This is a genomic window from Bacillus hominis, assembly GCF_030348325.1.
In the GTDB taxonomy this organism is placed as follows: domain Bacteria; phylum Bacillota; class Bacilli; order Bacillales; family Bacillaceae_G; genus Bacillus_A; species Bacillus_A hominis.
Map to the genome: position 1 here is coordinate 305,001 of NZ_JAUCFS010000005.1, position 57,671 is coordinate 362,671.

52 protein-coding genes, 2 rRNA genes, 1 pseudogene and 3 riboswitches (2 of these 58 cut by a window edge) are annotated in these 57,671 nt (G+C 37.2%); of the genes and pseudogenes, 40 read left to right on the plus strand and 15 right to left on the minus strand.

Going from position 1 to position 57,671, the window contains the following annotated elements; translation table 11 throughout:
• A 23S ribosomal RNA gene (locus QUF93_RS04065) occupies positions 1 to 1,629 on the plus strand; it begins 1,293 nt to the left of the window's first position.
• A gap of 49 nt (positions 1,630 to 1,678) precedes the next feature.
• Positions 1,679 to 1,794, plus strand: a 5S ribosomal RNA gene (gene rrf, locus QUF93_RS04070).
• A 43-nt stretch (positions 1,795 to 1,837) separates the two neighbouring features.
• Here the strand turns inward: rrf and QUF93_RS04075 are convergent.
• Positions 1,838 to 2,052 (minus strand): annotated as a pseudogene (locus QUF93_RS04075) (hypothetical protein).
• 282 nt (positions 2,053 to 2,334) lie between these two features.
• A riboswitch (purine riboswitch) is annotated at positions 2,335 to 2,436 on the plus strand.
• A gap of 110 nt (positions 2,437 to 2,546) precedes the next feature.
• On the opposite strand from QUF93_RS04075, the gene purE reads away from it, so the two are divergent.
• The 12 genes from purE (at position 2,547) to purD (ending at position 15,600) form a co-directional block, all read left to right on the plus strand.
• Positions 2,547 to 3,032, plus strand: a complete 486-nt coding sequence (gene purE, locus QUF93_RS04080) for a 5-(carboxyamino)imidazole ribonucleotide mutase (protein ID WP_002010008.1) — start codon at positions 2,547 to 2,549, stop codon at positions 3,030 to 3,032.
• Positions 3,029 to 4,180, plus strand: a complete 1,152-nt coding sequence (gene purK, locus QUF93_RS04085) for a 5-(carboxyamino)imidazole ribonucleotide synthase (RefSeq protein ID WP_289357933.1) — start codon at positions 3,029 to 3,031, stop codon at positions 4,178 to 4,180. Before purE ends, purK begins: the two co-directional genes overlap by 4 nt.
• Complete coding sequence (gene purB, locus QUF93_RS04090; RefSeq protein ID WP_002115582.1) at positions 4,177 to 5,484, plus strand: adenylosuccinate lyase; 1,308 nt, start codon at positions 4,177 to 4,179, stop codon at positions 5,482 to 5,484. The genes purK and purB overlap by 4 nt, the downstream gene beginning before the upstream one ends.
• A gap of 88 nt (positions 5,485 to 5,572) precedes the next feature.
• On the plus strand, positions 5,573 to 6,292 hold the full coding sequence (gene purC, locus QUF93_RS04095) for a phosphoribosylaminoimidazolesuccinocarboxamide synthase (protein WP_001170543.1): 720 nt from the start codon (positions 5,573 to 5,575) through the stop codon (positions 6,290 to 6,292).
• Positions 6,285 to 6,539: a phosphoribosylformylglycinamidine synthase subunit PurS gene (gene purS / locus QUF93_RS04100; RefSeq protein ID WP_000278823.1), complete on the plus strand. Its 255-nt coding sequence runs from the start codon at positions 6,285 to 6,287 to the stop codon at positions 6,537 to 6,539. The genes purC and purS overlap by 8 nt, the downstream gene beginning before the upstream one ends.
• Positions 6,536 to 7,219 (plus strand): phosphoribosylformylglycinamidine synthase subunit PurQ, encoded by a 684-nt coding sequence (purQ, locus tag QUF93_RS04105; protein ID WP_002159503.1) that lies wholly within the window; start codon positions 6,536 to 6,538, stop codon positions 7,217 to 7,219. The genes purS and purQ overlap by 4 nt, the downstream gene beginning before the upstream one ends.
• Positions 7,203 to 9,422: a phosphoribosylformylglycinamidine synthase II gene (gene purL, locus QUF93_RS04110; RefSeq protein WP_289357934.1), complete on the plus strand. Its 2,220-nt coding sequence runs from the start codon at positions 7,203 to 7,205 to the stop codon at positions 9,420 to 9,422. The genes purQ and purL overlap by 17 nt, the downstream gene beginning before the upstream one ends.
• Complete coding sequence (gene purF / locus QUF93_RS04115; protein ID WP_088057349.1) at positions 9,407 to 10,822, plus strand: amidophosphoribosyltransferase; 1,416 nt, start codon at positions 9,407 to 9,409, stop codon at positions 10,820 to 10,822. The genes purL and purF overlap by 16 nt, the downstream gene beginning before the upstream one ends.
• A 100-nt stretch (positions 10,823 to 10,922) precedes the next feature.
• Complete coding sequence (purM, locus tag QUF93_RS04120; RefSeq protein ID WP_289357935.1) at positions 10,923 to 11,963, plus strand: phosphoribosylformylglycinamidine cyclo-ligase; 1,041 nt, start codon at positions 10,923 to 10,925, stop codon at positions 11,961 to 11,963.
• The gene (purN, locus tag QUF93_RS04125) at positions 11,960 to 12,547 is read left to right on the plus strand and encodes a phosphoribosylglycinamide formyltransferase (protein ID WP_289357936.1); all 588 of its coding nucleotides are present in this window, start codon (positions 11,960 to 11,962) and stop codon (positions 12,545 to 12,547) included. Before purM ends, purN begins: the two co-directional genes overlap by 4 nt.
• A gap of 24 nt (positions 12,548 to 12,571) precedes the next feature.
• Positions 12,572 to 14,107 (plus strand): bifunctional phosphoribosylaminoimidazolecarboxamide formyltransferase/IMP cyclohydrolase, encoded by a 1,536-nt coding sequence (gene purH / locus QUF93_RS04130; RefSeq protein WP_289357937.1) that lies wholly within the window; start codon positions 12,572 to 12,574, stop codon positions 14,105 to 14,107.
• 221 nt (positions 14,108 to 14,328) lie between these two features.
• A complete protein-coding gene (purD, locus tag QUF93_RS04135) occupies positions 14,329 to 15,600 on the plus strand; it encodes a phosphoribosylamine--glycine ligase (protein ID WP_289357938.1) in 1,272 nt (423 codons plus the stop codon).
• 36 nt (positions 15,601 to 15,636) lie between these two features.
• On the opposite strand, the gene QUF93_RS04140 is transcribed toward purD, so the two are convergent.
• The 3 genes from QUF93_RS04140 to QUF93_RS04150 all read right to left on the minus strand — a co-directional run bounded on the left by QUF93_RS04140 (position 15,637) and on the right by QUF93_RS04150 (position 17,261).
• The gene (locus tag QUF93_RS04140; protein ID WP_001085171.1) at positions 15,637 to 15,801 is read right to left on the minus strand and encodes a type II toxin-antitoxin system antitoxin; all 165 of its coding nucleotides are present in this window, start codon (positions 15,799 to 15,801) and stop codon (positions 15,637 to 15,639) included.
• A gap of 16 nt (positions 15,802 to 15,817) precedes the next feature.
• Positions 15,818 to 16,663: an SPFH domain-containing protein gene (locus tag QUF93_RS04145; protein WP_289357939.1), complete on the minus strand. Its 846-nt coding sequence runs from the start codon at positions 16,661 to 16,663 to the stop codon at positions 15,818 to 15,820.
• 220 nt (positions 16,664 to 16,883) lie between these two features.
• Positions 16,884 to 17,261 carry a YgaP family membrane protein gene (locus tag QUF93_RS04150; RefSeq protein ID WP_289357940.1) on the minus strand — a complete coding sequence of 126 codons (378 nt, stop codon included), beginning with the start codon at positions 17,259 to 17,261 and terminating at the stop codon, positions 16,884 to 16,886.
• A gap of 338 nt (positions 17,262 to 17,599) precedes the next feature.
• Here QUF93_RS04150 and pcrB point away from each other — a divergent pair, with 338 nt between their 5' ends.
• From pcrB to pruA, 6 genes are all read left to right on the plus strand, one after another.
• Complete coding sequence (pcrB, locus tag QUF93_RS04155; protein ID WP_289357941.1) at positions 17,600 to 18,289, plus strand: heptaprenylglyceryl phosphate synthase; 690 nt, start codon at positions 17,600 to 17,602, stop codon at positions 18,287 to 18,289.
• A gap of 12 nt (positions 18,290 to 18,301) precedes the next feature.
• Positions 18,302 to 20,536 (plus strand): DNA helicase PcrA, encoded by a 2,235-nt coding sequence (pcrA, locus tag QUF93_RS04160; protein WP_289375206.1) that lies wholly within the window; start codon positions 18,302 to 18,304, stop codon positions 20,534 to 20,536.
• Positions 20,537 to 20,551: 15 nt separating this feature from the next.
• Positions 20,552 to 22,561, plus strand: a complete 2,010-nt coding sequence (ligA, locus tag QUF93_RS04165) for an NAD-dependent DNA ligase LigA (RefSeq protein WP_289357943.1) — start codon at positions 20,552 to 20,554, stop codon at positions 22,559 to 22,561.
• A 16-nt stretch (positions 22,562 to 22,577) separates the two neighbouring features.
• Positions 22,578 to 23,774 (plus strand): CamS family sex pheromone protein, encoded by a 1,197-nt coding sequence (locus QUF93_RS04170; RefSeq protein WP_289375207.1) that lies wholly within the window; start codon positions 22,578 to 22,580, stop codon positions 23,772 to 23,774.
• Between the two features lie 94 nt (positions 23,775 to 23,868).
• Complete coding sequence (locus QUF93_RS04175; protein WP_289357945.1) at positions 23,869 to 24,639, plus strand: TSUP family transporter; 771 nt, start codon at positions 23,869 to 23,871, stop codon at positions 24,637 to 24,639.
• A 153-nt stretch (positions 24,640 to 24,792) separates the two neighbouring features.
• On the plus strand, positions 24,793 to 26,340 hold the full coding sequence (gene pruA, locus QUF93_RS04180) for an L-glutamate gamma-semialdehyde dehydrogenase (protein ID WP_289357946.1): 1,548 nt from the start codon (positions 24,793 to 24,795) through the stop codon (positions 26,338 to 26,340).
• Positions 26,341 to 26,652: 312 nt separating this feature from the next.
• On the opposite strand, the gene QUF93_RS04185 is transcribed toward pruA, so the two are convergent.
• Positions 26,653 to 27,198, minus strand: coding sequence for a cysteine hydrolase family protein (locus tag QUF93_RS04185; protein ID WP_289357947.1), 546 nt, complete (start codon positions 27,196 to 27,198; stop codon positions 26,653 to 26,655).
• A 237-nt stretch (positions 27,199 to 27,435) separates the two neighbouring features.
• A riboswitch (SAM riboswitch) is annotated at positions 27,436 to 27,541 on the plus strand.
• A gap of 123 nt (positions 27,542 to 27,664) precedes the next feature.
• On the opposite strand from QUF93_RS04185, the gene QUF93_RS04190 reads away from it, so the two are divergent.
• From QUF93_RS04190 to QUF93_RS04200, 3 genes are read left to right on the plus strand one after another with little or no spacing between them, the layout of a single operon-like run.
• Positions 27,665 to 28,684 (plus strand): methionine ABC transporter ATP-binding protein, encoded by a 1,020-nt coding sequence (locus tag QUF93_RS04190; RefSeq protein WP_098766746.1) that lies wholly within the window; start codon positions 27,665 to 27,667, stop codon positions 28,682 to 28,684.
• A complete protein-coding gene (locus QUF93_RS04195; protein ID WP_289357948.1) occupies positions 28,674 to 29,339 on the plus strand; it encodes a methionine ABC transporter permease in 666 nt (221 codons plus the stop codon). The genes QUF93_RS04190 and QUF93_RS04195 overlap by 11 nt, the downstream gene beginning before the upstream one ends.
• 19 nt (positions 29,340 to 29,358) lie before the next feature.
• Positions 29,359 to 30,213: a MetQ/NlpA family ABC transporter substrate-binding protein gene (locus QUF93_RS04200; protein ID WP_289357949.1), complete on the plus strand. Its 855-nt coding sequence runs from the start codon at positions 29,359 to 29,361 to the stop codon at positions 30,211 to 30,213.
• A 171-nt stretch (positions 30,214 to 30,384) separates the two neighbouring features.
• Here the strand turns inward: QUF93_RS04200 and QUF93_RS04205 are convergent, their stop codons facing one another.
• From QUF93_RS04205 to QUF93_RS04220, 4 genes are all read right to left on the minus strand, one after another.
• Entirely contained in the window at positions 30,385 to 30,852 is a 468-nt protein-coding gene (locus QUF93_RS04205) for an HXXEE domain-containing protein (RefSeq protein ID WP_289357950.1), read from the minus strand.
• A 58-nt stretch (positions 30,853 to 30,910) separates the two neighbouring features.
• Positions 30,911 to 31,102 (minus strand): DUF3926 domain-containing protein, encoded by a 192-nt coding sequence (locus QUF93_RS04210; RefSeq protein WP_002115632.1) that lies wholly within the window; start codon positions 31,100 to 31,102, stop codon positions 30,911 to 30,913.
• Positions 31,095 to 32,276 carry an ArsA family ATPase gene (locus tag QUF93_RS04215; RefSeq protein ID WP_289357951.1) on the minus strand — a complete coding sequence of 394 codons (1,182 nt, stop codon included), beginning with the start codon at positions 32,274 to 32,276 and terminating at the stop codon, positions 31,095 to 31,097. The genes QUF93_RS04210 and QUF93_RS04215 overlap by 8 nt, the downstream gene beginning before the upstream one ends.
• Before the next feature lie 75 nt (positions 32,277 to 32,351).
• Positions 32,352 to 32,834, minus strand: a complete 483-nt coding sequence (locus tag QUF93_RS04220) for a MarR family winged helix-turn-helix transcriptional regulator (protein ID WP_002115637.1) — start codon at positions 32,832 to 32,834, stop codon at positions 32,352 to 32,354.
• Positions 32,835 to 33,065: 231 nt separating this feature from the next.
• Between QUF93_RS04220 and QUF93_RS04225 the strand changes: the two genes are divergently transcribed.
• The 10 genes from QUF93_RS04225 (at position 33,066) to QUF93_RS04270 (ending at position 43,813) form a co-directional block, all read left to right on the plus strand.
• A complete protein-coding gene (locus tag QUF93_RS04225) occupies positions 33,066 to 33,302 on the plus strand; it encodes a YiaA/YiaB family inner membrane protein (RefSeq protein ID WP_001254392.1) in 237 nt (78 codons plus the stop codon).
• A 141-nt stretch (positions 33,303 to 33,443) separates the two neighbouring features.
• On the plus strand, positions 33,444 to 33,734 hold the full coding sequence (gene gatC / locus QUF93_RS04230; protein ID WP_000086999.1) for an Asp-tRNA(Asn)/Glu-tRNA(Gln) amidotransferase subunit GatC: 291 nt from the start codon (positions 33,444 to 33,446) through the stop codon (positions 33,732 to 33,734).
• Positions 33,735 to 33,748: 14 nt separating this feature from the next.
• Positions 33,749 to 35,206: an Asp-tRNA(Asn)/Glu-tRNA(Gln) amidotransferase subunit GatA gene (gatA, locus tag QUF93_RS04235; RefSeq protein ID WP_002113505.1), complete on the plus strand. Its 1,458-nt coding sequence runs from the start codon at positions 33,749 to 33,751 to the stop codon at positions 35,204 to 35,206.
• Positions 35,207 to 35,220: 14 nt separating this feature from the next.
• Positions 35,221 to 36,648 (plus strand): Asp-tRNA(Asn)/Glu-tRNA(Gln) amidotransferase subunit GatB, encoded by a 1,428-nt coding sequence (gene gatB, locus QUF93_RS04240; protein WP_289357952.1) that lies wholly within the window; start codon positions 35,221 to 35,223, stop codon positions 36,646 to 36,648.
• A 475-nt stretch (positions 36,649 to 37,123) separates the two neighbouring features.
• On the plus strand, positions 37,124 to 38,029 hold the full coding sequence (locus QUF93_RS04245; protein WP_289357953.1) for a diacylglycerol kinase: 906 nt from the start codon (positions 37,124 to 37,126) through the stop codon (positions 38,027 to 38,029).
• 219 nt (positions 38,030 to 38,248) lie between these two features.
• Positions 38,249 to 38,995 carry an HAD family hydrolase gene (locus QUF93_RS04250; protein ID WP_289357954.1) on the plus strand — a complete coding sequence of 249 codons (747 nt, stop codon included), beginning with the start codon at positions 38,249 to 38,251 and terminating at the stop codon, positions 38,993 to 38,995.
• A 155-nt stretch (positions 38,996 to 39,150) separates the two neighbouring features.
• The gene (gabT, locus tag QUF93_RS04255) at positions 39,151 to 40,515 is read left to right on the plus strand and encodes a 4-aminobutyrate--2-oxoglutarate transaminase (protein WP_289357955.1); all 1,365 of its coding nucleotides are present in this window, start codon (positions 39,151 to 39,153) and stop codon (positions 40,513 to 40,515) included.
• A 115-nt stretch (positions 40,516 to 40,630) separates the two neighbouring features.
• The gene (locus QUF93_RS04260; RefSeq protein WP_289357956.1) at positions 40,631 to 41,998 is read left to right on the plus strand and encodes a sigma-54 interaction domain-containing protein; all 1,368 of its coding nucleotides are present in this window, start codon (positions 40,631 to 40,633) and stop codon (positions 41,996 to 41,998) included.
• On the plus strand, positions 41,991 to 43,442 hold the full coding sequence (gene gabD / locus QUF93_RS04265) for an NADP-dependent succinate-semialdehyde dehydrogenase (RefSeq protein ID WP_289357957.1): 1,452 nt from the start codon (positions 41,991 to 41,993) through the stop codon (positions 43,440 to 43,442). The genes QUF93_RS04260 and gabD overlap by 8 nt, the downstream gene beginning before the upstream one ends.
• A gap of 47 nt (positions 43,443 to 43,489) precedes the next feature.
• Positions 43,490 to 43,813, plus strand: a complete 324-nt coding sequence (locus tag QUF93_RS04270; RefSeq protein WP_002115657.1) for a DMT family transporter — start codon at positions 43,490 to 43,492, stop codon at positions 43,811 to 43,813.
• A gap of 131 nt (positions 43,814 to 43,944) precedes the next feature.
• Here QUF93_RS04270 and QUF93_RS04275 read toward each other — a convergent pair whose 3' ends face one another.
• From QUF93_RS04275 to QUF93_RS04285, 3 genes are all read right to left on the minus strand, one after another.
• Entirely contained in the window at positions 43,945 to 45,174 is a 1,230-nt protein-coding gene (locus tag QUF93_RS04275) for an aminopeptidase (protein ID WP_289357958.1), read from the minus strand.
• 270 nt (positions 45,175 to 45,444) lie between these two features.
• Positions 45,445 to 46,527 carry a polysaccharide deacetylase family protein gene (locus tag QUF93_RS04280; RefSeq protein WP_289357959.1) on the minus strand — a complete coding sequence of 361 codons (1,083 nt, stop codon included), beginning with the start codon at positions 46,525 to 46,527 and terminating at the stop codon, positions 45,445 to 45,447.
• Positions 46,528 to 46,641: 114 nt separating this feature from the next.
• Positions 46,642 to 46,815 carry a hypothetical protein gene (locus QUF93_RS04285; protein ID WP_002115663.1) on the minus strand — a complete coding sequence of 58 codons (174 nt, stop codon included), beginning with the start codon at positions 46,813 to 46,815 and terminating at the stop codon, positions 46,642 to 46,644.
• Positions 46,816 to 47,033: 218 nt separating this feature from the next.
• Between QUF93_RS04285 and QUF93_RS04290 the strand changes: the two genes are divergently transcribed.
• Positions 47,034 to 47,738, plus strand: a complete 705-nt coding sequence (locus QUF93_RS04290) for a hypothetical protein (protein WP_289357960.1) — start codon at positions 47,034 to 47,036, stop codon at positions 47,736 to 47,738.
• 48 nt (positions 47,739 to 47,786) lie between these two features.
• Here QUF93_RS04290 and QUF93_RS04295 read toward each other — a convergent pair whose 3' ends face one another.
• Complete coding sequence (locus tag QUF93_RS04295; RefSeq protein WP_289357961.1) at positions 47,787 to 48,983, minus strand: NupC/NupG family nucleoside CNT transporter; 1,197 nt, start codon at positions 48,981 to 48,983, stop codon at positions 47,787 to 47,789.
• Positions 48,984 to 49,184: 201 nt separating this feature from the next.
• Positions 49,185 to 49,286, minus strand: a riboswitch (purine riboswitch).
• A 121-nt stretch (positions 49,287 to 49,407) separates the two neighbouring features.
• Between QUF93_RS04295 and rlmD the strand changes: the two genes are divergently transcribed.
• The 6 genes from rlmD to QUF93_RS04325 all read left to right on the plus strand — a co-directional run bounded on the left by rlmD (position 49,408) and on the right by QUF93_RS04325 (position 56,365).
• A complete protein-coding gene (gene rlmD / locus QUF93_RS04300; protein WP_289357962.1) occupies positions 49,408 to 50,784 on the plus strand; it encodes a 23S rRNA (uracil(1939)-C(5))-methyltransferase RlmD in 1,377 nt (458 codons plus the stop codon).
• A 202-nt stretch (positions 50,785 to 50,986) separates the two neighbouring features.
• Positions 50,987 to 51,976, plus strand: a complete 990-nt coding sequence (locus QUF93_RS04305) for a tRNA dihydrouridine synthase (RefSeq protein ID WP_289357963.1) — start codon at positions 50,987 to 50,989, stop codon at positions 51,974 to 51,976.
• Between the two features lie 182 nt (positions 51,977 to 52,158).
• Complete coding sequence (locus QUF93_RS04310) at positions 52,159 to 54,177, plus strand: GAF domain-containing sensor histidine kinase (protein WP_289375208.1); 2,019 nt, start codon at positions 52,159 to 52,161, stop codon at positions 54,175 to 54,177.
• A gap of 411 nt (positions 54,178 to 54,588) precedes the next feature.
• Positions 54,589 to 55,107, plus strand: coding sequence for a YehS family protein (locus tag QUF93_RS04315; RefSeq protein WP_002115688.1), 519 nt, complete (start codon positions 54,589 to 54,591; stop codon positions 55,105 to 55,107).
• Between the two features lie 122 nt (positions 55,108 to 55,229).
• Positions 55,230 to 55,937 carry a M48 family metallopeptidase gene (locus tag QUF93_RS04320; RefSeq protein WP_289357965.1) on the plus strand — a complete coding sequence of 236 codons (708 nt, stop codon included), beginning with the start codon at positions 55,230 to 55,232 and terminating at the stop codon, positions 55,935 to 55,937.
• Between the two features lie 101 nt (positions 55,938 to 56,038).
• Positions 56,039 to 56,365: a hypothetical protein gene (locus QUF93_RS04325; protein ID WP_289357966.1), complete on the plus strand. Its 327-nt coding sequence runs from the start codon at positions 56,039 to 56,041 to the stop codon at positions 56,363 to 56,365.
• Positions 56,366 to 56,447: 82 nt separating this feature from the next.
• Here the strand turns inward: QUF93_RS04325 and QUF93_RS04330 are convergent, their stop codons facing one another.
• Together QUF93_RS04330 and QUF93_RS04335 are read right to left on the minus strand one after the other, a co-directional pair.
• Positions 56,448 to 57,143, minus strand: a complete 696-nt coding sequence (locus tag QUF93_RS04330) for a GNAT family N-acetyltransferase (RefSeq protein WP_289357967.1) — start codon at positions 57,141 to 57,143, stop codon at positions 56,448 to 56,450.
• A 14-nt stretch (positions 57,144 to 57,157) separates the two neighbouring features.
• Positions 57,158 to 57,671, minus strand: the end of a protein-coding gene (locus QUF93_RS04335) for a mandelate racemase/muconate lactonizing enzyme family protein (protein ID WP_088057362.1). 596 nt of this gene lie beyond the right edge of the window; only the last 514 of its 1,110 coding nucleotides appear in the window; the start codon falls outside the window, past its right edge — the gene reads right to left on this strand; it ends in the stop codon at positions 57,158 to 57,160.

Below are 57,671 nucleotides of genomic sequence, written 5' to 3' on the forward strand. Positions count from 1 at the left end.
GAGAATGCCGGTATGAGTAGCGAAAGACGGGTGAGAATCCCGTCCACCGAATGCCTAAGGTTTCCTGAGGAAGGCTCGTCCGCTCAGGGTTAGTCAGGACCTAAGCCGAGGCCGACAGGCGTAGGCGATGGACAACAGGTTGATATTCCTGTACCACCTCTTTATCGTTTGAGCAATGGAGGGACGCAGAAGGATAGAAGAAGCGTGCGATTGGTTGTGCACGTCCAAGCAGTTAGGCTGATAAGTAGGCAAATCCGCTTATCGTGAAGGCTGAGCTGTGATGGGGAAGCTCCTTATGGAGCGAAGTCTTTGATTCCCCGCTGCCAAGAAAAGCTTCTAGCGAGATAAAAGGTGCCTGTACCGCAAACCGACACAGGTAGGCGAGGAGAGAATCCTAAGGTGTGCGAGAGAACTCTGGTTAAGGAACTCGGCAAAATGACCCCGTAACTTCGGGAGAAGGGGTGCTTTCTTAACGGAAAGCCGCAGTGAATAGGCCCAAGCGACTGTTTAGCAAAAACACAGGTCTCTGCGAAGCCGTAAGGCGAAGTATAGGGGCTGACACCTGCCCGGTGCTGGAAGGTTAAGGAGAGGGGTTAGCGTAAGCGAAGCTCTGAACTGAAGCCCCAGTAAACGGCGGCCGTAACTATAACGGTCCTAAGGTAGCGAAATTCCTTGTCGGGTAAGTTCCGACCCGCACGAAAGGTGTAACGATTTGGGCACTGTCTCAACCAGAGACTCGGTGAAATTATAGTACCTGTGAAGATGCAGGTTACCCGCGACAGGACGGAAAGACCCCGTGGAGCTTTACTGTAGCCTGATATTGAATTTTGGTACAGTTTGTACAGGATAGGCGGGAGCCATTGAAACCGGAGCGCTAGCTTCGGTGGAGGCGCTGGTGGGATACCGCCCTGACTGTATTGAAATTCTAACCTACGGGTCTTATCGACCCGGGAGACAGTGTCAGGTGGGCAGTTTGACTGGGGCGGTCGCCTCCTAAAGTGTAACGGAGGCGCCCAAAGGTTCCCTCAGAATGGTTGGAAATCATTCGTAGAGTGCAAAGGCATAAGGGAGCTTGACTGCGAGACCTACAAGTCGAGCAGGGACGAAAGTCGGGCTTAGTGATCCGGTGGTTCCGCATGGAAGGGCCATCGCTCAACGGATAAAAGCTACCCCGGGGATAACAGGCTTATCTCCCCCAAGAGTCCACATCGACGGGGAGGTTTGGCACCTCGATGTCGGCTCATCGCATCCTGGGGCTGTAGTCGGTCCCAAGGGTTGGGCTGTTCGCCCATTAAAGCGGTACGCGAGCTGGGTTCAGAACGTCGTGAGACAGTTCGGTCCCTATCCGTCGTGGGCGTAGGAAATTTGAGAGGAGCTGTCCTTAGTACGAGAGGACCGGGATGGACGCACCGCTGGTGTACCAGTTGTTCTGCCAAGGGCATAGCTGGGTAGCTATGTGCGGAAGGGATAAGTGCTGAAAGCATCTAAGCATGAAGCCCCCCTCAAGATGAGATTTCCCATAGCGTAAGCTAGTAAGATCCCTGAAAGATGATCAGGTTGATAGGTTCGAGGTGGAAGCATGGTGACATGTGGAGCTGACGAATACTAATAGATCGAGGACTTAACCATATAATATGAAGCAAATGTTATCTAGTTTTGAAGGAATATGCCTTCATAGTTTGGTGATGATGGCAGAGAGGTCACACCCGTTCCCATACCGAACACGGAAGTTAAGCTCTCTAGCGCCGATGGTAGTTGGGACCTTGTCCCTGTGAGAGTAGGACGTCGCCAAGCAAAAACCTAAGTCGTTTCGACTTAGGTTTTTTTGTGTTTATTTTTATTTACTGAATGTTAAAATCCATACATTTAATAATCCTAAAGAAGAAAAAAGAATGAAATAGAGGCAGTTTAAAATAATGGCAATGATTTTTTGTGCTCCTGATTTTCCGAATGATCCTAAAAATGAGATGCTATAAATAAGTATTCAATAATTACAGCAATTACTGCGATAAAGAAAAGTAAATAGGATAATAGCACAGTTATTTTTTTCACGGTTATTCCTCTTTAGAAATTAAATCGTTATAATATAAGTGCTATTGATGTATAGAACACAAGAGTGTATATATTTTAATTAAAACATACTGAAGTACTATATAAACAGTTATACGTAAAATAGATCTCTAGAAATATATATTCTAATTCCCTTTCCTTCTTGTATATAGTTGCAATTCTTCTTTTGAATATAACTAAAACACGAACGTTATCGATGGCTAATAAAAAAACATTCGATTATTTATTGACATTGTTTATGGAATATTGTTAATATAGCCATAGAAACAATAATATATAAGACCTCATATAATCGCGGGGATATGGCCTGCAAGTCTCTACCTAACGACCGTTATTCGTTAGACTATGAGGGAAAGTCACTCGGTATTTTTCTATTCACAAGGGATATGTATGCCTGAGTAGAGCGCTTTCTCTCATAGTAAAAGAGAAACTGTTCTATTTCAGGCTTTTTTTATTTGAATCGGGGGGATTCTAATATGAAATCACTAGTTGGAGTCATAATGGGAAGCACGTCAGACTGGGAAACAATGAAATATGCTTGTGACATTTTAGATGAATTAAATATACCGTATGAGAAAAAAGTTGTATCCGCTCATCGGACTCCGGATTATATGTTTGAATATGCAGAAACAGCTCGTGAACGTGGATTAAAAGTTATTATTGCTGGAGCTGGTGGAGCAGCACATTTACCAGGAATGGTTGCAGCGAAGACAAATCTTCCTGTAATCGGTGTCCCAGTTCAATCAAAAGCGTTAAACGGCTTAGATTCGTTATTATCCATTGTCCAAATGCCAGGAGGGGTTCCAGTTGCAACTGTTGCAATTGGTAAGGCTGGTTCAACAAATGCGGGACTACTGGCTGCACAAATACTTGGATCATTTCATGATGACATACATGATGCATTAGAGTTGAGACGAGAGGCTATTGAGAAAACTGTGCGTGAAGGTAGTGAGCTAGTATGACGAGAATCATCTTACCTGGAAAAACAATCGGCATTATTGGAGGCGGCCAGCTTGGAAGAATGATGGCGCTGGCAGCTAAGGAGATGGGTTATAAAATTGCTGTTTTAGATCCTACAAAGCATTCACCATGTGCACAAGTTGCTGATATTGAGATTGTTGCATCTTATGATGATCTAAAAGCAATTCAGCATTTAGCAGAGATAAGCGACGTTGTCACATATGAATTTGAGAATATTGATTATAGATGTTTACAATGGCTTGAGAAACATGCGTATTTACCACAAGGTAGTCAGTTATTAAATAAAACGCAAAATCGTTTTACTGAAAAGAATGCAATTGAAAAAGCTGGGTTACCGGTAGCATCGTATAGATTGGTTCAAAATCAAGATCAACTTACAGAATCAATTAAAGAGTTAACTTTCCCTTCTGTCTTAAAAACAACGACAGGTGGATACGATGGTAAAGGGCAAGTTGTTTTAAAGAGTGAAGCTGATGTTGTGAGAGCAAAAGAGCTTACTAATAAAGCAGAGTGCATTCTAGAAAAATGGGTACCTTTTGAAAAAGAAATATCAGTTATTGTAACTCGTAGTGTAAGTGGTGAAACGAAAGTATTTCCCGTAGCAGAAAATATTCATGTAAATAATATTTTGCATGAATCAATTGTGCCAGCTCGCATTACAGAAGATCTTTCTCAAAAAGCAATTGCTTACGCAAAGGTACTTGCGGATGAATTGAAACTTGTGGGAACACTAGCGGTAGAGATGTTTGCTACAGCTGACGGTGAGATTTACATTAATGAATTAGCACCAAGACCTCACAATTCAGGGCACTATACACAGGATGCATGTGAAACGAGTCAATTTGGTCAACATATTCGAGCAATCTGTAATTTACCTCTTGGAGAAACAAATTTGTTAAAACCAGTTGTCATGGTTAACATTTTAGGCGAACATATAGAAGGGGTCCTAGGACAAGTGAATAGATTAACCGGGTGCTATTTACACTTGTATGGAAAAGAAGAAGCAAAAGCGCAGCGAAAAATGGGGCATGTTAATATTTTAAATGATAATATTGAAGTCGCTCTAGAAAAAGCGAAGAGTTTGCATATTTGGGACCATCAAGAACAACTGTTGGAGGGAAAAAGATGATTAGTCGTTATACACGCCCTGAAATGGGTGCGATTTGGACGGAAGAGAACAAATTTAAAGCGTGGTTAGAAGTTGAGATTTTAGCTTGTGAAGCATGGGCTGAGCTTGGCGATATTCCAAAAGAAGATGTTAAAAAAATTCGTGAACATGCATCATTCGATATTGAGCGCATTTATGAGATCGAAAAAGAAACACGTCATGATGTAGTAGCATTCACTCGTGCTGTATCAGAAACACCAGCATTAGGTGAGGAACGTAAATGGGTTCATTACGGTTTAACATCTACAGACGTAGTAGATACAGCGTTATCTTACATCTTAAAACAAGCAAATGAAATCTTATTAAAAGACTTAGAAAACTTTGTTAGCATTTTAGCTAATAAAGCGAAAGAGCATAAATACACGATTATGATGGGAAGAACACACGGTGTACATGCAGAACCAACAACATTTGGTTTAAAACTTGGTCTTTGGTATGAAGAAATGAAACGTAACGTAGAGCGTTTCAAACAAGCTGCTGATACAGTTCGCGTTGGTAAACTATCTGGTGCGGTTGGTACATATGCAAATATTGATCCATTCGTAGAAAAATTTGTTTGTGAAAACTTAGGATTAGAAGCAGCACCAATTTCAACACAAACATTACAACGTGATCGCCATGCACATTACATGTCAACACTTGCACTAATCGCAACATCTGTTGAAAAGATGGCAGTTGAGATTCGTGGTTTACAAAAGAGTGAAACACGTGAAGTTGAAGAGGCTTTCGCAAAAGGACAAAAAGGTTCTTCTGCAATGCCGCATAAACGTAATCCAATTGGATCTGAAAATATGACTGGTTTAGCTCGTGTTATCCGCGGTTATATGATGACAGCTTACGAGAATGTTCCGTTATGGCATGAGCGTGATATCTCTCACTCTTCTGCAGAACGCGTAATTTTACCAGATGCTACAATCGCGTTAAATTACATGTTAAATCGTTTTGGTAATATCGTTAAAAACTTAACTGTATTCCCAGAGAATATGAAACGCAATATGACAAGAACATACGGCTTAATTTACTCTCAGCGTGTAATGCTTACACTAATTGACAAAGGTCTGGTGCGTGAAGAAGCTTATGATATCGTACAGCCTAAAGCAATGGAAGCTTGGGAAACACAAGTACAATTTAAAGAGCTTGTAGAAGCTGATGAGCGTATTACAAGTAAGTTAACGCAAGAAGAAATTAACGAATGCTTTAATTATGAACATCATATGCAACACGTTGATACAATCTTTGAACGCCTTGGATTAAACGAAGCGTAAAATTTCATATGGCACAGAATAGAGTCATTCTGTGCCATTCTTTATAAAAATATTATTCACATTTTTCAAACTACAGGGGGCTTGCGAAATGCAAAAGCTAGAATTGCTGTATGAAGGTAAGGCAAAAAGAATTTATCGTACAGAATCAGCAGATATGGTTTGGGTAGAGTACAAAGATAGTGCGACTGCTTTCAATGGGGAGAAAAAAGAGACGATTACAGGAAAAGGTCGTTTGAACAATGAGATTACAACTTTATTGTTCAGAAAGTTACAAGAAGTAGGAATTAAAACACATTTTGTTGAGAAGTTATCTGAAACAGAGCAACTTGTTAAAAAAGTGAGTATTATTCCTCTAGAAGTTGTCACAAGAAATGTAATTGCAGGAAGCCTTTCAAAACGTTTAGGAATGGAAGAGGGAACTGTACTTGCAGAACCAATCGTAGAATTTTACTTCAAAGATGATGATTTAGGAGATCCGCTTGTAACGGAAGATCATATTCGTGTATTAAACGTTGCATCACCAGAGCAAGTAAGCGTATTACGAGATATGGCTCTACAAATCAATCAAGTGTTGATTGATCATTTCGCAAGCTGTCGTGTAAGATTAGTAGATTTTAAATTAGAGTTTGGTGTAACAGATGAAGGAGAAATCATTTTAGCGGATGAAATTTCACCGGATACTTGCCGTTTATGGGATGAAACGAGCAATGAAAAGTTTGATAAAGACGTATTCCGTCGTGATCTTGGAAATTTAACAGAAGCATATGAAGAGATTTTAAAACGTTTAGGGGGAATTTCACATGTATAAAGTTAAGGTATATGTAACGTTAAGAGAAAGCGTATTAGATCCACAAGGAACAGCAGTGAAAGGTGCGCTTCATAGTCTTTCGTTCACAGAAGTACAAGATGTTCGAATCGGAAAGTATATGGAATTAACAATTGATAAATCAGTATCTGATCTAGATAGCAAGGTAAAAGAAATGTGTGAAAAGTTACTAGCGAACGTTGTAATGGAAGACTTCCGTTATGAGGTTGAGGAGGTTGTCGCACAGTGAAATTTGCAGTAATAGTATTTCCAGGTTCGAACTGTGATGTTGATATGTTCCATGCAATTAAAGATGAGCTTGGCGAAGAAGTAGATTACGTTTGGCACGATACAGAGAATTTAGATGAATATGATGCAATTCTATTACCAGGTGGATTCTCTTACGGTGACTACTTACGCTGCGGTGCTATTTCTCGCTTTGCTAATGCAATGAAAGCAGTGCAAAAAGCTGCTGAGCAAGGAAAGCCGATTTTAGGTGTGTGTAATGGATTCCAGATTCTTGTTGAATCAGGATTACTACCAGGAGCGTTAATGAGAAACGAAAACTTAAAATTTATGTGCCGCACTGTTCAGTTACGTGTTGAAAATAATGAAACGATGTTTACATCACAATATGAAAAAGATGAAGTGATTAATATTCCAATTGCACATGGTGAAGGGAATTACTATTGTGATGAAGCGACTCTTAAACAATTAGAAGAGAATAATCAAATCGCATTCCGTTACGTAGAAAATCCGAATGGAAGCGTTTCAGATATTGCAGGTATTGTAAATGAAAAAGGGAATGTCCTTGGCATGATGCCACATCCAGAGCGTGCTGTAGATGAATTACTTGGCGGTGCTGAAGGGTTAAAAGTCTTTCAATCTATCTTAAAACAGTGGAGGGAAACATATGTCGTTAATGCTTGAGCCAAATCCAACACAAATTAAAGAAGAGCGTATATATGCGGAAATGGGGCTAACAGACGAAGAGTTTGCCATGGTTGAAAAGATTCTAGGACGTCTGCCAAATTATACAGAAACAGGATTATTCTCTGTAATGTGGTCTGAACATTGTAGTTATAAAAATTCAAAACCAGTTCTTCGCAAGTTCCCAACGACAGGTGAGCGCGTTCTGCAAGGACCTGGGGAAGGCGCTGGAATTGTAGATATCGGTGATAATCAAGCGGTTGTATTTAAAATGGAAAGCCATAATCACCCTTCAGCTATTGAACCATATCAAGGCGCAGCAACAGGCGTTGGTGGTATTATTCGTGACGTATTCTCTATGGGAGCACGTCCAGTAGCTCTATTAAACTCACTTCGTTTCGGTGAATTACAATCACCACGTGTGAAATATTTATTCGAAGAAGTAGTAGCAGGAATCGCAGGATACGGTAACTGCATCGGTATTCCTACCGTTGGCGGAGAAGTACAATTTGATCCATGTTACGAAGGAAATCCACTTGTAAATGCAATGTGCGTAGGTTTAATTAACCACGAAGATATTAAAAAAGGTCAAGCGCACGGTGCTGGCAATACAGTAATGTACGTAGGAGCATCAACTGGTCGTGATGGTATTCACGGTGCAACATTCGCATCTGAAGAGCTATCTGAAAGTTCAGAAGCGAAGCGTCCAGCAGTTCAAGTAGGAGATCCATTTATGGAGAAGCTTCTTATCGAAGCATGTTTAGAATTGATTCAATCTGATGCACTTGTTGGAATTCAAGATATGGGTGCAGCTGGTTTAACATCATCTTCTGCAGAAATGGCAAGTAAAGCAGGAATGGGTATTGAAATGTACTTAGATGATGTGCCACAGCGTGAAACAGGAATGACACCATATGAAATGATGCTATCTGAATCACAAGAGCGTATGTTAATTGTTGTGAAAAAAGGTAGAGAGCAAGAAATAGTAGATTTATTTGAGAAGTATGGTCTTGCAGCGGTTACGATGGGGAAAGTAACAGAAGACAAAATGCTTCGTTTATTCCATAAAGGTGTGAAGGTAGCTGAAGTTCCAGCAGATGCTCTTGCAGAAGAAGCGCCAATTTATTACAAACCATCAAAAGAAGCAGCATACTTTGCTGAATTCCAGCAGATGAAAATGGAAACACCAAAAGTAGAAGATTATAAAGAAACGTTATTCGCTTTACTACAACAACCGACGATTGCAAGTAAAGAGTGGGTATATGATCAATATGATTATCAAGTACGCACAAGCACAGTTGTTACACCAGGTTCAGATGCAGCGGTTGTACGTGTACGCGGTACAGAAAAAGGATTAGCAATGACGACGGATTGTAATTCTCGTTACATTTATCTAGATCCAGAAATGGGCGGTAAAATTGCAGTAGCAGAGGCAGCACGTAATATCGTATGTTCTGGCGGGGAGCCACTTGCAATTACAGATTGCTTAAACTTTGGTAATCCAGAAAAACCAGAGATCTTCTGGCAAATTGAAAAATCAGTAGACGGTATGAGTGAAGCTTGTCGCACATTACAAACGCCAGTTATTGGCGGAAATGTATCAATGTATAACGAACGTAGTGGCGAAGCTGTATATCCAACACCAACTGTTGGGATGGTCGGCCTTGTACATGATTTAAAACACGTAACAACACAAGAATTTAAACAAGCTGGCGATTTAGTTTATGTAATCGGAGAGACGAAAGCTGAGTTTGGTGGAAGTGAATTACAGAAAATGATTCACGGTAAAATTTTCGGTCAATCACCAAGTATCGATCTAGATGTAGAATTAAAACGCCAAAAACAAGTACTAGAAGCAATCCAAGCTGGCCTTATTCAATCTGCACATGATGTTGCTGAAGGTGGTTTAGCAGTTGCAATTTCAGAAAGTGCAATTGGTGCTAACGGTTTAGGTGCTACTGTGAAATTAGACGGAGAAGCAACAGCAGTATTATTTGCGGAATCACAATCTCGCTTCGTTATAACTGTAAAACGTGAAAATAAAGAAGCGTTTGAGAAAGTGGTAGAAGCAATTCAAGTTGGAGAAGTGACAAATACAAATGAAGTAACAATTCATAATGAAGAAAATGAAGTATTACTTACAGCAAATGTAGATGAGATGAGAAAGGCTTGGAAAGGGGCAATCCCATGCTTGCTGAAATAAAGGGGTTAAATGAAGAATGTGGCGTTTTTGGAATTTGGGGGCATGAAAATGCAGCACAAGTTTCGTACTACGGATTGCACAGTTTACAGCACCGTGGGCAAGAGGGCGCAGGCATTGTTGTAAATAATGGGGAAAAGATCGTCGGTCACAAGGGGTTAGGTTTAATATCAGAAGTGTTTTCAAGAGGTGAGCTAGAGGGATTAAACGGAAAATCAGCAATTGGACACGTACGATATGCAACAGCTGGTGGAAGTGAAGTTGCTAACGTTCAACCATTATTATTCCGTTTTTCCGATCATAGCATGGCGTTAGCTCATAACGGAAATTTAATTAACGCAAAAATGCTTCGTCGTGAATTAGAGGCAGAGGGAAGTATTTTTCAAACAAGTTCAGATACAGAAGTACTTTTACACCTCATTAAACGTAGTACAAAAGATTCTTTAATTGATAGTGTAAAAGAGGCTCTAAATAAAGTGAAAGGTGCGTTTGCATATCTTTTACTAACTGGAAATGAAATGATCGTTGCGCTAGATCCAAATGGATTCCGTCCTCTTTCAATTGGAAAGATGGGGGATGCTTACGTTGTAGCATCGGAAACATGTGCTTTCGATGTAGTTGGTGCAACATACATTCGTGATGTAGAACCTGGTGAATTGCTTATTATCAATGATGAGGGAATTCACGTAGATCGTTTTACAAATGAAGTAGACCATGCGATTTGCAGTATGGAATACATTTACTTTGCACGTCCAGATTCTAATATCGCTGGTATTAATGTTCATGCAGCACGTAAAAACATGGGGAAACGTTTAGCGGCGGAAGCTCCTATTGAAGCTGATGTTGTTACTGGTGTACCAGACTCTAGTATTTCAGCAGCAATTGGTTATGCGGAGGCGACAGGAATTCCGTATGAGTTAGGATTAATTAAAAATCGTTACGTTGGACGTACATTTATTCAACCTTCTCAAGAACTGCGTGAGCAAGGGGTTAAGATGAAGCTTTCAGCAGTAAGAGGCGTAGTTGAAGGAAAACGAGTTGTTATGATTGACGATTCTATCGTAAGAGGTACGACAAGTAAACGAATTGTTCGTATGCTTCGCGAGGCTGGAGCGACAGAAGTCCATGTAAGAATTGCTTCACCACCTCTTAAGTATCCATGCTTCTATGGCATTGATATTCAAACGAGAAAAGAATTAATCGCGGCAAATAATTCAATAGAAGAAATCCGTCAAATCATCGGAGCAGATTCTTTAACATTTTTAAGTGAAGATGGATTAGTAGATGCAATTGGACGTCCATATGAAGGGAAATATGGTGGTCTATGTATGGCTTACTTCAATGGAGATTATCCAACAGCTCTTTATGATTATGAGCAAGAGCTTTTAGAAAGTATGAAATAAGAAGAAAAAAGCTTCTACTTCTTTTGATGTAGAAGCTAGCTTCTTTCTTAAAACGGCCGCCCTGGATGGGGAGAAATTAAAAGACGAGGTGTAAAAAACGATGGCGAATGCATATAAGCAAGCAGGAGTAGATATTGAAGCTGGATATGAAGCGGTATCTCGCATGAAAAAACACGTACAAACAACAATGAGAAAAGAAGTACTAGGCGGTTTAGGCGGTTTTGGAGGTATGTTTGATCTATCAAAATTTGCATTAGAAGAACCTGTATTAGTATCTGGAACAGATGGCGTGGGAACGAAATTGATGCTCGCTTTTATGGCAGATAAACATGACACAATTGGTATTGATGCAGTAGCAATGTGCGTAAATGATATTGTTGTCCAAGGAGCAGAGCCGCTTTTCTTCCTTGATTATATTGCTTGTGGTAAAGCTGAACCTAGTAAAATTGAAAACATCGTCAAAGGTATATCAGAGGGCTGTCGCCAAGCTGGTTGTGCATTAATTGGTGGAGAAACAGCTGAAATGCCAGGAATGTATTCTACGGAAGAATACGATTTAGCTGGTTTTACAGTTGGAATTGTTGATAAAAAGAAAATTGTAACAGGTGAAAAAATTGAAGCTGGTCACGTATTAATTGGCTTAGCATCTAGCGGTATTCATAGTAACGGTTATTCTTTAGTACGAAAAGTATTACTAGAAGATGGAGAACTATCTTTAGATCGTATTTACGGACGCTTAGAACTACCTCTTGGTGAAGAATTATTAAAACCAACGAAAATTTATGTCAAACCTATTTTAGAACTATTGAAGAAACATGAAGTATACGGTATGGCACATATTACAGGCGGTGGATTTATTGAAAATATCCCACGTATGTTGCCAGAAGGAATCGGTGCTGAGATTGAACTAGGAGCTTGGGAAATTCAGCCGATCTTCAATTTACTTCAAGAAGTTGGGAAACTAGAAGAGAAAGAAATGTTCAATATTTTTAACATGGGTATTGGTATGGTAGTAGCGGTGAAGGAAGAAGATGCAAAAGATGTTGTTCTTCTTCTTGAAGAGCAAGGAGAAACAGCTCGTATTATTGGACGTACTGTACAAGGTACTGGTGTTACCTTTAACGGGGGCACAGAACTATGAGTAGATTAGCAGTTTTTGCTTCTGGAAGCGGATCTAACTTTCAATCTCTCATTAATGCAGTAGAAGAAAAAAGATTGGATGCAGATATTAGTCTATTAGTATGTGATAAACCAGAGGCGCGCGTTATTGGACGGGCACATTATCATCATATTCCGTGTTTCGCCTTTTCAGCAAAAGCATATGAATCAAAAGAAGCATTTGAAAAAGAGATATTAAAAAGGCTAGAAGAGTATGAAATTGATTATGTTATTTTAGCTGGATATATGCGTTTAATTGGGCCGACTTTACTAGAAGCATACGGCGGGAAGATTATTAATATTCACCCATCACTGCTACCGAGTTTTCCAGGTAAAGATGCTGTCGGTCAAGCGTTAGAAGCAGGTGTGAAAGTAACTGGAGTAACAATTCATTATGTAGATGCAGGTATGGATACAGGTCCAATTATTGCACAAGAAGCAGTAGTTGTTTCTGAAGGGGATACGAGAGAAAGCTTACAAAAGAAAATTCAACAAGTTGAACATAAATTATACGTAAATACAGTGAATCAAATTGTTCAGTCTGCGAAAGAAACAACTGTTAACTAACATACAACCAGGGGTGAAGGATAAATGAAAAAGCGTGCATTAGTAAGTGTTTCAGATAAAACAGGAGTAGTAGAATTTGTTAAAGGTTTACTAGAACAAGGGATCGAAGTTATTTCAACAGGTGGTACGAAAAAATTACTAGAAGAGAACGGCTTACAAGTAATTGGTATTTCTGAAGTAACAGGTTTCCCAGAAATTATGGATGGCCGTGTAAAAACATTACATCCAAGTATTCATGGTGGCCTATTAGCAGTTCGTGATAATGAAACGCATGTAGCGCAAATGAATGAACTAGGCATTCAAGCAATTGATTTTGTTGTTGTAAACTTATATCCGTTTAAAGAAACAATCGCTAAGCCTGATGTAACATTTGCTGATGCAATTGAAAATATTGATATCGGTGGCCCAACAATGATTCGCTCTGCTGCGAAAAATCATAAATTTGTATCAGTAATTGTAGATCCAGTAGATTATGATGTTGTATTAGCAGAACTAAAAGAGAACGGTGAAGTAAAAGAAGAAAAGAAACGAAAATTAGCAGCGAAAGTATTCCGCCATACAGCGGCATATGATGCGTTAATTTCTAACTACTTAACAGAGCAAATGGGCGAAGAAAGCCCAGAAACATTAACGGTGACATTCGAGAAAAAACAAGATTTACGCTATGGCGAAAATCCGCATCAAAAAGCAACGTTCTATAAAGCGCCATTCGCAGCAACTTCTTCTGTTGCATACGCAGAACAATTACACGGCAAAGAATTATCTTATAACAATATCAACGATGCGGATGCAGCGCTTAGCATCGTGAAAGAATTTACAGAACCGGCAGTAGTAGCGGTAAAACATATGAATCCATGTGGTGTTGGAGTAGGAACTGATATTCATGAAGCATACACACGTGCTTATGAAGCTGATCCAGTATCAATCTTCGGCGGTATTATTGCAGCGAATCGTGAAATTGATAAAGCTACAGCTGAAAAGTTACATGAAATTTTCTTAGAAATTGTTATCGCTCCTTCGTTCTCGCAAGAAGCTTTAGAAGTGTTGCAAAGTAAGAAGAACTTACGCATACTAACTGTAAATATTGAAAAAGCAACAAGTGCAAGCAAAAAACTAACTTCTGTACAAGGCGGTCTTCTCGTTCAGGAGGAAGATACGTTATCATTAGATGAGGACGCAATTTCAATTCCAACGAAACGTGAACCGTCAGAACAAGAGTGGAACGATTTAAAACTAGCTTGGAAAGTTGTAAAACATGTGAAATCAAATGCAATTGTTTTAGCGAATGATAACATGACAGTTGGTGTAGGTGCGGGACAGATGAACCGTGTAGGTTCTGCAAAAATCGCAATTACACAAGCTGGCGAAAAAGCACAAGGCAGCGCACTTGCATCTGATGCTTTCTTCCCAATGCCAGATACAGTAGAAGAAGCAGCAAAAGCTGGTATTACAGCAATCATTCAACCAGGCGGATCGATCCGTGATGAGGATTCTATTAAAGTGGCAGATAAGTATGGGATTACGATGGTGTTCACTGGCGTACGTCATTTTAAACATTAATAGAGGGTGTTTAAAAAGTTCAGTCAAGAGAACCGAGCAGTTCGAGGCGCATTCGCCAGGAGGACACGGAGTGTAGTTTTCCTACATGAGTACCGCACTGGCTATGCAACGACGACATGCGAAGGTTCTCTTGATCCTCCTTTTTAAACTTACATTGATATGAAAACAAACTAGGAGCATAGCTTCTAGTTTGTACTTATTTAATTATTGGGGGATGAAATATGAATGTTTTAGTAATTGGCCGTGGTGGACGTGAACATGCTTTAGCTTGGAAGTTTGCACAATCTGAAAAGGTAGAAAAAGTATATGTAGCGCCAGGTAATGAAGGCATGCGAGACGTTGCAACACCAGTTGATATTGATGAAAATGATTTTGATGCATTAGTCTTATTTGCAAAAGAAAACAATGTAGGCTTAACTTTCGTTGGACCAGAAATTCCACTTATGAACGGAATCGTTGATCGCTTTAAGGAAGAGGGACTTCGTGTATTTGGGCCTAATAAAGCGGCTGCTGTTATTGAAGGTAGTAAAGCTTTTACGAAAGAATTGATGAAAAAGTATGATATTCCAACTGCGGCATATGAAACTTTTACAGACTATGAAGAGGCAGTAAAGTACATTCAAAAAGTTGGTGCACCGATCGTAATTAAGGCAGATGGGTTAGCTGCTGGTAAAGGTGTAACGGTAGCAATGACGCTTGAAGAGGCATTGCAAGCTGTGAAAGAAATGCTACAAGATGTGAAATTTGGCGCAGCAAGCAAGAAGGTCGTTATTGAGGAGTTTTTAGATGGACAAGAATTTTCATTAATGGCATTTGTAAATGGAACAACTGTACATCCAATGGTAATTGCTCAAGATCATAAACGAGCTTTTGATGGCGATAAAGGCCCTAATACAGGTGGAATGGGCGCATATTCTCCAGTACCACAAATTCCGGAATCAGCAGTTGAAGAGGCGATAAAAACGGTATTACATCCAACTGCTAAAGCGATGATCCAAGAAAATCGTTCGTTTACAGGTATTTTATATGCAGGGCTTATTTTAACAAATGACGGTCCAAAGGTAATTGAATTTAATGCACGCTTTGGCGATCCTGAAACGGAAGTTGTATTACCACGCTTAGAAAATGATTTAGTTGATGTATGTAACGCTGTATTAGATGAAAGTGAATTAACGTTACAATGGTCAAAGGAAGCAGTTATTGGTGTCGTACTTGCTTCGAAAGGATATCCAGAAGCATATAAAAAAGGTGAAATTATTAACGGATTAGATGCATTGCAAGATGTGATTGTTTTCCATGCGGGTACGGCGATGAAACATGGTGACTTTGTAACAAATGGTGGCCGTGTATTATTTGTTGCTTGCAAGGCAAATAGTTTACAAGAAGCGAAGGATAAAGTGTATAAAGAAATCGATAAAATTGAGAGTGATGGTCTATTTTATCGAAGTGATATAGGATATCGTGCAATTGGGCATGAGATGACGAGAAGTTAATATGTAAAAAATCCCGCTGATTTCTCAGCGGGATTTTTATGCATCTTTATCTTTTTTCAATTTTCCTTTTTGCTTTGCCATTTCTCGAAGTAAATACTCGATGTGTGCATTGACGCTACGAAACTCATCATTCGCCCATTTTTCGATGACTGCGTGTAATTCAGGATCAATACGTAATGGAAAGCTTTTCTTTTTAGCCATAATTATTTACAACCTTTTAGTATAGGCTTCCTGTATTAATAACTGGTTGCGCACCTTTATCTGACACGATGGCAACTAATAAGTTGTTTACCATATTTGCTTTACGCTCGTCATCGAGTTCCAGTACGCCTTCTTCGTCTAACATATGGATTGAATCTTTTGCCATCTTCACAGCACCTTCAACAATCTCTTTTCTAGCAGCTAATACTGCTTTTGCTTGTTGACGTTGAAGCATTGCATGGGCAATTTCTGTTGCGTAAGCCAAATGTGTTAAACGAGTTTCTAATACTTCTACGCCAGCGATTTCAAGACGTTCTTCTAACTCACGCTTTAATTCTTCAGAGATTTCTTCAGTATTTCCTCGTAGCGTGATACAAGTTTCATCTTGGAAATTATCATAAGGATATTTTGTTGCAACGTGGCGGATTGCCGTTTCGCTTTGAATTTCTACGAATCGATCGTAATGCTCAACACCAAACATTGCTTTTGCAGAATCAACAACTTTATATACGATAACGGCTGCAATTTCAATTGGATTTCCCTCAACATCGTTTACTTTTAATTTCTTACTGTTAAAGTTTTCAACACGTAACGATACAGTTTGACGGAATGCGAATGGAATTGTTAAAAATAAACCGTTTTGACGAATTGTTCCTAAATAATTACCGAAGAACGTAATGACTTTCGCTTGATTCGGTTGAACGATACCGATACCTGTAGCTAAAACCGATGCTAATATGAGAGCTAAAATAGCTATTACAAACATTTCTTGTACAAGGCAAAATACACCGATAGCGGCTAAAACTAAAATTCCAATAATACCGAGAAAACCATTTACATAAAAAACTTGTTTTTCTTTCATATGATCGCCTCCCTGATATAAAAATGATATCACTTTTATATCATTTTAAGCAAGGGGTTTAAACCTAATTTTCTGAATTTTATTTATTGATATCTTTTATGTACGTTTTAGAGTCAAAAATAAGAATATACGTTCTGTTTTATGGTAAAATAAAGAAGACTTAACCGCCCACTGCAGCAGCTAAGTCCCTTTGAGAGCATCTTGCATCGTGACAAATGATTCAAAGCGGTTTTGCCAGGATTATATCTTCAATCGCTGACTCAATCTCTTTGTCAGAAGCGTCATAACTTCCATTTGACTGTGGTTTGTCATGATTGGAAGTTTGATTCACTTCTTCTTTAGCATGTCCTTTTTCAGCAAAATTCATGCTAGGCATTTTAACTGCGCCCATACTCATGAATTTTCCAAATTTACATACTTCAGCAATAGGGCAGAAACGAACAATCCCCTCTGCAATTTTCATTGCACCAATCCATAGTAAAACTTTAGACCAAGTGCACCACGGTTTGCGTACGAGTTTAGCTGTACTACAGCCGAAGAGGATAAGTCCGAGTGTAATTCGAATTAGAGCATTGATTGTACCGATGTTTTGCTTCATTAGAAAAACACTCCTTTTTGATGAACTTCGAAATAGCAAATACTATTTCTTTTATTAGTATCCCGTGTGCTTTTGATGATATGTAATCCAACATTTGACGTTAAAAAAGATGTTGGAATGGGCGTGTGTGTAAGTAGCTTTTTTTGTTATAATGAAAGAATGCATAAAAGGAAGTTCAAAATTAAATCCTCCAGTTTGAAAAAATATGGAAGAGGGAATTCCAAACTTAATTCTCCGCTTTAAACAAATATTTAAGATGAAGTTAAAAAATCCTGATAAAAATAAACTGTTATTTTGAACAGAAGTATATATAAATAGAGAAAAGAAAGGGTGTTTTCATGTACGATATTTCCGGGTGGAAACATGTATTTAAGCTTGATCCAAATAAGGAGTTAAGCGATGAACATTTAGAAATGATTTGTGAGTCTGGAACAGATGCTGTTATTGTAGGCGGAAGTGATGGTGTAACAATTGATAATGTATTACACATGCTAGTTAGCATTCGTAGATATGCAGTTCCTTGTGTGTTAGAGGTTTCTGATGTGGAAGCAATTACACCAGGATTTGATTTTTATTACATCCCAAGCGTTTTAAATAGCCGAAAAGTAGAATGGGTAACAGGGGTTCATCATGAGGCATTGAAAGAATTTGGGGATATTATGGACTGGGACGAAATTTTCATGGAAGGATATTGTGTTTTAAATCCAGAAGCGAAAGTAGCCCAGCTTACAGATGCAAAATGTAATTTAACAGAAGATGACGTTATTGCATATGCACGTTTAGCAGACAAGCTATTACATTTACCTATATTTTATTTAGAATATAGCGGGACGTATGGAGATATTGAACTTGTTAAAAATGTAAAAGCACAATTGAAACAAGCTAAGCTATATTATGGCGGTGGTATTTCTAATGCAGAACAAGCGAAAGAAATGGCACAGTACGCTGATACAGTAGTTGTTGGAAATGTTATTTATGATGATATAAAATCGGCATTAAAAACAGTTAAAGCAGTAAAAGGAGAGTAGGTGCAGGCGCATATGAGTATGACAGATAAGTTATTAAATGGACTAAATCCACAGCAACAAAAAGCAGTACAAACAACGAGCGGACCACTTCTATTAATGGCAGGCGCAGGTAGTGGTAAAACACGAGTGTTAACACACCGTATTGCGTATTTACTTGGTGAAAAAGGTGTGGCACCATGGAATGTACTAGCAATTACTTTTACAAATAAAGCTGCTCGTGAAATGCGTGAGCGTATTGATAGACTTGTTGGACCAGAGGCAGAAGATATTTGGATTTCTACGTTCCACTCTATGTGTGTACGTATTTTACGACGTGATATTGACCGCATTGGGATTAATCGTAACTTTACGATTTTAGATGCAGGTGATCAGTTAACTGTAGTAAAAAAAATTATGAAAGAGCGCAATATTGACCCGAAGAAGTTTGAGCCGCGCTCTATTTTAGCGGGTATTAGTAATGCGAAAAATGAACTGTTATCTGCAGATAAATATGCAAAAAAAATTACAATGGCTGATCCATATGAAAAATTAACGAGCGATGTATATACAGAATATCAAAAACGTCTTTTGAAAAATAATTCATTAGACTTTGATGATTTAATTATGACAACGATTCAGCTATTTGAGCGCGTTCCAGAAGTGCTAGAGTTTTATCAGCGCAAATTCCAATATATTCATGTTGATGAGTATCAAGATACGAACAAAGCCCAGTACCTTCTTGTTAAACATTTGGCAGCGCGTTTTAAAAATCTTTGCGTTGTAGGTGACTCAGATCAGTCTATTTATCGCTGGCGTGGTGCTGACATTTCTAACATTTTGTCATTTGAAAAAGACTATGAGAATGCACAAGTTATTCTGTTAGAACAAAACTATCGTTCATCACAAAATATTTTAAATGCAGCTAATGCTGTAATTGAAAAGAATTCAAACCGTAAACCGAAGAAATTATGGACAGACAATCAAATTGGGAGCAAAATCTCGTATTATCGTGCTGCAACCGAAAAGGACGAAGCGTATTTTGTTGCGAAAAAAATTCGTGACGATATTCAAATGGGGAAGCGAAAATATACTGATTTTGCAGTATTATATCGTACGAATGCCCAGTCTCGTATGGTCGAGGAGATTTTCCTGAAATCCAATATTCCTTACAAAATTGTCGGCGGTACGAAGTTCTACGATCGTAAAGAGATTAAAGACATTTTAGCGTACTTACGTTTAATTGGGAATCCAGATGATGAGATTAGTTTTGCACGTATTATTAACATGCCAAAACGTGGGATTGGTGCTACTTCTATCGATAAAATCATTAATTATGGTGTGCAAAACGGAATTTCATTAACTGCAGTATTTGATGAGATTGAGCATGTTGGTGTAAGTGCAAAAATAACAAAGGCAGTAAAAGAATTCGCAAGTTTATTACACAATTGGGTAAATATGCAAGAGTATTTATCTGTTACAGAACTAGTAGAAGAAGTAATTGAAAAAACAGGCTATCGCGAGATGTTGAAAAATGAGCGCTCTTTAGAAGCAGAAGGCCGTTTAGAAAACTTAGATGAGTTTTTATCTGTTACGCAAACATTCGAATCTCAAAGTGAAGATAAGAGCCTTGTTGCATTCTTAACAGACTTAGCACTTGTTACTGATATTGATCGTGTAGATGAAGATCCAACTGCAGGTGAGGAAGTTATTTTAATGACGATGCACTCAGCAAAAGGATTAGAGTTCCCTGTTGTCTTTATCGTTGGTTTAGAGGAAGGGATATTCCCGCATACGCGTTCTCTTATGGAAGAAGATGAAATGCAAGAAGAGCGTCGTCTTGCTTATGTAGGTATTACTCGTGCGGAAGAAGAGTTATACTTATCCAATGCGCAAATGCGTACTTTATTTGGTAGAACGAGTATGAATGCAGCATCTCGATTTATTACAGAAATTCCGGCAGAATTAGTGGAACCATTAAACGAAACAGCGCCGAAGCGTGAAACTTCATTTGGTACAAAAGGAAGAACGACAACAAGCGCAACGACAACACGTTCTCGTTCAGCTTTCGTGCGTCCGGCTGTTAAGACGACAGGTGGAGAGCAAATTGGCTGGGCAGTAGGCGATAAAGCTTCTCATCAGAAGTGGGGAGTTGGTACAGTTGTAAGTGTTAAAGGTGAAGGTGATGCAAAAGAATTAGATATTGCGTTCCCAAGCCCAATTGGTGTTAAACGTTTATTAGCAAAATTTGCACCTGTGACGAAACAATAGGAAAGGAATGAGGATATGTCAAAAGAGGTAACAAAAAAACGTATAGAAGAACTACGTGATTTGTTAAATACATTTAACTACCAATATCACGTATTAGACAATCCTTCTGTTTCTGATGCGGAATATGACCGTAATATGCAGGAGCTTATGAAATTAGAAGTAGAGAACCCTGAATTTGTAACGGAAGACTCCCCCTCTATTCGAGTTGGGGGAGCTGTACTTGATATATTTGAAAAGGTAACGCATAAATCACCGATGTTAAGTTTAGGTAACGCATTTAATGAAGGAGATTTGCGTGATTTTGACCGAAGAGTACGTCAAGGAATTGATGATGCGAATGTAAGATATATATGCGAATTAAAAATTGACGGACTTGCTGTTTCACTTCATTATGAAAAAGGACGCTTTATTCAAGGTGCAACACGTGGTGATGGTGTAACGGGTGAAGACATTACCCAAAACTTGAAAACGATTAAAGCAATTCCACTTCGATTAAATGAAGAAGTAACGTTAGAAGCGCGAGGCGAGGCTTATATGCCGAAGCGTTCATTCGTTAAATTAAATGAGGAAAAAGAGCAAAATGGTGAAGATGTATTTGCGAATCCACGTAATGCGGCAGCAGGTTCAATACGCCAACTTGATCCGAAAATTGCAGCGAAGCGTAACTTATCTATGTTTGTGTACGGTCTTGCTAATGTAGAAGAAAAAACAATTCCATCACATAGTGAATCGCTGGATTTCTTAGGTGAACTTGGGTTCAAAACAAATCCAAATCGTCGTACATGTGAAACAATTGAAGACGTAATAGCCTATGTAGAAGAGTGGCAAGAAAAACGCCCGCATCTTGACTATGAGATTGACGGAATCGTTATAAAAGTAGACGATGTTGCTCTTCAAGAAAGCTTAGGAACTACAGCAAAGAGTCCAAGATGGGCAATAGCTTATAAATTCCCGGCTGAAGAAGTTGTGACAAGATTAACAGGGATTGAATTAAGTGTCGGCCGCACAGGGGTTGTAACACCAACTGCGGAGCTCGAGCCAGTGAGAGTGGCTGGTACTATCGTTCGTCGTGCTTCTTTACATAACGAAGATTTAATTCGTGAAAAGGATATTCGAATTGGTGACTACGTTGTTGTGAAAAAGGCTGGAGATATCATTCCTGAAGTTGTGAACGTTATTTTTGATAAGCGTACTGGTGAGGAAGAAGAATATCATATGCCAACGCATTGTCCAGCATGTGAGAGTGAACTTGTTCGTTTAGAAGAAGAAGTAGCACTTCGATGTATAAATCCGACTTGTCCAGCCCAAATTCGCGAGGGATTAATTCATTTCGTTTCAAGAAATGCAATGAATATTGATGGACTTGGAGAACGTGTAATTACACAACTCTTTGATGCGGATTATATTCGTACGTTTGCTGATTTATATTCATTGACGAAAGAGCAATTATTACAGCTAGAGCGTTTCGGTGAAAAATCAGCAACAAATTTAGTCCAAGCAATTGAGAATTCTAAGGAAAACTCATTAGAGCGATTATTATTCGGTCTTGGTATTCGTCATGTCGGTGCAAAAGCCGCGCGTACATTTGCTGAGCATTTCGAAACGATGGATGAGCTTGTGAAAGCGACGGAAGAAGAACTAAAAACAATTAACGAGATTGGTGAAAAAATGGCTCAATCCGTTGTAACGTATTTCGATAATGAAGACGTATTAGAGCTATTACAACAATTTAAAGAGTATGGCGTGAACATGGCATACAAAGGTATAAAAATTGCTGATTTACAAAATGTTGAATCTTACTTCGCAGGAAAAACTGTCGTCTTAACAGGGAAATTAGAAGTTATGGGCCGCAGTGAAGCGAAGAAGAAGATTGAGGCATTAGGTGGAAAAGTAACAGGAAGTGTTAGTAAAAGTACGGATTTAGTTGTTGCTGGTGAAGCTGCAGGCTCGAAATTAGCGCAAGCAGAGAAGCACAATGTTGAAGTTTGGAATGAAGAGAGGTTCTTACAAGAGCTGAATAAGTAAGAGGTGCAAACTTACGATGAAAAAAATAGCGTTAGCGGTATTAAGTCTTAGCCTACTTGTAAGTGGGTGTAGCATGGGTTCTAACAAAGATGAAAAAACAGTTGAGAAATCAGGGAAAGCGAAAGAGCAAGCTGTTATCTCAAAATATTCCATTTCGGATGAATATTATAAGACAACATTTCCATTTGATCCAAGTCGTGCACGTGGTTTAGTTGGACAAAGTTTGAACAATCGTCTAGATATAGATGAATTTGAAACGGGACTAATGCGCATTGCGAAAGAATCATTTAGCACGAAAGATTATTTCTTTAAAGGTGGAGACGTTTTAGACACACAAACGATTCAAATGCTTGTGAAAAGAAAGCGTACAGATGCTGAACAAAAAGAGCTAGAGGATAAGTTGAAAAAAGATGCGGTTAAATTTCCAAATATAGGGTTAAATCCGGCCTTAGGTGAAGGATCAGAATCGTTAGAAGTAAAAAATACAAAAAATCCAATGTATATCTCAAATATTTTAGAACATGACTATTACTTACAAAATGGTAATAAAAGTACTGAGCCTGATGGTGTTGTAGTTGGATTAGCGATGAATTCGGTTCATTATTACGAGGAAGAGCATGGTTATCCGCGTGAGGCTAAAATCGAGCAAGAAAAAATGTTAGCTGAAGGGAAAAAAATGGCACAAGAAATCTTGAAAGTCATGCAGCAACAAAAGCCTGGAATAAAAGATGTTCCGGTTACATTTGCAATTTATCGTCAAGGTCCAAAGTCTTCACTTGTGCCAGGGAATTTTGTTTCTTATGCTAAGGTAGAAAAAGGCAGTGAAACGGTTGAGGATTGGGAGCCGATCAATGAGAAATACTATTTATTCCCGTCTGAACAAGCAAAAGCGGATAATAAACGTGAAGACCTTGCAAGGGTGTCAAACTTTAAAGCAAAATTAAGTGAGTATTTCCAAGGAGATTATACAGCTGTTATCGGTACTGGAATGTATAGAGATGATGAATTAAAAGAAATGAAGCTCGATATTCCAGTCCAATTCAATGGAAAAGCTGAAGTAATTGGATTTACACAATATGTAGCTGGACTTGTTATGGAATACTTCCCGAATTATATGAAAGTACAAGTAACAATTAAATCTGTGGAACGTCCAGAAGCAATTATTATACGTGAAGCGAAGCAAGATGAACCACGTGTGAAAATTTTAGATTAAAGATGAGAGCTGTTCCATAAAGGAACAGCTTTTTTTCTTGAAAAATTTTGTTATAATTTTAAATGTTACAAATAAAGGGGTAAGGGGAAAAGTTATGGATGAACTAAGCTTTCAAGTCATTATTTTATTAATTGCATTCGGATTTTTAGCGGCTTTCATTGATTCAGTTGTTGGAGGGGGAGGGTTGATTTCGCTTCCTGCACTTATGTTTGTTGGTTTATCACCAGCTTCAGCAATCGCAACGAATAAATTAGCTGCAACGATGGGGACGCTTACGAGTACAATTTATTTTATTCGATCAGGCAAGGTGGATTTTCGGATTGTAGGAAAGTTAATCCCGTTAACTATTATTGGAGCAGTCGCAGGGGCTTTAGTAGTAAAGTTTATTCCGCCTGATATTTTACGTCCACTAGTACTCGTAATGTTGGTTTTTATTGCTATTTTTATTATTGCAAAAAAAGATTGGGGAAGTGCATCTACCTATAAAAAGATGACAAAAGGAAAAACATTAATATTTTTCTTAGCTATTTTAATGATAGGGTTTTATGATGGTTTTTTTGGACCGGGGACAGGATCCTTTTTAATTTTTGCATTTTTATTAATTGGTTTGGATTTTATTCAAGCGGCAGCATCTGGAAAACTTTTGAACTTCGTTAGTAATATCGTATCTTTAATTACTTTTTTATTTTTAGATGTGATTCATTTTGAATACGGTATTATTATGGGGTTATCAATGATTTTAGGTGCTTATTTTGGATCGAAGTTTGCGGTTCAAAAAGGTGTTGGATATGTAAGGACTTTATTTTTATTAGTTACTATTTTATTAATCGGGAAAAATGTTTTGGAATATACTCATATTTTGTAGATTCATACGTATGTATGAATCTCTTTTTTTTATTATATTTTAAAAATTTATTAATTTTTAAAATATAAGTCTAGGAATATTTGAATAAATCTAAATTATCGTGTAGAATAATGTTGTAAAATGTAAACGTTTTTCTAAGGGGAGGCTAAAAAGATGGTAGTAGCATACAAACATGAGCCATTTACAGATTTTTCAGTAGAGGCTAACAAATTAGCGTTTGAAGAGGGTTTAAAGAAAGTAGAATCTTATCTTGGACAAGACTATCCATTAATTATCGGGGGAGAAAAAATCACTACAGAAGACAAAATTGTTTCTGTAAACCCTGCAAATAAAGAGGAACTTGTTGGTCGCGTTTCAAAAGCAAGCCGTGAATTAGCTGAAAAAGCAATGCAAGTAGCGGATGCAACATTCCAAACTTGGAGAAAGTCAAAACCAGAAATGCGTGCAGACATTTTATTCCGTGCTGCAGCAATCGTTCGTCGTAGAAAACATGAGTTCTCTGCTATTCTTGTAAAAGAAGCAGGTAAACCATGGAATGAGGCAGATGCTGATACAGCAGAAGCAATTGATTTTATGGAATATTATGCTCGTCAAATGTTAAAATTAAAAGACGGTATTCCAGTAGAAAGCCGTCCAATTGAATATAATCGTTTCTCTTACATTCCATTAGGAGTAGGTGTTATCATTTCTCCTTGGAACTTCCCATTCGCAATTATGGCAGGTATGACAACAGCTGCTTTAGTTTCTGGTAACACAGTATTACTAAAACCAGCTAGTACAACTCCTGTAGTAGCAGCGAAATTTATGGAAGTATTAGAAGAAGCTGGTTTACCAGCTGGCGTAGTAAACTTCGTTCCAGGTAATGGTTCTGAAGTTGGTGACTACTTAGTAGATCACCCTCGTACACGTTTCGTTAGCTTCACTGGATCTCGCGATGTAGGTATTCGTATTTACGAGCGTGCAGCAAAAGTAAACCCAGGACAAATTTGGTTAAAACGTGTTATCGCTGAAATGGGCGGTAAAGATACAATCGTTGTTGATAAAGAGGCAGATCTTGAATTAGCAGCTAAATCTATCGTTGCATCAGCATTCGGATTCTCAGGACAAAAATGTTCTGCATGTTCTCGTGCAGTAATCCATGAAGATGTATACGATTATGTATTAAATCGTGCTGTTGAATTAACAAAAGAATTAACAGTAGGTAACCCAGATGCAAAAGATATCAACATGGGACCTGTTAATGACCAAGCTGCATTCGATAAAGTAATGAGCTATGTTGCAATTGGTAAAGAAGAAGGTAAAATCGTATCAGGTGGCGAAGGAGACGATTCTAAAGGCTGGTTCATCCAACCAACAATCGTTGCTGACGTTGCAGAAGATGCTCGTTTAATGAAAGAAGAAATCTTCGGACCAGTAGTAGCATTCTGTAAAGCAAAAGACTTTGATCATGCACTTGCAATTGCAAACAATACAGAATACGGTTTAACAGGAGCAGTTGTTACTAACAACCGTGACCATATTGAAAAAGCACGCGAAGACTTCCACGTTGGTAACTTATACTTCAACCGTGGATGTACTGGTGCAATCGTAGGTTACCAACCATTCGGTGGCTTTAACATGTCTGGTACAGACTCTAAAGCTGGTGGCCCTGACTACTTAGCACTTCACATGCAAGCAAAAACTACTTCTGAAACTTTATAAGAAATAGTAGAAGAGATCTTCACATACTGTGAAGATCTCTTCTGTTTGAGAAACTCTTTATAATAGAAGCTAGTTAATTTGAATCGAGAAATAATTACTAAATATTACTATTTATTCTTTGGGATTAGCTAAACCCTATTAATATCGGGATAAACATGAAAATAGAAACAAAACAACGAGAAAAATTGACTTATTAGTCATATTTTTTAGTATTCATTTTGAGGATTTCCTGTATAATACAATTTGAAAGAAAATCTATGGTTTGACAAGAGAACACTCCTTTCGGTTTTGCTCACTGAAAGGAGTGTTTTTTTAGGTCGCTAAAAACTCTTCTGTGCTCATTATATTTGCGTATACGCCATTTAAACTTGCCAAAATTGTATTATGAATATAAACAGCTGGTATAGTAGCATTCTTAAATGAAAGATCTTTTGTAGCACAAGCATCGTGTATTACAGTACAGTGAAGGCCAAAATCAAAAGCAGCCCTTACGGTAGCATCAATACACATATGGGTCATCATCCCGCATATTAAGACGTGCTCAATTCCTGAACGTTGTAATCGTTCTAGAAGGTCAGTTTCTCGGAAGCTATTTGGATAGTGTTTCAGTATAACAGTTTCCTCTCTCAGTGGACGAACATTTTCGTGAATATGGACACCTTCTGTATTTGGTTGGAAAAAAGTAGCGGTATCTTTTATAGCTACATGTTGGATATGAAAAATAGGTTCTTTTTTAATTCTAAAATGTTGTAGTAGCTGACTAGCATATTCACTTGCTTCTACTGGATTACGTAATTCCATCTTTCCATTTGGAAAATAATCATTTTGGATATCAACGAGTAAAAGGGCTGTTTTCATACACTTATCTTCCTCCGATTTCATATTCAAATAATGTTATTCAATTCGTAGAGAAGATTCTCCTTTTTAAAAATATAAGGCAGAAGAATTTTTAAATAAAAAATCACTATTTTATTATGGGTTTTTATTTGAAAATTTTAATAAAGAAATAGTTAATATTTTTTAGAAAAATATATTGACTCTTACTATTCTGAGTTCTATAATGAGAATTAATTAAATGACAATTAAATCGATACACTCTTATCCAGAGAGGTGGAGGGACTGGCCCTACGATACCTCAGCAACGGGTTTTTTAATACCGTGCTAATTCCAGCAAGCCTAAAATTGGCTTGGAAGATGAGAAGATGTGAACGAGTACATATAAGTGCTCTCCTTCTTATCTTTTACAAGTGATAAGAAGGAGAGCACTTTTTATTTTACCTCGAAAGCTCTACTTCAAGTTTTACAGCATATAGGAGGGAAGAAAATGATTTCTTTTAACAATGTAAGTAAAGTATATGAATCAGGTGGGCAATCTGTTCATGCGGTGGAGGATGTAACGCTGTCAGTTGAAAAGGGCGAAATTTTTGGCATTATCGGATTTAGTGGTGCTGGAAAGAGTACGTTATTACGTTTAGTAAATATGTTAGAAAGACCAACTGCAGGAACAATTTCAATAGATGATAAAGATATTACATCATTATCGACGAAGGAGTTGCGGAAACTAAGACAAAGGATTGGAATGATTTTCCAAAGTTTTAATCTATTTAATTCAAGAACAGTGTTTGGGAACATTGCTTATCCATTAAAGTTAGCGAAATTGCCGAAGAATGAGATAAAAGAAAGAGTGAATGAACTACTAAAATTTGTTGGTTTAGAAGATAAAGCGAACTATTATCCAGAACAGTTATCAGGTGGGCAAAAGCAGCGTGTTGGGATTGCAAGAGCACTTGCGACATCACCGGATATTCTCATATGTGATGAGGCAACATCAGCTTTAGATCCGGAAACAACGACAGAAATTTTAAACTTATTGAAGAAAGTAAATCGCGAATACAATTTAACAATTCTTCTTATTACACACGAAATGCATGTTGTGAAAGAAATTTGTCACCGTGTAGCTGTAATGGAGAAGGGAAAAGTTATTGAAGAAGGAAAACTGTTTGATGTTTTCACACAACCAAAAACAAAGACGACTCAAAACTTTGTACGTTCTGTTATTAATGACCACTTACCAGAAAGTGTTCTAGCGAAAATTCAAAACGGAGGTCAGATTTATCGCCTAACTTTTACTGGTGAGGAGACAGGACAGCCGGTACTATCATATATCGCAAAAAACTATAACGTTGATGTAAATGTACTGTACGGAAATATTATTGAACTTCAAAATGTGCTATTTGGAAATCTTCTTGTAGAATTGCAAGGTGAACAAAAGGAAATTCAAAAAGCATTACAACATCTAAGACTGCAAGTGCAGCTGAAGGAGGTAGAAGCTCATGCGAGTTGATTGGAGCATATTTTGGCCTCGCATATTAGATGCGACGGGGGATACCCTCTTAATGGTAATTGTAACCATTATATTCGCTACAATTCTTGGTATACCTCTAGGTTTACTATTATATGTAACGAGAAAAGGAAACTTTTTAGAAAATAAATGGGTCTTTTCTATTCTTAATATCATAATTAATACAATTCGTCCGGTTCCATTCATTATCTTTTTAGTAGCTTTAAGTCCAATAACAAGAAGTGTTATCGGAACGACGATTGGAACAGCCGCAGCAATCTTCCCAATGACGTTAGTTGCATCAATTGGTATTGCTAGAATGGTTGAAACAAATCTTGTTTCTGTTCCGAAAGGGGTAATTGAAGCAGCACAAGCAATGGGGGCTTCACCACTTAGAATTGTTTTTGAAATCCTCGTGCCAGAAGCGTTAGCTCCATTAATCTTAGGTGTAACGTTTATGACAGTTGGTTTAATTGAATTTTCAGCAGTTGCTGGGCTTGTCGGTGGTGGCGGTCTTGGTGACTTAGCAATGACATATGGTTATCAACGTTTTGATACATCAGTGATGTTCGTAACGGTTGTTTTACTTATCATTCTCGTACAGATAGCTCAAAATTTAGGAAACTACTTTGCGAAAGTCTTTTTACGCAGATCATAAAAAGGAAGAGGGGAAAAAAATGAAGAAAATTTTAGCATTTGCATTATCAGCGATCGTAGGAATTACAGCTTTAAGTGGCTGCTCAGGTGGAGACACAGGTGCAGGAGCGAAAGAGAAAGTAGTTCGCGTCGGTGTAACTGGAACAGATGGAGACGCTTGGGAAATTTTAAAGAAAAAAGCTGAAAAAGAAGGGATTAAAATTAAACTGGTTGAGTTCTCTGATTACACAACGCCCAACAAAGCGTTAGCCGATGGAGATATTGAACTAAACTCATTCCAGCACATTGCTTTCTTAGAGCAATTTAAAAAGGAGCATAAGTTAGATATTACAGCTGTTGGTACAACACAAATTGCACCGATGGGCTTATACTCTGAAAAATATAAGAAAGCAAATGAAATCCCAGATGGTTCAGAAATTGCTATTCCAAATGATCCAACGAACCAAGCGCGTGCATTAAAACTTCTTGATGCAGCTGGATTATTAAAGCTTAAGAAAGATTTCGGTTTATTTGGAGATCCAAGTGGCATTGCTGAAAATCCGAAGAAGTTAAAGATTACACCGGTTATCGCACAGCAAACCCCTCGTGTATTAAAAGATGTAGCAGCTTCAGTTATTAATAATGGTGTTGCTGGTCAAGCTGGATTAGATCCAAAGAAGGATCCAATTTTCTTAGAGGATCCAAATAATGAAAATGCGAAGCCATATATTAATATTTTCGCAGCTCGTACGAAAGATAAAGATGATCCAACATTGAAAAAAGTAATTGAGTTATATCATTCAAAAGAAGTAACAGATGCAATTAAGAAAGAAACAAATGATGGTTCAATTTCAGTAGATCTTTCACTTGATGAGCTTGAAAAAATCGTAAAATAATTATTGGGTTTAATGGACTAACAGTAGGAACCCCTCCGCTGTTAGCTCGTTCAACATATAATCTACTTAACAAACAAAACCCTAATTCTGTACCTTCCAATTTTGTATAACATAGAATCCAATGTTTGTTAAGTAGAGTGATGGACCAGGAGTTTTCCTGGTCTTTTTTTATTAATGAAAGCAGCTAGCGAATAGTAAGGTAATCCAAATTATAATGGGATAAGAAAATAAGCTGAAAACGAGTGTAATTACGAATTGCTTTTTATGAATTAAGTGTTTTTGTGATGAAAAAAAGAAAATAGAAAAGAGGGTAATGAAAACCGCTGATATTACGCCGGGATTATAGGAGCGATAAATGAAAAACAAAATAACATGTTGAACAGAGTTGAAGAAGATAGCTCCTTGTATAAAGATAATACAGTGTATAGAAGATAACACGTTTAGTTGATATAGAAGGACGATAAGTAAGACAAAAGTTGTTAATGCGGAAATTGCAATGAAAAATTGTTGGCTAGTTATAAAATGAATGGAAAATTGATTAGCAAGATATTGTGGCATCTGGAAAGATTCTTCAAGGTTATGAATGAAAAATAGTAAAGGAATGATCCAAAGTATAATAGTGGAATGTTTTTTCAGCAACTTACATCACTCCAATAAAGATATAGAAAGCCTAAAAAGGCCCTCTATACAAAGATAGTTATTCAATTATAATACTTTTTAAATTACCTTCGTGATGCTCTTGTTCTTTCGGATAAGTAGCTAACTCCTCTTGCAAAATATTTAGCATTTGCTTAGCTGATTGCTGGATTGGATCGGGTAGCTCTTCTAATATATGCATACCGACTTTTATCTTTGTCCGAATTACCCTTCGTAGTAGTTCTTCATGCATGTACTACACCTCCAAACCGAATGTTTAGTACATCTTCTTCAAATTTTGCTCCTTGAATAGAAAGATGTGTTAACGTTTTTGGTAATGTGATGTTCCGTTTAACAGAACCAGCTCGAATGATAAGCTCATCACCTTTTTGATTTAATGAAAGTTCACTTTTGTTTGAGAAGGGAATGGAAAGAACGAAAATATATTCATCGCCATCTTTTTTTACATATTGTGTGCGGCCGTTAAATTTTACTTCAGTAGGACAAGGATCAGTTTTAAATAAAGCATTTCCTACACGCTCTAACATAGGTAAACCAACAACTTCTTGTTCAAACATCGGGGCTTCGTAAATAGGAAGTGGCTGAAAACTATCTTGAATTAATGCTTTATATTTCTTTTGTGTATCTTTCCATGCTTGAAAGTAAGGATCGGTGACAGTGTTAGGGATGACGCGGTTAATCATAATGGCATCTACGTTGTAATCGTATAAGTTTAAATACGTAAAGCTGCGCTGAGCCTCTTTAATGACCATTTTTTCAGGATTTACAACAACGCGAATACTCGTTACTTCTCGGTTTGATAAAATATCCCGCATTTCTCCGAGTTGTTCTAATGTATTTGTTAATTCATCCATAATATCGTCTGTTGGGAGAGGGACGCCGAGAAGTGGTTGTGCTACAGGACGGACGACTTTTAAAACCTTTCTTTTAATAGGAAAGAGTTTTTCCATCCACCAGCCGAGCATGTCTGGAAAGCTGAGCATTGCTAAAGTTTCTCCAGTCGGTGCACAATCAATAATGATGACGTCATAGGTGTTTTGTTTATAGTAATCGAGTACTCGAAGTAAGCTAATTAAATCTTCCATACCAGGAAACATTGTTAATTCTTCTGTTGTAATATCATCAGCTGCTTTAGAAGTGAATAGCAAGGTAATATATTTCTGTAATTTCCCCCAGCCTTTTTCCATTTCATAAATAGTATTAATCTCTTGTGCCCATAAGTTTTTGCGAATTTCTAACGGTTCAGAAGATAGCTTGATACCAAATGAATCTCCTAAACTATGAGCAGGATCTGTGCTCATTACTAATGTTTTTAATCCTTGTTTTGCACTTTGAAGTGCTGTTGCTGCTGAAATGCTAGTTTTTCCTACGCCGCCTTTACCCGTATACAAAATAATTCTCATCATTCTATCCCCTTTGTTTCGGTTATCGAATATTACGACTATCGAAGTATTTAAGTGAATAAAAACCCAGTTAGGGCTTTATTCAATCGGAATGTTTTTCATTTTAGGTGTAGAAACCTTTTCTTCTGTTTTTTGCTGTGACGTAGCAATGTGATTCATGATCTTTTGGAAGATTTGTAGTAAGAATGCTTTTTCTTCTTCTGATAGTGCGTCTGTCACTAGGCTAAAGTAATGGGCCGCATTTTGTTTTACTTCTTGAACGAGCATTGCGCCGTTTTCTGTTAAACGAATTAATACAATACGTCGATCGCTTTCATCACGGTATCGTTCAATATACCCCTTTTTTACAAGGCGATTTACAACGCCTGTCGTTGTACTCATCGGTATATCAAGAAGATCAGCAATTTTTGTCATTGTAATATCTGTATTTCGCTCCATCCAAAGTAAACAAAATACTTCTGTCTTGGAAAGTGTTAAATCAAGGCTTACCCATTCTTCAGGATAGAAAAGTTTCTTGGCGTTATCTAGCAGTAAGTCTAAAAAATGTTCATATTGCAACAATTAATTCCACTCCCGTATATTTCGAGCTTCGTAATATTTATTTGTATTTTATGAGGAATTGAAATAAATGTCAATCGTTTTAATTGTTTTTTCAGAGTAGACAGAAAATAAACTTCAAAATATAATTTTTTTGTGATAGATTAATAAATAGAAAAAGATAATTTACATAAAAATCCATCATGATAAATATATTTATCTATAATGGGTGTACAGCTAACGAGGGGGAGAACGATGAGAAGACGAAATACGCAAGCGTTCACGTTTTTAGCATGGACTTCATTTGTTTGCGCGCTTTCAGGTATGCTAATTGGGATTTATACGTTAGATGAAACGCTTAGTGTAAAAGGGTACTATTTAATTGGAACATTATTTTTAACGATGTCTTGTTTTGTATTACAAAAAACAATTCGTGATAATGAAGAAGATAACGAGAGATTTCCGAAAAATGAACCGCTAGATAAAGACTAAATTGTAAAGAAAGGCATTTGCCTTTCTTTTTTTATGTAAAAATGCTGTAAGTGTCGTGTGTTGACTTGCTTGAAGTACTGAAAATTTGGTATCATCAATAGTATTGTAGATTGAACGATATATTATGGAGGTGGCCTAGCCGTGTCAAGAATTTCCGTTGAGAATGTAAAGCACGTTGCACATTTAGCACGTCTTGCAATTACTGATCAAGAAGCAGAAAAATTTCAAAAACAACTAGATGCAATTGTTACATTTGCAGAACAGTTAAATGAATTAGATACAACAGATGTAAAACCAACAACTCATGTATTAACTATGAAAAATGTTATGCGTGAAGATGTGCCAGAAAAAGGTTTACCAGTAGAAGAAGTATTAAAAAATGCACCGGATCACAAAGATAATCAAATCCGTGTTCCAGCAGTATTAGAATAGAGGAGGGAATTTCGATGTCATTATTTGATCATTCGGTATCAGAGTTACATAAGAAATTAAACAACAAAGAAATTTCCGTTACGGATTTAGTAGAAGAATCTTACAAACGTATTTCGGATGTTGAAGATAACGTAAAAGCTTTTCTTACATTAGATGAAGAAAATGCACGTGCGAAAGCGAAAGAATTAGACGCTAAGATTGGTGCTGAAGATAATGGTTTATTATTCGGTATGCCAATCGGTGTAAAAGATAACATTGTAACTAACGGTCTTCGTACTACTTGTGCGAGCAAAATGTTAGCAAACTTCGATCCAATTTATGATGCGACAGTTGTGCAAAAGTTAAAAGCTGCTGACACAGTTACAATCGGTAAATTAAATATGGACGAGTTCGCAATGGGTTCTTCAAATGAAAACTCAGGTTTCTATGCTACGAAAAATCCATGGAACTTAGACTATGTTCCAGGCGGATCTAGTGGTGGTTCTGCAGCAGCAGTAGCAGCAGGAGAAGTATTATTCTCTCTAGGTTCTGATACGGGTGGTTCTATCCGTCAACCAGCTGCATATTGCGGTGTTGTAGGTTTAAAACCAACTTACGGACGCGTATCTCGTTACGGGTTAGTTGCATTCGCATCTTCACTTGACCAAATCGGACCGATTACACGTACAGTAGAAGACAATGCATACTTATTACAAGCTATTTCAGGTATTGACCGTATGGATGCAACTTCTGCAAATGTTGAAGTTGGAAACTATTTAGCTGGCTTAACAGGTGACGTTAAAGGTTTACGCATTGCTGTACCGAAAGAATACTTAGGCGAAGGTGTTGGCGAAGAAGCTCGTGAGTCAGTATTAGCTGCTTTAAAAGTATTAGAAGGTATGGGCGCAACTTGGGAAGAAGTATCTCTTCCGCACTCTAAATACGCTTTAGCAACGTATTACTTACTATCTTCTTCTGAAGCATCTGCTAACCTTTCACGCTTTGATGGCGTACGTTACGGTGTTCGTTCTGATAATGTAAATAATTTATTAGATCTTTACAAAAACACACGTAGCGAAGGTTTCGGTGATGAAGTAAAACGTCGTATTATGCTTGGTACATTTGCTCTTAGCTCTGGTTACTATGATGCATATTACAAAAAAGCACAACAAGTACGTACATTAATTAAGAACGACTTTGAAAATGTATTTGCTAACTATGATGTTATTATTGGACCAACAACGCCAACTCCGGCATTTAAAGTGGGCGAAAAAGTGGACGATCCAATGACAATGTATGCAAATGACATTTTAACAATCCCAGTAAACTTAGCGGGTGTTCCAGCGATTTCTGTTCCATGTGGATTCGGTGCTAACAACATGCCACTTGGTCTACAAATCATTGGTAAACACTTCGATGAAGCGACAATTTACCGCGTTGCACATGCGTTTGAGCAAGCAACAGACTATCATACAAAAAAAGCAAGTCTGTAAGGAGGCGAGCATAGATGAATTTAGAAACAATTATTGGTTTAGAGGTTCACGTTGAGTTAAAAACAAAGTCAAAAATTTTCTCTGCGAGTCCAACAGAATTCGGAGCGGAGCCAAATACACAAACAAGTGTAATTGATTTAGGATACCCAGGGGTACTGCCTACTTTAAATAAAGAAGCAGTTAACTTTGCAATGAAAGCTGCAATGGCATTAAACTGTGAAATCGCAACGGAAACAAAGTTTGACCGTAAAAACTATTTCTACCCAGATAATCCGAAAGCTTACCAAATCTCTCAATTCGATAAGCCGATTGGAGAAAATGGTTGGATTGAAATCGAAGTAGACGGTAAAAAGAAACGTATCGGTATTACACGTCTTCATTTAGAAGAGGATGCTGGTAAATCAACGCATACAGCTGATGGTTCATTAGTAGACTACAACCGTCAAGGCATGCCTTTAATCGAGATCGTATCTGAGCCAGATATGCGTACTCCAGAAGAAGCATACGCATACTTAGAGAAGTTAAAATCAATCATTCAATACACTGGTGTATCTGATTGTAAGATGGAAGAAGGTTCCTTGCGTTGTGATGCGAATATTTCCCTTCGTCCAGTTGGACAAGAGAAGTTCGGTACAAAAGCAGAACTGAAAAACTTAAACTCTTTCACTTACGTGCAAAAAGGTCTTGAGCATGAGCAAGTGCGCCAAGAGAAAGAATTATTATCTGGTGGTATCATCCAACAAGAAACACGTCGTTATGATGAAGCAACGAAGAAAACAATCTTAATGCGTATAAAAGAAGGATCCGACGATTACCGTTACTTCCCAGAGCCAGATTTAGTTGAACTTTACATTGATGATGAGTGGAAAGAAGAAGTGCGTGCTTCTATTCCAGAACTTCCAGATGCACGTAAAGCTCGCTATGTTGAAGAAATTGGCTTACCGGCTTATGATGCACACGTATTGACATTAACGAAAGAGATGTCTGATTTCTTTGAAGCAACAATTGTAGATGGTGCAGATGCGAAATTAACATCAAACTGGTTAATGGGTGAAGTACTTGCGTACTTAAACAAACAACAAAAAGAATTAAAAGACGTTGCGTTAACGCCAGCTGGCTTATCTAAAATGGTTCAATTAATTGAAAAAGGTACAATTTCTTCTAAAATTGCGAAGAAAGTATTTAACGAATTAATCGAAAAAGGTGGAGACCCAGAAGAAATCGTTAAAGCGAAAGGTCTTGTTCAAATTTCTGATGAAGGTACACTTCGTAAGGTTGTAACAGAAATTCTTGATAATAATGAGCAATCTATTGAAGACTTTAAAAACGGTAAAGACCGTGCAATTGGCTTCTTAGTTGGTCAAATTATGAAAGCTACAAAAGGACAAGCAAATCCACCGCTTGTTAACAAAATTTTACTTGAAGAGATTAATAAACGCTAAAATAGTATAGATTCTTAAAGATTAAACAGAAAAAACACCCGTATTTGGGTGTTTTTTCTGAGTTAATCAAACGTTTGTTTAAATGGCAAAAAATAATTTAAATAAACGTTTGATTAACTGTCAAAGGTGAAAAAATGTTTGTATAGCAACTATGGTATGATAGTTGCAAAAAGGTGGGAATAATGATAAATCTAGACATAGAGGTTTTTTTCATCTCATGAAATAATAGATAATTATTATTCGTTATATGTAAATTGATGTGAAGAAATAGATGGACATAATTTTTTTTGTAAAATAAAACAAAACCATTGAAATGAATATTTACTTTTGATGGGCTACACGAATCGGGTTCTTACTGCCTGTTTGAGCGGAATTAAAGAAGGATAGGAAGATGAGAGGAGGTAGGCATAGGGATACTGAATAAGGGTTCGGTGTATTCGTTTTTCAATGAATAAGGAATTTCCTATGCTAATAAATGATGAAGCGAGCAAGAATTATTTATAATCCTACTTCTGGGCGCGAGCTATTTAAGAAGAGCTTACCAGAAGTATTACAAAAATTAGAACAAGCTGGATATGAAGCGTCTTGTCATGCGACAACTGGTCCTGGAGATGCGACTGTGGCAGCGAGGCAAGCTGCGGACCGTAAGTTTGATGTTGTTATCGCAGCTGGTGGTGATGGTACATTAAATGAAGTAGTGAACGGTTTAGTAGGACATGAGCATCGTCCAAAGTTTGGAATTATTCCAGTTGGAACGACAAATGATTTTGCGCGTGCTATCGGTGTACCTCGTGTTATTGAAGAGGCTGCGGATATTATTTGTGGAGGAACAACGGTACCGTTAGATCTTGGTAGAGCGAATGATACATATTTCATTAATATCGCTGGTGGCGGCCGTATTACAGAATTAACATATGAAGTACCAAGCAAGCTAAAAACGGTATTAGGCCAACTTGCTTACTATTTAAAAGGAATCGAAATGTTACCATCATTACATCCAACATATGTTGAAATCGAGTATGATGGGAAGTTGCTACAAGAAGAAATTACGATGTTTTTAATTACGAATACTCGTTCAGTTGGCGGATTCGAAAAAGTAGCACCATATGCATCTATTAACGATGGATTATTTGATTTATTAGTACTGAAAAAAGGTTCTATCGCTGATTTAATTAAAGCAGCAACACAAGCGCAGCGTGGGGAACATATTAATAATCCAAAAGTGCTATACACACAAGCGAATCGTATTAAAGTTCATTCACCAGATAAACTAATGATTAATTTAGATGGTGAATATGGCGGAGACGCACCAATGGAATTTGAAAATATATATCATTGTCTGGAACTATTTGTTCCTGAACATCAAGAGGATGCCCTGTAAAGGCATCTTTTTTTTTGTTACTGCTCGTAAAAGTTCGATTGATGTAGGCTAATAATCAGTGGGGATGGACAAAACACCCACGATTAAAGTTTTACTTTATGCAGATGAATTGTAAATTGGAAGTTAGTTTGATTTTTATGGTATTTTTACAATCCGTTTATTTTATATCCATATTTTATTGATACACTGGAAGAGATAAGAAATGAGAGGTAGGGTGCTATGGAGAAGGTAAAAGCAATATTATTTGATAAAGATGGAACATTAATGGATTTTCATTCAATTTGGATAAAAGTAGCTGAAGAGCTCGTAACAGAATGTATAAAATTATATCAATTACCAGAGTCGATGCAGCAGGCGTTATTAAAAGAAATCGGTGTGGATGGGGTATTTGTTCACCCTCATAGTGCATTAGCAGCTGGAACAAGCCTTGATGTAGCAAAGGGGCTTTGTAAGCATATTGCGTCATCTGAGGAAGAAGAAATGCATCAGTGGGTAAGTGAAAAATTATTTTCTCTTATGTATGAGCACCGTTCACATATGAGAATGACGGCAGATTTACCGAAAGTTTTACAAGTGTTAAAGGATAGAGGGGTTATTCTAGGTGTCGTTACAGCTGATGATTTCGCGCCGACAGAATTATTTTTAAAGCAATATCAATTGGAAGATTTTTTTGATTGTGTTATAGCTTCAGATACATTTCCAGCACAGAAGCCAGATAAAAAAATCGTAGAATCGTTTTGTGAGAGATTTAATTTAGAGACATGTGAAGTAGCGGTCGTCGGGGATACACCAACGGATTTACATTTAGCGAAAAATGGTGGCGACTGCTATGCAATTGGCGTACTATCTGGTACGGGTGATCGTCAAACGTTAGAACCACTTGCAGATTTAGTATTACAATCTGTTGAAGATTTAATTTCTCATTCAGGTGAGTTTATTTGGAAACAAGGAAAGTCTAATGTATAAATGAATAAGTCTATAAGGACTCTGTGTGAGTCTTTATAGACTTATTTTTTTATGCCGAGATAGTAAGAGAATGGGATGAATACTAGAAAGAGGAAGTTGGCATACATCTTGCAATATAAAGAGAAAACATTGTATAGAAAAGGATGGGGTACATAATGAACAAAAAAAAATTTGCTAAAGTAAATGAACAAATTCCCGGACCGAAAGCAGCGTCTTTATTAGAACGCCGCCAAAATATAGTACCAAAAGGAGTAAGTAATGGTATTCCAACATTTGTACATTCTGCAAATGGTGCACTCGTAACAGATGTGGATGGAAATCAGTACATTGATTTCGCAGGAGCAATAGGGACAATTAATGTAGGACATTGTCATCCTACTGTTAAAGAAGCGCTTCATAAACAAGTAGATCAATATATTCATACTGGTTTTAATGTAATGATGTATGAGCCATATATTGAATTGGCAGAAAAGCTGGCAGCATTAGCGCCGGGTAATTTCGATAAACAAGTGCTGTTTTTAAACAGTGGAGCAGAAGCAGTTGAAAATGCGGTGAAAATTGCTCGTAAATATACGAAAAGACCTGGTATTATTGCGTTTTCAAAAGGTTTCCACGGGCGTACATTAATGACAATGACGATGACAAGTAAAGTAAAACCATATAAATTTGGATTTGGTCCATTTGCTCCAGAAGTATATAAAGCACCATTCCCATATGAATACCGTCGTCCAGAAGGATTAACAGAAGAGCAGTATGATGATTTTATCATTGAAGAGTTTAAGAACTTCTTCATATCAGAAGTAGCACCAGAAACAATTGCAGCCGTTGTAATGGAACCTGTTCAAGGAGAAGGCGGATTTATCGTGCCAAGTAAGAAATTTGTTCAAGAAGTACGAAGTATTTGTTCAGAGCACGGTATCTTATTTGTAGCGGATGAAATTCAAACAGGCTTTAGTCGTACAGGAAAATATTTTGCAATTGATCATTATGATGTCGTTCCAGATTTAATTACGGTATCTAAATCATTAGGTGCTGGTGTACCGATAAGCGGCGTGATTGGGCGTAAAGAAATTATGAATGAGTCTGCACCGGGAGAACTGGGCGGAACGTATGCAGGAAGCCCACTAGGATGTGCGGCTGCATTAGCTGTGCTTGATGTAATAGAAAAAGAGAAATTAAATGATAGAGCGATAGAAGTAGGGCAAGTTGTAATGAACAGATTCCAAGAGATGAAAAACAAATATAATTGCATCGGTGATGTGCGCGGCTTAGGGGCAATGTGTGCATTCGAGCTCGTTCAGGATCGTAAGACGAAAGTAGCAGATAAAGCATTAGCTGCTAATTTATGTGCAGAAGCAAATAAACGAGGATTACTTTTATTATCAGCAGGGACATATGGAAATGTTATCCGTGTGTTAATGCCATTAGTTATTACAGATGAGCAACTTGAGGAAGGTTTAACAATAATTGAAGAATCATTACAAGCTTGTTATGAGCAAGCGAATATCGCTCGTGTTTAAAAGCTAAAGAATAAATCGCAAACATTCTAGCTGACTCTATATAAAATGCGGAAAATTCACTTTATAATAAAGGCAGTGAAGTGAATCGATGGATTTGAAGTGAGGGGTGGCTAGGATGGTTGCAGAAAAGGAACGAGTGTTAATGGATTTACAAGATGTATTTGAATATGCGTTTGACGAAATTTTTGTTACAGATGAACAGGGGATCGTTGTACGTGTAAATAGTACATGTGAAAGGCACTATCAGCTAGCTGCTGAAGAGTTAGTGGGTAAGCATGTAAAAGAACTACAAAAGGATGGGATTTTTTATCCATCAGCAACATTAGAAGTAATTGAAAAAAAGAGACCGATTGAACTCGTTCAAACGACAAAATCAGGAGAGTATTTACACGTTCGTACAAGACCTGTTTTCGACGATGAGGGAAATTTAAGAAGAGTGATTAGTTATTCTCGTGATCTTACTGAACTCTATCAATTACGTCAAAAGGTAGAGGAAATGGATAATCAGTTAAAAACATATAAGAAAGAATTAAGAGAAACGTATGAGCATGAAGGCCTTATTTTTAAAAGCATTGCTATGCAAAAAATAGTCGAAACAATCAAAAAAGTATCTGTGGTAGATAGTACTGTTCTTGTTTTAGGTGAAACTGGAGTGGGAAAAAGCCGATTAGTACGTCATTTACATGAAGTGAGTCATCGTAAGAATGAGAGTTTCTATGAAATTAATTGTGCGGCATTGCCAACAAATTTAATTGAATCGGAGTTGTTTGGATACTCAGGTGGATCTTTTACAGGTGCAAATCGTGAAGGGAAAAAGGGGCTATTAGAATCAGCGCATAAAGGGACTCTTTTCTTAGATGAAATCGGTGAAATGCCGCTTGAAATTCAAGCGAAGCTTTTGCAAGTATTGCAAGAAAAAACGTTTCGTCCGATAGGCGGAAGAGAATTAAAAAAGGTGGACGTTAGAATTGTAGCGGCAACAAATAGAGATTTAAGTACGATGGTGAAACAAGGAGCATTCCGGAAAGATTTATACTATCGTCTGAATGTCATTCCAATTTCAATTCCGCCACTTCGGGAGAGAATAGAAGACATTTTGCCACTCATCTATCATTATTTACAGCACTTTAATGAGAAATATGGGCGGAATGTAAAGTTAGCGCCTAGCACATTGCAAATGTTTGTTGGGTACCCTTGGGAAGGAAATAATAGAGAAATTGAAAATGTAATTGAACGAATTGTTATAACTGCTGACGATATCGTTACGATAGAGGATTTACCAATAGCGATGCAGGAATCAACAGTTGAACAGTCAGGTCAAAGTCTCTATAAAATGTTGGAAGAAGTAGAAAGAAATATTATTTTAAAAGCGTATAAAACATGTGGATCAAGCTATAAAGTAGCAGAGTTTTTAAAAATAAGTCAATCTGCTGCCAATAGGAAGATTAAGAAGTTCGTAGAGGAGGAAGAAAACATTGGATAAAAAAGCGACGTTTGTAAATGTAGAGAAAAAGGCGATGTATATAAATGGTGAGTGGATTACATTGCAAGAACAAATCGAAATAAATAATCCAGCGACAAAGGAAATATTTGCAACGGTACCAAAGGGCGGAGTGACAGAGGCAAAGCAAGCTGTTGATGCTGCGCATGAAGCTTTTAAATCATGGTCAAAATTAACAGCAGCGGATCGAGCAGCGAAATTAAAAAAGTGGTTCACACTTATTGATGAAAATAAAGAAGAAATCGCAGCGATTATGACGAAGGAGCAAGGAAAGCCGTTTGCAGAAGCACTTGGTGAAGTGAATTATGCTAATAGTTTTGTTGAATGGTATGCAGAAGAAGGGAAACGCGTGTATGGTGAAATGATTCCTGCTTCTCATCCGAATAAACGTATTTTAGTTATGAAGCAACCAGTTGGAGTTATGGCAGCTATTACACCTTGGAATTTCCCAGCTGCGATGATTACGAGAAAGGTAGCCCCGGCGCTTGCAGCAGGTTGTACGGCAGTTGTGAAACCAGCGAGTCAAACGCCATTAACTGCATTGAAGTTAGTTGAATTAGCACATGAAGCAGACATTCCAAAAGGTGTCATAAATATTGTAACAGGTAGTGCGAAAGCAATTGCTGATACGTGGATGGAAGATGGACGTGTTCGAAAAGTTTCCTTCACAGGATCAACTGAAATCGGGAAAGAATTAATGGCTAGCGCTGCGCAAACGATGAAAAAGGTTTCGCTTGAATTAGGTGGTCACGCTCCATTTATTGTTATGAATGATGCTGATTTAGATAAGGCGGTAGAAGCGGTAATCGGTTCGAAATTCCGTAACGCAGGACAAACGTGTATATGTACAAATCGCGTCTTTGTTCAAGAAGAAGTGTACGAAGAATTTGCAGGAAAGTTCACAAAAGCTGTAGAGCAGCTTAAAGTTGGAGACGGATTTGGCGAAGGAACAACTGTAGGACCGCTTATTGATGAAAATGCAATTTCAAAGGTACAAGAACATATTGAAGATGCAGTTCAAAAAGGTGGAGAACTCTTATACGGAGGCCAAAAGATTACAGAGCTAGATGGACATTTCATTCAGCCAACAGTAATTGGATTGGCAAATGACACGATGCTTTGTATGAATGAAGAAACGTTTGGTCCAGTTGCACCAGTTGCTAAATTTAAAACAGTTGAAGAAGTAATCGAACGTGCAAATAATACACCGTACGGCTTGGCGGCATATATTTTCACAAAAGATATTAGCCAAGCATTCCAAATTAGCGAAGCGTTAGAATACGGTATTATCGGTTTAAATGATGGACTTCCATCAGTTGCACAAGCACCATTTGGTGGCTTTAAAGAAAGTGGTATTGGCCGCGAAGGAGGCCATTTCGGCATCGAGGAATATTTAGAAATTAAATATATTTCATTAGGATTATAAGTAGTATACTAGAATCTCTATAAGGTAACAGAGAAGGAGATTCTAGTATGGTATATTGGCTATTGTTACTCGTAACAATTATTTTTGAAGTAGCTGGAACGATAGCGATGAAACTATCAAACGGTTTAACAAAGCTCGTTCCAAGTGTACTTATTTTCGTATTCTATGGAATTTGTTTCAGCGTGTTTGCTATCGTCGTAAAGAAGATTAACTTAAGTATTGCTTATGCGATTTGGTCGGGCTTAGGGACCCTCCTTATTACGATTATTAGTGTGTACTTTTTTAAAGAGCATATTAATTTATTCCAAGCATTTTGCATTTTATTTATTGTTTTAGGAGTAATTGGACTGAAAGTGTCATCGGCATCATGAAAGCTATCTTTTGTAGAAGATAGCTTTTTTCTTTGTCACAATTTATATCAGCGATTTTTGAAATATATCGATGTACCGGAAAAAACGACATAATAAAAGGAGGCTGCCCATTGGGATAGCCTCCTCTTATATTAAAACGCCCAGTTACCTTTACGGAAGATCGGTTCATGTCTTCCATCAGCTGTAATACCGTCGATATCAAGCTCAGCTGATCCAATCATGAAGTCTTCGTGTGTAATACTAGCGTTTGCACCATTTTCAGCAAGTTCTTCTTTAGACATTGTTTTACCGCCATCTAAGTTAAATGCATAAGCATTTCCGATTGCAAGGTGGCAAGATGCGTTTTCGTCAAATAGTGTATTGTAGAATAAAATATTTGTGTTTGAAATTGGTGAATCATGAGGTACTAATGCTACTTCTCCTAAGAAGTGAGAACCTTCATCTGTTTCCACTAAATGTTTTAAAGCCTCTTCACCAGCTTCAGCTTTATAGTCTACGATACGTCCGTTTTCAAATGTTAACGTAAAGTTATCGATAATGTTACCTGCAAATACTAACGGTTTTGTGCTAGACACTTGGCCGTTTACACCTGTTTTAAGTGGCATTGTAAATACTTCTTCAGTTGGAATGTTAGCCATAAATGGTACGTTCTTTTCATTTAGGCTACCAGCACCAGCCCATACATGCTTCTCTGGAAGTTTGATTGTTAAGTCTGTTCCAGGACCTGTATAGTGAAGAGCTGTATAATGTTTTTCGTTTAAGTAATATACTTTTGTATGTAGTGTTTCATCATGTTCTTTCCATGCTTCCACAGGATTTTCTAAATCAGCACGAGTAGCTTTGAAGATAGCATCCCATAGTTTAGCCTCTTGTTCCTCTGGCGCTACATCAGGGAATACTTTAGCAGCCCATTCTTTCGTAGGAACAGAAATAACACACCAGCTTACTTTGTCTGCTTGTACATAATCACGGTATACTTTCATCGCTTCTCCGGCTACTTTATGAGCAGTTGCAATTCTCTTTGCATCTACACCTTTTAATAGATCAGGATTCTCTGCATAAATAGACATAAATGCAGCACCTTCTTTTGCCAATTCTTCACGAGCATGTGCTTTCCAAGATGGGAACTCAGCGAATGCTTCTTCAGGAGCTAGATCGAACTTTAAGCGTGTTAACGCCTCATCATTCCAATCAACATATACGTGTTTTGCACCAGATTTATATGCTTTTTCTGTAACGAGGCGTACAAATTGTACAGCTTCAAGAGGTGCACTAATTGATAAAGTTTGTCCAGGTTGAATGTTTACACCAACATTGACTGCAAGGGCAGCATACTTCTCTAACGTTTGTTCAAATGACATATGTATAATCTCCTTTAGTTTGAAAGATTTCTTACTATATATAATACAAGAAAATTCTAAAAATATATATAAATATAAAGTAAAAAGAGAGCTCAAAATGTATTGAGCTCTCACATTTATCCCACTATTTGCAGGCAGTAAGACTCCCACCTCAAAATTCGAATGGAGCAAAGAAGTTAGGTGGAAGCCCTGCTGCCCGTAAACGCCCGATTGGTGAAGGCTAATAATCAGCGGGGGATGAACAAAAACCCCACTGATTAAAGTTTCACTTTATTTAATGGAAGAGGCGAATTGCTCCACAGTAGTTGTATGATGTATACGAACGCGCTTCATCTTTAGCAACTCATCAGGTTCACCTTTCGTGATGAATTGTCCAGGCTTCGTTGTCGTTGCAAATTGATAGTATTTCTTTGTTTCTGCGACAACTTTATCGTCTACATGGCCGAATGGATAAGCAATTGCGATAACAGGCTTACCTGTTATTTTCTCTAGCTTTTCTTTTGATCCTTTTAACTCTTCTTCATAGTTTGTAATTTTCGGCAAGTCAGCGTGTGTTGCTGTGTGAGATTGTACAGAGAAAATACCGGAACTAACCATCTCTTTTATTTCAGATGTAGAAAGAGCTCCTTCTACATCAACATTATCAACAATCATATATTCTGTTGCTGTTGGTTTAAAAGTATCATCTTTTAGATTTTGTAAAATGCGAAATGCATTCATATTATTTTTCATACCATCATCAAATGTAACGAAAATCGGCTTGTTTACTTTATTTATATCGCCCCAGCGTTCAAACGTTAACAATGTATAACCATTGTCTTTTAAATACTTCATTTGTGCTTCAAAGTTAGCTGGAGATACGAATAAATCTTTAATACCTTGTCCATGGTAATCATCAATTGCATGATACATAAGAACAGGAACCTTTTGCTCGAAAGTTATAGTAGACTTTGTAAGCGGAATAGTTTTCCCATCCTCTTTTATCCCTAATGCTTCAATTTGATATTCCCCGCGTTTTCCTTCAAATTCTTTTATATCAAAAGGAATAGTGAATTGTTTCTCCTTTTCTTTAGAAGAAAAAGATTTAGTATTTTCTTTTCCATCAGCAGTACGCCAAATTTTATATTGTACTTCGGTTAAAGCATCTTTTATATCTGTAATATGAATATTTGTGTTTGTAGATTCGTGCGTAATTGGATTATAAGAAATTTTACCTTGTTCCCGCACCGTCTCTTCTGGCTTTTTGACCTCTTGTACCTTTTTCTCTTTTTTAGGTTCTTGGCTTACATTGCTAGTATTACAGCCTACTAGAATAGCAGATGTACATAAAGCAATCGCTGCGTATTTTCTCATGAAATCACCTTCTATTGTGTATTATGTTGCATACTTACATTTAAAATCCCCACCGCTATAAGAGAGGTGGGGATATACCCTTGTTCATCATATCATTTTTAGATGTGGGATAGATTAGTGACTTTGAATAGCGGTAGTCTTTCGTTTCTTATTTGATTTGATAATGATATAACCTACTACAAAAATAAGAGGGATGATGAATACATAGATTGGCATTCCCCATACATAATAGCTTTTCATGCTTAAAACTAGTAAGTGTAAGAAGTCGAAAAGGGCGTGAGCTTTCATAATATCCTCCAATGTATTTTTTACAAATTATAACATTTATCATTTGTATTTTGTATATTTTGGTAAATGATTTAAGTTAATTTTAAAGTAAGAGAAAGGTTTATTAATATGCAATTTTGCATATGTAGAGTAGTTTCTATTAAAATATCAGGATTTTGGACTATAATAAAAATCGCTATAAATGTAAGTAAGAATGATGTACGGAGTGGAGAACAGAAATGAAATATAAAAAACTAGTATATATCCTTTTCATATCGCTATTCATAGTGGGTTGCCAAAGTGAAGTGAGTAAAGCGAATAGTGTGGAGGAGTATATTCCACCGCACCTTATGAATGCGGAAGTAACGGCGGATATTATGACATTAGAATTACCTCATGAGATAAAAGAAAAATTAGAAGGGATTACTAATAAAACAAGTAGTAGTCTTGTGAATAATTTAGATTGGTATTTTAAATATGTAGAAGAAATGATGCCAAACGGAAATTTACCTTATCATCAGAACTTTGGGATTACAAAAGAAGAATATGATTTCATGATAGATGAGATGAATAAGGCGAAGTATGTAAACACAAGTGATGGGAAGATCTTCTTTAAGAAAAAAGGTCATGAAATTCAGATTCGTTCTGATGAACATTTGAAATTAGTTAAAAATATAAGTATTGATACAGAGAAGAATGTAGTTAAGACGGCTTTTGGGGAATGTGAATATGACGGTGAGATACAGGCATCAGATGGACAAAAGTTAATTAGCCCTTGGAATGGCAAGCGGTGGATCTTAAAAAAGGATGGTCTAATTTATCGATTTTCATTAGGTAAATTAGTTAATACGAATAAATCTATTATATATATAACGATAAAAGGTATATATAAAGAGAAAATTATAAACACAGAAGAAGTAGTGGAATTCCACTCAGTCTCTTAAAGAAATTGAAAAAATCACCTTGCTGTTTAAGCAAAGGTGATTTTTTTATTAAATAAACAATCCAGCGATTGTCGCAGATAAAATAGAAGCAAGTGTTGATGCGAATAGCATTTTCCAACCGAATTTAGATACGACGCTTCCTTGTTTTTCAGAAAGGGCACGGATTGTACCAACAATCGCACCAATTTGGCTAATACTTGCGAAGCTAATTAAGAATACTGTAACGATTCCAACTGTACGTGGAGCTAATGTTGCAGCAGCGCCTTTTAAGTCAAGGATTGCTACAAACTCATTTAAGACAATCTTCGTACCCATAATACCACCAGCTGGGATAATATCTTGAGCTGGGATACCCATTAAGAATGCGAATGGAGAAAGGATATAACCGAAGATTTGTTGTAACGTAACAGCATGTCCCATTGCACCTGAAGCTGCGCTAATTACATAGTTCACAACTTCCATCACACCGATGAAGGCAATCATTAATGCAGCAACGATACCAGCTACTTTTAAACCATCAAGCGCACCGTTAATCATTGCGCCGATAAAGCTGTCTCCGAATAGAGTTCTATCAAATTTTTGAATCACTTCGTCTTCTTTTTTCGTATCAACTGGTGTTAATAACGAACAAACAATTAAGCTTGAGAATAAGTTTAGCGGAAGAGCCGCTAGTACGTATTTTGCATCTAGCATCATTACGTATGATGCTGTAACAGAAGCAGAAACTGAGCTCATCGCAGAACAACAAATGATAAACATACGGTTTTTATTAAAATGCTGTAAATCGTTTTTAATAACGATTAACGCTTCACTTGAACCGAAGAACACAGAGTTTACTGCGTGGAATGATTCAACGCGTGGTAAACCAGTAATTTTTGAAATTACACCGCCGACAACGCGAACGATGAATGGTAAAACACCTAAATAACTAAAGATAGAAAGTAGTGCTGAGAAAAATACGATAATTAATAATACATTTAAGAAAAAGACAAAATCTCTTTGAATTCCATTAAAGAGAAAATCGACACCTGTCGTACCAAGTTTAATTAGTTTGTTGAAAACTTTACTAATGAAGATGATAATTTGCTGTCCGATCTTTGTGCCAAACATAAACCAACCGATTAAAATTTGGAAACCAATCATAATAGCAATTGCACGGAAGTTGATTTTACTTCTATTGTTTGACAAAGCAAAGCATAAACCTAAAACAACAAGAATACCGATAATGCTCATTACATATTGCATGTAGTTGCCCCTTTCAGAAGTTCGTATAAAGTTTGTACATAAAACGCTCGTTATATTACTAAAAATAAAGTAGTAGAAGTTTTATGTCATACGTAAGATGTCTGACCTTTTCGAAAATAAAAAATAAAAAAAGACCCTTATGGATTCACTTTCATCTATGAGAGAAAGCTAATCAATATGAGTCTTTTTATACATTGGCTAATATTCATTAGTTTTCCCCATAGTCCAGCAATTTAAGGTTGCCGGGTAGAAACTCTCGATCCATATTATCGACTATATATGAGGTAACATCGTCCGTATTAAATTAGTAGTAGCGTAACATTACTAGAGAACTATCGTCAATAGCTTTTTTTCTTCCAATAGAAATAGACCATATAAGTATGATAAAATGTAACGCAGTGTTATGAAAAAGAGAGGTCGGAAAATGAGTACAAAAATGACGCCACCAGTTGAAAAAAACGAGTTTATAGATGTAGTGTTTGAAGATTTAACACATGATGGTGCCGGTGTTGCGAAAGTGAAGGGATATCCTATTTTCGTTAAAAACGGATTACCAGGTGAGGAAGCGCAAATTAAAATTATTAAAGTGAAGAAAAACTTCGCGTTTGGTCGTTTAATGAAGCTTCATCAAGAAAGCCCATATCGTAAAGATGCAGAATGCCCAGTGTACAACGAGTGCGGCGGTTGTCAGCTTCAGCACTTAACATATGAAGGACAATTAAAAGCGAAAGAAAAACAAGTACGTGACGTTATGCAGCGCATCGGAGGATTAAGCGATGTTCCTGTTCATCCTGTACTTGGCATGAATAACCCGTGGGTATACCGCAATAAAGCACAAGTACCAATTGGAGAACGTGAAGGTGGACTTGTAGCCGGTTTCTATCGTCAAGGAACGCATGACATCATTAATATGGAATCATGTTTAATTCAAGCGGAAGAAAACGATACATTAATTCAAGAAGTAAAACGTATTTGTGAAAAGCACGGTATCTCGGCGTACAACGAAGAGCGTAACAAAGGAACGCTTCGTCACGTAATGGCTCGCTACGGACAAGTAACAGGGGAAATTATGCTTGTCTTCATTACACGTACAGCTGAATTGCCGAATAAAGAAGCAATCATTGAAGAAATCGCAGCGAAATTCCCAGAAGTAAAATCGATTGTTCAAAACGTAAACACGAAACGTACAAACGTTATTTTCGGAGATAAGACGACAGTACTGTATGGATCAGAATATATTTATGACTTCATCGGTGACATTAAATTTGCGATTTCAGCACGTTCATTCTATCAAGTAAACCCAGAACAAACGAAAGTGCTATACGATAAAACGTTAGAATACGCAAAGTTAGATGGTAACGAAACAGTAATTGATGCATATTGCGGAATCGGATCAATCTCCTTATTCCTAGCGCAAAAAGCGAAGAAAGTGTACGGCGTTGAAATCGTCCCAGAAGCAATCGAAGACGCAAACCGAAACGCAGCACTAAACAACATGACAAACGCTGAGTTTGGCGTAGGAGAAGCAGAAGTAGTCATTCCAAAATGGTACAAAGAAGGCGTAATTGCTGACACAATGGTCGTAGACCCACCGCGTAAAGGCTGTGATGAAGCGCTATTAAACACAATCATTGACATGAAGCCAAAACGCGTCGTATACGTATCATGTAACCCAGCAACATTAGCACGTGACTTAAAAGTACTAGAAGAAGGCGGATATAAAACACAGGAAGTACAACCTGTTGATATGTTCCCACATACGACTCATGTGGAGTGTGTGGCTTGGCTTAAGTTAGTATAATAGGAAAGCAGTTGATATAGAAAAAATCTATACCACCTGCTTTTTGGTTTACAAAAATACCATTTATAAGCGATTTTAGTTAAAATAAATATTGCTGATTTTCACAAATTATAAATGCCCAAATGTACAGTTGTTATTTGGCTATATATTTTTAAATTGAGATTTTGAAATTGCATTCATATTGAGAGGATTTGAATTTGAAATGATAGATAATTTTTGGCGTGAATTACCACGACCATTTTTCGTACTTGCACCAATGGAAGATGTGACAGACGTTGTTTTCCGTCACGTAGTAAGTGAAGCTGGTCGCCCAGATGTATTCTTCACAGAGTTTACAAACTCGGATAGCTATTGCCATCCAGAAGGTATGAAAAGTGTACGTGGCCGTTTAATTTTTACAGAAGATGAACAACCGATGGTAGCACATATTTGGGGAGACAATCCCGAATACTTCCGTCAAATGAGTATTGGTATGGCAGAACTAGGATTTAAAGGCATCGATATTAATATGGGCTGCCCAGTACCGAATGTAGCATCAAGAGGAAAAGGTAGTGGCCTTATTCTACGTCCAGACGTTGCAGCAGAACTTATTCAAGCAGCAAAAGCGGGCGGACTACCTGTAAGCGTAAAAACACGACTTGGCTTTAAAGAGTTAAATGAGTGGGAAGATTGGTTAACGCATATTTTCAAACAAGATATTGCAAACCTTTCTATTCATTTACGCACAAGAGAAGAAATGAGCCAAGTAGATGCACACTGGGAACTAATTCCGGAAATTAAAAAACTACGTGACCGTATTGCACCAAATACGCTAATAACAATCAACGGAGACATTCCAGACCGTCAGACTGGGCTGGAACTTGCTGAAAAATACGGTATTGATGGCGTTATGATCGGACGAGGTATTTTTAAAAATCCTTTTGCCTTTGAAAAAGAGCCAAGAGAGCATAGCAGTAAAGAACACCTTGATCTTCTAAGATTGCAACTTGATCTTCAAGATCAATATGCAGAAGTATTACCACGCTCCATCACAGGGCTTCACCGCTTCTTCAAAATTTATGTAAAAGGCTTCCCTGGAGCTGCTGAACTAAGAAATCAATTGATGAGTACGAAATCAACGAATGAAGTGCGTGCATTGCTTGATAAGTTTGAGGCGAGTGTTAATGTGGTAGAAGGTAGTGAAACAGTGTAACTTTTGAAAGTTACACTGTTTCATTTTAATTAAGGTGAACCGTATCATAAGTAAGTGAGGTATTCTATGTAAAAAAGGGGAAGAAAAGAATACAGGAGAAAAGTGAAAATGGTAGGTTGGTCTTGATTTTCAATGATAGTATCATGTTTATTTTATTATGCCTATAATTGGAGGCCATGTGAATGTTAAGTGATCAGGCGAGATATTCTAGGCTCGCGAATATAACAAAAATAATAAATACAAAATTAGAACTACGTGAAGTATTGCAGCGTGTAACAATGGCGATATCAGAGGAGATTGTTAAGTGCAACGCTGTTGGAATCTATTTACCCCAGGAAGATGGAATATTTAGAGGGTTTGCAGGAAAACCAGAGACAATAAATGGTGTAACGCTCGATACTCAGGTAATTGATCCTGAAATAGACTTACTGGCAAAAGAAGTTATTGAAACCAAAAAAACCATCTATATCCCTGATACCTCAAAGGATCCTCGGCCGGATCCGAGACCAGTTGCTGCGTTCAAAATTAAGTCCTTATTAGCTCTACCTATCTCATTTGGGCAAGAGTTATTTGGTCTGGTTTTTTTATTTGATTATGGAATTCCAATGAACTTAACAAATTCAGAGATTCAAAGTGTTGAAGCTTATGTAAATATGGCTGCGGTCGCAATTCAAAACGCAAATAATTTAACACAAAAGGAAAACCTTATTGCCGAGAAGCAGCTGTTACTAAATGTTACCCGTGATTTATCAATGTGTTCCTCGATACAGGAGAGTTTTGATAAATGTTTTTTTTACTTAGGACAGATTTTAGAGAGTAAAAACATGGCTGCCCACCTTTTAGACCCGCTAGACAAAACAACGATTAAAACAACGAAGTTAAGCAAGGACTGTGATTGGACAGAAGCGGATTGGATGGAGAAAAGCTATGAAGCCAAGATCCAAGAGGTTATTCAAACAAAAAATATAGATAGTAAGGGTCTACTGTTGATTCCATTGGTTTCAATGGGAGAAGTATTAGGGGTAATCGTCGTTAGCAAAGAGGGAAAAGCTCACAATTATGATAATTCCCAAATTCAACTGGCAAAATCTATCGTTGATGCCACAGCGCCTACGTTTTCCAACTTGTTATATATGGATCGACTTGAAAGCATGGTGGAAGAGCGAACGAGAGAACTAGCTGCTGCTAATGAAAAAGTTACAAGTGTGATTGAAAGTATTACGGATGGATTCTTTACCTTGAATAATAAATGGGAATTTACGTACGTAAATAAGCATCAATATTTTCCACAAAGAAAAACAGCAAAAGATGTATTAGGCAAGAATATATGGGAGATTTTCCCGAGTAGCGTTGAAGAAGTTATGTATAAGGAACTTCATCGTGCAATGTCAGAGCGAACTACAGTTTATTTCGAATTTTTTTCCACCTCTGATGAATATTGGCACGAAGTTATTGCATACCCGTATGATGATGGTATTTGTTGTATTTTTAAAAACATAACGGAAAAAAAGCAATATGAGCAGGAATTGAAAAGGTTATCGAACATAGATTTAATAGGACAAATGGCAGCAGGTATCAGCCATGAGATTAGAAATCCAATGACAACAGTACGAGGATTTTTGCAGTTATTAAAAGAAGAGGCCACCTATGAGAAACATAATAAGCACTTTAATTTAATGATTGAAGAACTTGACCGTGCCAATTCTATTATTACTGAATTTCTCTCAATGGGTAATACAAGGAAATCGGATTTGCAGATGTTAGATTTAAATTCAATTATCCACGATATTATTCCTTTAATAAAGATTGATACGTATAATCAAAATAAATATATTCAAGTCGATACAAATGAAATTCCGGAATTACTTTTAAATCGTAATGAGATACGGCAATTATTAATAAACCTATACCGTAATGGCTTAGAAGCGATGAGCACAGGGAAAGTTCTAACCATTAGCACCTACAAGGAAGGTCAAAATTGTGTGGTGCTTGCAGTGCGGGATCAAGGAAAAGGTATCAGGCCTGAAGTATTAGAGAAACTGGGTACTCCATTTTACACGACCAAAGATAATGGAACTGGATTGGGGTTAGGCGTATGTTATGCCATTGCTGCCCGTCATAATGCAAAAATAGAAATTCAAACAGGATCGGAAGGCACTACCTTTTTTGTTAAATTTAATTATGAAAATAATAAACAATAACCTTATTTAGATTAGGTACGGTGAACCGTACCACAAATAAAAAGTAAAACCTAAGTAAACATAATCAATATATTTCACCTGAATTTTGCGTAACATTCATGTTAGAGTTGCCCACTAAATTAGAGGTGCATAAAGAGAAATGGACTAACCTATATCAGGTTAGTCCATTTTCAAGTGTGTTAATTAATCGTAAACCCCCAACCATAATTTCGCACGATTATCCCATCCTTTTTTGCTTTAGTAATATCATCGTCAAAGGAAGGAGCGTTGCTGTTTTAAAATCATCCCCAAAAGCATTAATCCACCTAAGACTACAAAAACAACCTCTAAAATGTTAAAGTAGTAACTTAACGACATTAATTTACACATGCTAAAAGCATTACTATAATCAACATTTCAGGAGGAAAAACAATGGCAATGAGCAACAACGATATATTAAAAAGAGTAAGATATGCTTTAGATATAAGAGATATAGATATGGTGGAAATCTTTAAACTTGGCGGGATGGAAGTAACGAAAGAAGACGTAGTTGATATGCTTACAAAAATAAAGAGAGCTCCTCAGCATGAACCTGAAGATGCGGATGTAATCGAAGATGAGTACGTAAAAACATGCGATATGATGATGTTAGAGGCATTTTTAAATGGATTCATTACTTTAAAAAGAGGGAAGCAAGATCCGAAACCAGGACAACCGGCACCTGTACAGAGCAAAGAGAGTGCCAATAACCTTCTTCTAAAGAAAATGAAAATTGCACTATCTTTAACGAGTGAAGATGTGCTTGATATATTAGACAGCGTAGGAGTTATCGTAACAAAAGGAGAATTAGGCGCTTTATTAAGAAAGAAAGGCCATAAGCATTACAAAGAGTGCGGCGATAGATACGCAAGGAATTTCATTAAGGGATTGGCTGTAAAGTATAGAGGCTAATAAATAAGCGTTGTAACATTTATGTTAAAACAGTAAATGATATAATAGGTAGGGTAGGACGTTTGTATCCTACTCTTTTTTATTTGTAAAAATAATTATGAACGAATACGTTAGGTGATGAAATGGTACATACATATTTAGGTGAGACAATTAATTTTCATATAACTTATAAGAAGAAAAAGTCCGTGCGTCTTTTTGTAGATTCGTATGGAAATGTGGAAGTGCAGGCTCCAAAAGGTACACCTGTTGAATACTTAGTCCAGTTGCTAGAGGAGAAATGGGATTGGATTCAGACAACACGTAAGGAAATGCAAGGGCGAGCGCTTGGACCTCAGGAAAAGGATTATGATCAAGGAGAGGGCTTTCTGTATTTAGGAAGTACGTATCCGATACAGATTTCTCAAGATACAAGTATTACGCAAGACAATGCAGTTTTTGAAGGGGATAAGCTACACATTTATGTGAATGAGCTTAAGGATGAAAAAATACAACAAGCTTTAAAACGTTTTTACTATAAACAGTGTAAAGCGTTAGTGGAGAAGAGTATTAAAGCACATCAAAGTAACTTTAAAACAAAACCGCGTTCCATTCGTATTACAGATAGTAGCCGTACGTGGGGAACTTGTGATTCAAATCTACAGTTAACGTTTAATTGGAAGCTAGCAATGGCACCTCAGAGGGTAATTGACTATGTAGTTGTTCATGAAATGTGTCATATGGTTCATTTAAATCATGATCGCTCTTTTTGGCGTCTTGTCGGGAAGATAATGCCTGATTATAAGGAAATGGAAAACTGGTTAGCATTATCGAGTTGGAAGATGACGGTTTAGTAGTGATTATTATTTTAAAGAGGGGACAGAGAAATGCTAGACAGATACTTCTGTTTATATCACAATAATAGTATATAACATGAAGTAGGGGAGAGTATGAAATGAAGGGGTTAAATGTAGCTTTTGATGAAAATAATTATACGTTTATAAGAGAAACTAGCAAGGCTATAGAATTTGAGAATAGCCAAAGTAAAGAAGTAGTATATTTGTTACATAATGTCGAAATTAGCATTGTGTTAAATCCTAAAACTGTAGAAAATAATGATAGTTTAATGAATCGAAGTAGTGGTAAATACCATAATACAGCGTTAAGACAATTCCCTAAGAGAAAGAACAAAGGGAAAAGCCTTATACATTATGGATATACGTTTAAATTTCAATCAGGAAATGAATTAAGTACTTTTTTAACTGATTTAAATGGACGTTAAAATGTGTTTTTTAAGAGAGATGAAACCTGATTATTGTTAAGGTTTCATCTCTCTTGGTTTCTAAAAAGTAAAAGTTTGATTTTTACTTTTTAAATTGAACAGAATATGTTTCATGATATTTTTCCATCTTATGGCCCCGATAGCCTTCAGTAAGTAATTTTTTTTGCCCACTAAAATCACTCATCGCAACATTTTTCACATCTTTCCCATCTGTCTCCTTATTCTCACGCAATTCCTTCACAAAAACATACCGCATACTCCCGCCGTATTTCTCCTTCAGCGCAGCAATTTCCATCCCTTGCGCGAACTTATCTTTTAAACTCGGAATGTTAAAAGGCGCAACTGTGCAGCAAACGTAATCGTATTTGCTGTCTTCTTTTTGTAATTCACCCATTATAACTGTCGCTAATATTTTTTGCATACCATTTCCGCGACAGTTCGGATGAACGTTTGAGATTTCTTGATAGATAACGCGGTGTAGTTCGCTTTCTAATAGGCCAATATCAATCCCTAAATGTTCATCATCGATAGGAGGGACGAGTAGGGCACGAAATGCGATGAGCTCGTTTTCTATAAAGGCACCAATCATCATGCCATTTCCTTCTAGAATGTATTGAAACTCTTCTAGCGAGAGTGGTTGTAAACGACTTTTATCTTCTAATGCTTCAACTACAACGTTTTGTAGTGATAAAATTTGTTCGATGTCCTCTAGTGATAGTAATGTAACGTGAAATGGTTGTTTGTTTTGTTTTAATATTCCTTCATAAAGAACCGTCATGTATTAATCCTCCTTTAGCGTACAACGTCTTGAAAGACGGTTAATTCTTGTAATGTATTTTCGTTTATTTCAATGCCGAGTCCTGGCTTTTCGTTTAAGCGAATAAATGGTACGTCGTAATGTAGGTTTCCGATGTCTTTCGTGAATTTTAATGGACCTGTAAGTTCGACACTAGTAATGATTTTTTTTGAGAAAGCGACATGGAATCCTGCGGAAGAGGCAACAGATGATTCGACCATTGATCCAACTTGGCATTCAATGCCTGCCATTTCAGCTTGATGAGCGAGTTTTACAGCTGGATATATGCCGCCGCATTTCATTAGTTTTATATTCACTTTATCAGCTGCGTCTAATTTAATAATTTGGCGCATTTCACGAGAGCCTTTTAATCCTTCATCAATCATGAGCGGAAGGTCTGTTTTAGAACGAATATGGGCCATTGCGTCAATATCGTCTGCTACTACAGGTTGTTCAATCCAGTCAATGTTTAAATGTCCTAATGAACGAAGTGCTGTTAATGTGTTTGCG

What these genes read in the sequence shown, in the direction of transcription:
- QUF93_RS04215 (WP_289357951.1), bottom strand. Translation starts at nt 32,276, where the DNA reads ATGATGAGAATTATTTTGTATACGGGTAAAGGCGGCGTAGGAAAAACT.
- QUF93_RS04145 (WP_289357939.1), bottom strand. Translation starts at nt 16,663, where the DNA reads ATGAAAGAAAAACAAGTTTTTTATGTAAATGGTTTTCTCGGTATTATT.
- QUF93_RS04290 (WP_289357960.1), top strand. Translation starts at nt 47,034, where the DNA reads ATGAAATATAAAAAACTAGTATATATCCTTTTCATATCGCTATTCATA.
- QUF93_RS04190 (WP_098766746.1), top strand. Translation starts at nt 27,665, where the DNA reads ATGATTTCTTTTAACAATGTAAGTAAAGTATATGAATCAGGTGGGCAA.
- gatB (WP_289357952.1), top strand. Translation starts at nt 35,221, where the DNA reads ATGAATTTAGAAACAATTATTGGTTTAGAGGTTCACGTTGAGTTAAAA.
- purN (WP_289357936.1), top strand. Translation starts at nt 11,960, where the DNA reads ATGAGTAGATTAGCAGTTTTTGCTTCTGGAAGCGGATCTAACTTTCAA.
- purC (WP_001170543.1), top strand. Translation starts at nt 5,573, where the DNA reads ATGCAAAAGCTAGAATTGCTGTATGAAGGTAAGGCAAAAAGAATTTAT.
- purM (WP_289357935.1), top strand. Translation starts at nt 10,923, where the DNA reads ATGGCGAATGCATATAAGCAAGCAGGAGTAGATATTGAAGCTGGATAT.
- QUF93_RS04305 (WP_289357963.1), top strand. Translation starts at nt 50,987, where the DNA reads ATGATAGATAATTTTTGGCGTGAATTACCACGACCATTTTTCGTACTT.
- purL (WP_289357934.1), top strand. Translation starts at nt 7,203, where the DNA reads ATGTCGTTAATGCTTGAGCCAAATCCAACACAAATTAAAGAAGAGCGT.
- gabT (WP_289357955.1), top strand. Translation starts at nt 39,151, where the DNA reads ATGAACAAAAAAAAATTTGCTAAAGTAAATGAACAAATTCCCGGACCG.
- QUF93_RS04200 (WP_289357949.1), top strand. Translation starts at nt 29,359, where the DNA reads ATGAAGAAAATTTTAGCATTTGCATTATCAGCGATCGTAGGAATTACA.
- QUF93_RS04285 (WP_002115663.1), bottom strand. Translation starts at nt 46,815, where the DNA reads ATGAAAGCTCACGCCCTTTTCGACTTCTTACACTTACTAGTTTTAAGC.
- purK (WP_289357933.1), top strand. Translation starts at nt 3,029, where the DNA reads ATGACGAGAATCATCTTACCTGGAAAAACAATCGGCATTATTGGAGGC.
- QUF93_RS04270 (WP_002115657.1), top strand. Translation starts at nt 43,490, where the DNA reads ATGGTATATTGGCTATTGTTACTCGTAACAATTATTTTTGAAGTAGCT.
- QUF93_RS04175 (WP_289357945.1), top strand. Translation starts at nt 23,869, where the DNA reads ATGGATGAACTAAGCTTTCAAGTCATTATTTTATTAATTGCATTCGGA.
- rlmD (WP_289357962.1), top strand. Translation starts at nt 49,408, where the DNA reads ATGAGTACAAAAATGACGCCACCAGTTGAAAAAAACGAGTTTATAGAT.
- purB (WP_002115582.1), top strand. Translation starts at nt 4,177, where the DNA reads ATGATTAGTCGTTATACACGCCCTGAAATGGGTGCGATTTGGACGGAA.
- pruA (WP_289357946.1), top strand. Translation starts at nt 24,793, where the DNA reads ATGGTAGTAGCATACAAACATGAGCCATTTACAGATTTTTCAGTAGAG.
- QUF93_RS04245 (WP_289357953.1), top strand. Translation starts at nt 37,124, where the DNA reads ATGATGAAGCGAGCAAGAATTATTTATAATCCTACTTCTGGGCGCGAG.
- QUF93_RS04275 (WP_289357958.1), bottom strand. Translation starts at nt 45,174, where the DNA reads ATGTCATTTGAACAAACGTTAGAGAAGTATGCTGCCCTTGCAGTCAAT.
- QUF93_RS04150 (WP_289357940.1), bottom strand. Translation starts at nt 17,261, where the DNA reads ATGAAGCAAAACATCGGTACAATCAATGCTCTAATTCGAATTACACTC.
- QUF93_RS04280 (WP_289357959.1), bottom strand. Translation starts at nt 46,527, where the DNA reads ATGAGAAAATACGCAGCGATTGCTTTATGTACATCTGCTATTCTAGTA.
- QUF93_RS04310 (WP_289375208.1), top strand. Translation starts at nt 52,159, where the DNA reads ATGTTAAGTGATCAGGCGAGATATTCTAGGCTCGCGAATATAACAAAA.
- QUF93_RS04325 (WP_289357966.1), top strand. Translation starts at nt 56,039, where the DNA reads ATGAAGGGGTTAAATGTAGCTTTTGATGAAAATAATTATACGTTTATA.
- pcrB (WP_289357941.1), top strand. Translation starts at nt 17,600, where the DNA reads ATGTACGATATTTCCGGGTGGAAACATGTATTTAAGCTTGATCCAAAT.
- QUF93_RS04210 (WP_002115632.1), bottom strand. Translation starts at nt 31,102, where the DNA reads ATGCATGAAGAACTACTACGAAGGGTAATTCGGACAAAGATAAAAGTC.
- QUF93_RS04140 (WP_001085171.1), bottom strand. Translation starts at nt 15,801, where the DNA reads ATGGCTAAAAAGAAAAGCTTTCCATTACGTATTGATCCTGAATTACAC.
- QUF93_RS04330 (WP_289357967.1), bottom strand. Translation starts at nt 57,143, where the DNA reads ATGACGGTTCTTTATGAAGGAATATTAAAACAAAACAAACAACCATTT.
- pcrA (WP_289375206.1), top strand. Translation starts at nt 18,302, where the DNA reads ATGAGTATGACAGATAAGTTATTAAATGGACTAAATCCACAGCAACAA.
- QUF93_RS04320 (WP_289357965.1), top strand. Translation starts at nt 55,230, where the DNA reads ATGGTACATACATATTTAGGTGAGACAATTAATTTTCATATAACTTAT.
- purH (WP_289357937.1), top strand. Translation starts at nt 12,572, where the DNA reads ATGAAAAAGCGTGCATTAGTAAGTGTTTCAGATAAAACAGGAGTAGTA.
- purD (WP_289357938.1), top strand. Translation starts at nt 14,329, where the DNA reads ATGAATGTTTTAGTAATTGGCCGTGGTGGACGTGAACATGCTTTAGCT.
- purS (WP_000278823.1), top strand. Translation starts at nt 6,285, where the DNA reads ATGTATAAAGTTAAGGTATATGTAACGTTAAGAGAAAGCGTATTAGAT.
- gatA (WP_002113505.1), top strand. Translation starts at nt 33,749, where the DNA reads ATGTCATTATTTGATCATTCGGTATCAGAGTTACATAAGAAATTAAAC.
- QUF93_RS04195 (WP_289357948.1), top strand. Translation starts at nt 28,674, where the DNA reads ATGCGAGTTGATTGGAGCATATTTTGGCCTCGCATATTAGATGCGACG.
- QUF93_RS04260 (WP_289357956.1), top strand. Translation starts at nt 40,631, where the DNA reads ATGGTTGCAGAAAAGGAACGAGTGTTAATGGATTTACAAGATGTATTT.
- QUF93_RS04170 (WP_289375207.1), top strand. Translation starts at nt 22,578, where the DNA reads ATGAAAAAAATAGCGTTAGCGGTATTAAGTCTTAGCCTACTTGTAAGT.
- purF (WP_088057349.1), top strand. Translation starts at nt 9,407, where the DNA reads ATGCTTGCTGAAATAAAGGGGTTAAATGAAGAATGTGGCGTTTTTGGA.
- QUF93_RS04185 (WP_289357947.1), bottom strand. Translation starts at nt 27,198, where the DNA reads ATGAAAACAGCCCTTTTACTCGTTGATATCCAAAATGATTATTTTCCA.
- QUF93_RS04315 (WP_002115688.1), top strand. Translation starts at nt 54,589, where the DNA reads ATGGCAATGAGCAACAACGATATATTAAAAAGAGTAAGATATGCTTTA.
- QUF93_RS04250 (WP_289357954.1), top strand. Translation starts at nt 38,249, where the DNA reads ATGGAGAAGGTAAAAGCAATATTATTTGATAAAGATGGAACATTAATG.
- ligA (WP_289357943.1), top strand. Translation starts at nt 20,552, where the DNA reads ATGTCAAAAGAGGTAACAAAAAAACGTATAGAAGAACTACGTGATTTG.
- QUF93_RS04225 (WP_001254392.1), top strand. Translation starts at nt 33,066, where the DNA reads ATGAGAAGACGAAATACGCAAGCGTTCACGTTTTTAGCATGGACTTCA.
- QUF93_RS04295 (WP_289357961.1), bottom strand. Translation starts at nt 48,983, where the DNA reads ATGCAATATGTAATGAGCATTATCGGTATTCTTGTTGTTTTAGGTTTA.
- purE (WP_002010008.1), top strand. Translation starts at nt 2,547, where the DNA reads ATGAAATCACTAGTTGGAGTCATAATGGGAAGCACGTCAGACTGGGAA.